General features: G+C 49.8%; 70 protein-coding genes. 7 read left to right on the top strand and 63 right to left on the bottom strand.

Annotated elements, in window-relative coordinates; all coding sequences use genetic code 11:
* Nucleotides 1–131 precede the first annotated feature (131 nt).
* Nucleotides 132–326 (top strand): AbrB/MazE/SpoVT family DNA-binding domain-containing protein, encoded by a 195-nt coding sequence (locus NFS35_RS07045; protein WP_251206419.1) that lies wholly within the window; start codon nt 132–134, stop codon nt 324–326.
* Between the two features lie 160 nt (nt 327–486).
* On the opposite strand, the gene NFS35_RS07040 is transcribed toward NFS35_RS07045, so the two are convergent.
* From NFS35_RS07040 to NFS35_RS06735, 63 genes are all read right to left on the bottom strand, one after another.
* Entirely contained in the window at nt 487–1,842 is a 1,356-nt protein-coding gene (locus NFS35_RS07040; protein ID WP_251206418.1) for a phage tail tip lysozyme, read from the bottom strand.
* Nucleotides 1,843–1,852: 10 nt separating this feature from the next.
* The gene (locus tag NFS35_RS07035; RefSeq protein ID WP_160582173.1) at nt 1,853–2,083 is read right to left on the bottom strand and encodes a hypothetical protein; all 231 of its coding nucleotides are present in this window, start codon (nt 2,081–2,083) and stop codon (nt 1,853–1,855) included.
* Nucleotides 2,084–2,152: 69 nt separating this feature from the next.
* Nucleotides 2,153–2,455: a hypothetical protein gene (locus NFS35_RS07030; RefSeq protein WP_251206417.1), complete on the bottom strand. Its 303-nt coding sequence runs from the start codon at nt 2,453–2,455 to the stop codon at nt 2,153–2,155.
* Between the two features lie 93 nt (nt 2,456–2,548).
* The gene (locus NFS35_RS07025; RefSeq protein WP_251206416.1) at nt 2,549–2,743 is read right to left on the bottom strand and encodes a hypothetical protein; all 195 of its coding nucleotides are present in this window, start codon (nt 2,741–2,743) and stop codon (nt 2,549–2,551) included.
* Nucleotides 2,733–2,876 (bottom strand): XkdX family protein, encoded by a 144-nt coding sequence (locus tag NFS35_RS07020; protein ID WP_251206415.1) that lies wholly within the window; start codon nt 2,874–2,876, stop codon nt 2,733–2,735. The genes NFS35_RS07025 and NFS35_RS07020 overlap by 11 nt, the downstream gene beginning before the upstream one ends.
* A complete protein-coding gene (locus NFS35_RS07015) occupies nt 2,876–3,151 on the bottom strand; it encodes a hypothetical protein (protein WP_251206414.1) in 276 nt (91 codons plus the stop codon). The genes NFS35_RS07020 and NFS35_RS07015 overlap by 1 nt, the downstream gene beginning before the upstream one ends.
* Nucleotides 3,087–4,319 (bottom strand): RNA-directed DNA polymerase, encoded by a 1,233-nt coding sequence (locus tag NFS35_RS07010; RefSeq protein ID WP_251206413.1) that lies wholly within the window; start codon nt 4,317–4,319, stop codon nt 3,087–3,089. The genes NFS35_RS07015 and NFS35_RS07010 overlap by 65 nt, the downstream gene beginning before the upstream one ends.
* 406 nt (nt 4,320–4,725) lie before the next feature.
* On the bottom strand, nt 4,726–6,015 hold the full coding sequence (locus tag NFS35_RS07005) for a hypothetical protein (protein WP_251206412.1): 1,290 nt from the start codon (nt 6,013–6,015) through the stop codon (nt 4,726–4,728).
* Nucleotides 6,015–6,617 carry a phage tail protein gene (locus tag NFS35_RS07000; protein ID WP_251206411.1) on the bottom strand — a complete coding sequence of 201 codons (603 nt, stop codon included), beginning with the start codon at nt 6,615–6,617 and terminating at the stop codon, nt 6,015–6,017. Before NFS35_RS07000 ends, NFS35_RS07005 begins: the two co-directional genes overlap by 1 nt.
* Nucleotides 6,601–7,635: a phage tail protein gene (locus tag NFS35_RS06995; protein ID WP_251206410.1), complete on the bottom strand. Its 1,035-nt coding sequence runs from the start codon at nt 7,633–7,635 to the stop codon at nt 6,601–6,603. Before NFS35_RS06995 ends, NFS35_RS07000 begins: the two co-directional genes overlap by 17 nt.
* Nucleotides 7,628–8,782, bottom strand: coding sequence for a baseplate assembly protein (locus NFS35_RS06990; RefSeq protein ID WP_251206409.1), 1,155 nt, complete (start codon nt 8,780–8,782; stop codon nt 7,628–7,630). The genes NFS35_RS06995 and NFS35_RS06990 overlap by 8 nt, the downstream gene beginning before the upstream one ends.
* A 15-nt stretch (nt 8,783–8,797) precedes the next feature.
* Nucleotides 8,798–9,148 (bottom strand): hypothetical protein, encoded by a 351-nt coding sequence (locus NFS35_RS06985; protein ID WP_251206408.1) that lies wholly within the window; start codon nt 9,146–9,148, stop codon nt 8,798–8,800.
* An 18-nt stretch (nt 9,149–9,166) separates the two neighbouring features.
* On the bottom strand, nt 9,167–9,562 hold the full coding sequence (locus NFS35_RS06980) for a phage tail protein (RefSeq protein WP_120398194.1): 396 nt from the start codon (nt 9,560–9,562) through the stop codon (nt 9,167–9,169).
* Nucleotides 9,553–10,023, bottom strand: coding sequence for a hypothetical protein (locus NFS35_RS06975; protein ID WP_251206407.1), 471 nt, complete (start codon nt 10,021–10,023; stop codon nt 9,553–9,555). The genes NFS35_RS06980 and NFS35_RS06975 overlap by 10 nt, the downstream gene beginning before the upstream one ends.
* Before the next feature lie 10 nt (nt 10,024–10,033).
* The gene (locus tag NFS35_RS06970) at nt 10,034–11,353 is read right to left on the bottom strand and encodes a phage late control D family protein (RefSeq protein WP_251206406.1); all 1,320 of its coding nucleotides are present in this window, start codon (nt 11,351–11,353) and stop codon (nt 10,034–10,036) included.
* On the bottom strand, nt 11,350–11,634 hold the full coding sequence (locus NFS35_RS06965) for a tail protein X (RefSeq protein ID WP_251206405.1): 285 nt from the start codon (nt 11,632–11,634) through the stop codon (nt 11,350–11,352). The genes NFS35_RS06970 and NFS35_RS06965 overlap by 4 nt, the downstream gene beginning before the upstream one ends.
* A gap of 12 nt (nt 11,635–11,646) precedes the next feature.
* On the bottom strand, nt 11,647–14,931 hold the full coding sequence (locus NFS35_RS06960) for a phage tail tape measure protein (RefSeq protein WP_251206404.1): 3,285 nt from the start codon (nt 14,929–14,931) through the stop codon (nt 11,647–11,649).
* 132 nt (nt 14,932–15,063) lie between these two features.
* On the bottom strand, nt 15,064–15,438 hold the full coding sequence (locus NFS35_RS06955; protein WP_120484831.1) for a phage tail assembly protein: 375 nt from the start codon (nt 15,436–15,438) through the stop codon (nt 15,064–15,066).
* A complete protein-coding gene (locus NFS35_RS06950; RefSeq protein WP_120484832.1) occupies nt 15,438–15,959 on the bottom strand; it encodes a phage major tail tube protein in 522 nt (173 codons plus the stop codon). The genes NFS35_RS06955 and NFS35_RS06950 overlap by 1 nt, the downstream gene beginning before the upstream one ends.
* 1 nt (nt 15,960) lies before the next feature.
* Nucleotides 15,961–17,424 carry a phage tail sheath family protein gene (locus NFS35_RS06945; RefSeq protein WP_251206403.1) on the bottom strand — a complete coding sequence of 488 codons (1,464 nt, stop codon included), beginning with the start codon at nt 17,422–17,424 and terminating at the stop codon, nt 15,961–15,963.
* An 18-nt stretch (nt 17,425–17,442) separates the two neighbouring features.
* Entirely contained in the window at nt 17,443–17,733 is a 291-nt protein-coding gene (locus NFS35_RS06940) for a hypothetical protein (protein ID WP_251206402.1), read from the bottom strand.
* Nucleotides 17,730–18,248 (bottom strand): hypothetical protein, encoded by a 519-nt coding sequence (locus NFS35_RS06935; RefSeq protein WP_120484835.1) that lies wholly within the window; start codon nt 18,246–18,248, stop codon nt 17,730–17,732. Before NFS35_RS06935 ends, NFS35_RS06940 begins: the two co-directional genes overlap by 4 nt.
* Nucleotides 18,249–18,252: 4 nt before the next feature.
* Complete coding sequence (locus NFS35_RS06930) at nt 18,253–18,834, bottom strand: phage tail protein (RefSeq protein WP_120484836.1); 582 nt, start codon at nt 18,832–18,834, stop codon at nt 18,253–18,255.
* Nucleotides 18,831–19,166 carry a hypothetical protein gene (locus tag NFS35_RS06925; protein WP_251206401.1) on the bottom strand — a complete coding sequence of 112 codons (336 nt, stop codon included), beginning with the start codon at nt 19,164–19,166 and terminating at the stop codon, nt 18,831–18,833. Before NFS35_RS06925 ends, NFS35_RS06930 begins: the two co-directional genes overlap by 4 nt.
* Nucleotides 19,159–19,470, bottom strand: a complete 312-nt coding sequence (locus tag NFS35_RS06920) for a hypothetical protein (protein ID WP_251206400.1) — start codon at nt 19,468–19,470, stop codon at nt 19,159–19,161. Before NFS35_RS06920 ends, NFS35_RS06925 begins: the two co-directional genes overlap by 8 nt.
* On the bottom strand, nt 19,470–19,802 hold the full coding sequence (locus NFS35_RS06915; RefSeq protein WP_103240124.1) for a DUF2190 family protein: 333 nt from the start codon (nt 19,800–19,802) through the stop codon (nt 19,470–19,472). The genes NFS35_RS06920 and NFS35_RS06915 overlap by 1 nt, the downstream gene beginning before the upstream one ends.
* A gap of 22 nt (nt 19,803–19,824) precedes the next feature.
* Entirely contained in the window at nt 19,825–21,402 is a 1,578-nt protein-coding gene (locus NFS35_RS06910; protein WP_103240125.1) for a phage major capsid protein, read from the bottom strand.
* Nucleotides 21,403–21,413: 11 nt separating this feature from the next.
* The gene (locus NFS35_RS06905; RefSeq protein WP_120398184.1) at nt 21,414–21,944 is read right to left on the bottom strand and encodes an HK97 family phage prohead protease; all 531 of its coding nucleotides are present in this window, start codon (nt 21,942–21,944) and stop codon (nt 21,414–21,416) included.
* Nucleotides 21,945–21,963: 19 nt separating this feature from the next.
* Nucleotides 21,964–23,610, bottom strand: a complete 1,647-nt coding sequence (locus tag NFS35_RS06900) for a phage portal protein (protein WP_120398183.1) — start codon at nt 23,608–23,610, stop codon at nt 21,964–21,966.
* An 11-nt stretch (nt 23,611–23,621) separates the two neighbouring features.
* Nucleotides 23,622–23,843 carry a peptidylprolyl isomerase gene (locus NFS35_RS06895; protein WP_243126726.1) on the bottom strand — a complete coding sequence of 74 codons (222 nt, stop codon included), beginning with the start codon at nt 23,841–23,843 and terminating at the stop codon, nt 23,622–23,624.
* An 18-nt stretch (nt 23,844–23,861) separates the two neighbouring features.
* On the bottom strand, nt 23,862–25,775 hold the full coding sequence (locus NFS35_RS06890) for a terminase gpA endonuclease subunit (RefSeq protein WP_243126727.1): 1,914 nt from the start codon (nt 25,773–25,775) through the stop codon (nt 23,862–23,864).
* A complete protein-coding gene (locus NFS35_RS06885; protein ID WP_120484842.1) occupies nt 25,762–26,328 on the bottom strand; it encodes a hypothetical protein in 567 nt (188 codons plus the stop codon). Before NFS35_RS06885 ends, NFS35_RS06890 begins: the two co-directional genes overlap by 14 nt.
* Nucleotides 26,328–27,674: a site-specific DNA-methyltransferase gene (locus NFS35_RS06880; RefSeq protein WP_120484843.1), complete on the bottom strand. Its 1,347-nt coding sequence runs from the start codon at nt 27,672–27,674 to the stop codon at nt 26,328–26,330. The genes NFS35_RS06885 and NFS35_RS06880 overlap by 1 nt, the downstream gene beginning before the upstream one ends.
* A 707-nt stretch (nt 27,675–28,381) precedes the next feature.
* Nucleotides 28,382–28,888 (bottom strand): RNA polymerase sigma factor sigma-70 region 4 domain-containing protein, encoded by a 507-nt coding sequence (locus tag NFS35_RS06875; RefSeq protein WP_251206399.1) that lies wholly within the window; start codon nt 28,886–28,888, stop codon nt 28,382–28,384.
* Nucleotides 28,872–29,174 (bottom strand): hypothetical protein, encoded by a 303-nt coding sequence (locus NFS35_RS06870; RefSeq protein ID WP_251206398.1) that lies wholly within the window; start codon nt 29,172–29,174, stop codon nt 28,872–28,874. The genes NFS35_RS06875 and NFS35_RS06870 overlap by 17 nt, the downstream gene beginning before the upstream one ends.
* Nucleotides 29,175–29,257: 83 nt before the next feature.
* Nucleotides 29,258–29,578 (bottom strand): hypothetical protein, encoded by a 321-nt coding sequence (locus NFS35_RS06865; protein WP_251206397.1) that lies wholly within the window; start codon nt 29,576–29,578, stop codon nt 29,258–29,260.
* Nucleotides 29,575–29,991 (bottom strand): VRR-NUC domain-containing protein, encoded by a 417-nt coding sequence (locus NFS35_RS06860; RefSeq protein ID WP_251206396.1) that lies wholly within the window; start codon nt 29,989–29,991, stop codon nt 29,575–29,577. Before NFS35_RS06860 ends, NFS35_RS06865 begins: the two co-directional genes overlap by 4 nt.
* Before the next feature lie 8 nt (nt 29,992–29,999).
* A complete protein-coding gene (locus NFS35_RS06855; protein ID WP_251206395.1) occupies nt 30,000–30,173 on the bottom strand; it encodes a hypothetical protein in 174 nt (57 codons plus the stop codon).
* Nucleotides 30,174–30,178: 5 nt separating this feature from the next.
* The gene (locus NFS35_RS06850) at nt 30,179–30,382 is read right to left on the bottom strand and encodes a hypothetical protein (RefSeq protein WP_251206394.1); all 204 of its coding nucleotides are present in this window, start codon (nt 30,380–30,382) and stop codon (nt 30,179–30,181) included.
* Complete coding sequence (locus tag NFS35_RS06845; protein WP_251206393.1) at nt 30,375–30,611, bottom strand: glutathione peroxidase; 237 nt, start codon at nt 30,609–30,611, stop codon at nt 30,375–30,377. Before NFS35_RS06845 ends, NFS35_RS06850 begins: the two co-directional genes overlap by 8 nt.
* Before the next feature lie 15 nt (nt 30,612–30,626).
* Nucleotides 30,627–30,758, bottom strand: a complete 132-nt coding sequence (locus NFS35_RS28955; RefSeq protein ID WP_275564664.1) for a hypothetical protein — start codon at nt 30,756–30,758, stop codon at nt 30,627–30,629.
* Nucleotides 30,755–31,240, bottom strand: coding sequence for an ASCH domain-containing protein (locus NFS35_RS06840; RefSeq protein ID WP_251206392.1), 486 nt, complete (start codon nt 31,238–31,240; stop codon nt 30,755–30,757). The genes NFS35_RS28955 and NFS35_RS06840 overlap by 4 nt, the downstream gene beginning before the upstream one ends.
* Nucleotides 31,237–31,995 (bottom strand): hydrolase, encoded by a 759-nt coding sequence (locus NFS35_RS06835; protein WP_251206391.1) that lies wholly within the window; start codon nt 31,993–31,995, stop codon nt 31,237–31,239. The genes NFS35_RS06840 and NFS35_RS06835 overlap by 4 nt, the downstream gene beginning before the upstream one ends.
* Nucleotides 31,964–32,440, bottom strand: a complete 477-nt coding sequence (locus NFS35_RS06830; protein WP_251206390.1) for a hypothetical protein — start codon at nt 32,438–32,440, stop codon at nt 31,964–31,966. Before NFS35_RS06830 ends, NFS35_RS06835 begins: the two co-directional genes overlap by 32 nt.
* A 443-nt stretch (nt 32,441–32,883) precedes the next feature.
* Nucleotides 32,884–35,661 (bottom strand): DUF927 domain-containing protein, encoded by a 2,778-nt coding sequence (locus tag NFS35_RS06825; RefSeq protein WP_251206389.1) that lies wholly within the window; start codon nt 35,659–35,661, stop codon nt 32,884–32,886.
* A complete protein-coding gene (locus tag NFS35_RS06820) occupies nt 35,658–36,011 on the bottom strand; it encodes a DUF7768 domain-containing protein (RefSeq protein ID WP_251206388.1) in 354 nt (117 codons plus the stop codon). Before NFS35_RS06820 ends, NFS35_RS06825 begins: the two co-directional genes overlap by 4 nt.
* Nucleotides 36,012–36,073: 62 nt before the next feature.
* Nucleotides 36,074–36,892: a hypothetical protein gene (locus NFS35_RS06815; RefSeq protein ID WP_251206387.1), complete on the bottom strand. Its 819-nt coding sequence runs from the start codon at nt 36,890–36,892 to the stop codon at nt 36,074–36,076.
* A 22-nt stretch (nt 36,893–36,914) separates the two neighbouring features.
* Nucleotides 36,915–37,235, bottom strand: coding sequence for a hypothetical protein (locus NFS35_RS06810; RefSeq protein WP_251206386.1), 321 nt, complete (start codon nt 37,233–37,235; stop codon nt 36,915–36,917).
* A 12-nt stretch (nt 37,236–37,247) separates the two neighbouring features.
* Nucleotides 37,248–37,799: a hypothetical protein gene (locus NFS35_RS06805; protein WP_251206385.1), complete on the bottom strand. Its 552-nt coding sequence runs from the start codon at nt 37,797–37,799 to the stop codon at nt 37,248–37,250.
* Between the two features lie 7 nt (nt 37,800–37,806).
* Complete coding sequence (locus NFS35_RS06800) at nt 37,807–38,256, bottom strand: gp33 family protein (RefSeq protein WP_251206384.1); 450 nt, start codon at nt 38,254–38,256, stop codon at nt 37,807–37,809.
* A 2-nt stretch (nt 38,257–38,258) separates the two neighbouring features.
* Nucleotides 38,259–39,389 (bottom strand): hypothetical protein, encoded by a 1,131-nt coding sequence (locus tag NFS35_RS06795; protein ID WP_251206383.1) that lies wholly within the window; start codon nt 39,387–39,389, stop codon nt 38,259–38,261.
* The gene (locus NFS35_RS06790; RefSeq protein ID WP_251206382.1) at nt 39,371–39,607 is read right to left on the bottom strand and encodes a hypothetical protein; all 237 of its coding nucleotides are present in this window, start codon (nt 39,605–39,607) and stop codon (nt 39,371–39,373) included. The genes NFS35_RS06795 and NFS35_RS06790 overlap by 19 nt, the downstream gene beginning before the upstream one ends.
* Nucleotides 39,608–39,609: 2 nt before the next feature.
* Nucleotides 39,610–40,422 carry a DNA adenine methylase gene (locus NFS35_RS06785; protein ID WP_251206381.1) on the bottom strand — a complete coding sequence of 271 codons (813 nt, stop codon included), beginning with the start codon at nt 40,420–40,422 and terminating at the stop codon, nt 39,610–39,612.
* Nucleotides 40,423–40,464: 42 nt separating this feature from the next.
* A complete protein-coding gene (locus NFS35_RS06780) occupies nt 40,465–40,635 on the bottom strand; it encodes a division/cell wall cluster transcriptional repressor MraZ (protein ID WP_251206380.1) in 171 nt (56 codons plus the stop codon).
* Nucleotides 40,632–41,999, bottom strand: a complete 1,368-nt coding sequence (locus tag NFS35_RS06775) for a DEAD/DEAH box helicase (protein WP_251206379.1) — start codon at nt 41,997–41,999, stop codon at nt 40,632–40,634. Before NFS35_RS06775 ends, NFS35_RS06780 begins: the two co-directional genes overlap by 4 nt.
* 12 nt (nt 42,000–42,011) lie before the next feature.
* Nucleotides 42,012–42,392 (bottom strand): hypothetical protein, encoded by a 381-nt coding sequence (locus NFS35_RS06770; protein WP_251206378.1) that lies wholly within the window; start codon nt 42,390–42,392, stop codon nt 42,012–42,014.
* Between the two features lie 84 nt (nt 42,393–42,476).
* On the bottom strand, nt 42,477–43,025 hold the full coding sequence (locus NFS35_RS06765; protein ID WP_251206377.1) for a sigma-70 RNA polymerase sigma factor region 4 domain-containing protein: 549 nt from the start codon (nt 43,023–43,025) through the stop codon (nt 42,477–42,479).
* Complete coding sequence (locus NFS35_RS06760) at nt 43,006–43,386, bottom strand: hypothetical protein (protein ID WP_242982447.1); 381 nt, start codon at nt 43,384–43,386, stop codon at nt 43,006–43,008. The genes NFS35_RS06765 and NFS35_RS06760 overlap by 20 nt, the downstream gene beginning before the upstream one ends.
* Before the next feature lie 2 nt (nt 43,387–43,388).
* Nucleotides 43,389–44,024 (bottom strand): cell wall hydrolase, encoded by a 636-nt coding sequence (locus NFS35_RS06755; RefSeq protein WP_103240148.1) that lies wholly within the window; start codon nt 44,022–44,024, stop codon nt 43,389–43,391.
* Nucleotides 44,021–45,574, bottom strand: coding sequence for a hypothetical protein (locus NFS35_RS06750; protein ID WP_251206376.1), 1,554 nt, complete (start codon nt 45,572–45,574; stop codon nt 44,021–44,023). Before NFS35_RS06750 ends, NFS35_RS06755 begins: the two co-directional genes overlap by 4 nt.
* Nucleotides 45,575–45,612: 38 nt before the next feature.
* Nucleotides 45,613–45,774, bottom strand: coding sequence for a BOW99_gp33 family protein (locus tag NFS35_RS06745; RefSeq protein WP_251206375.1), 162 nt, complete (start codon nt 45,772–45,774; stop codon nt 45,613–45,615).
* 12 nt (nt 45,775–45,786) lie between these two features.
* Nucleotides 45,787–46,362, bottom strand: coding sequence for a Rha family transcriptional regulator (locus NFS35_RS06740; protein ID WP_251206374.1), 576 nt, complete (start codon nt 46,360–46,362; stop codon nt 45,787–45,789).
* A gap of 87 nt (nt 46,363–46,449) precedes the next feature.
* Nucleotides 46,450–46,632: a hypothetical protein gene (locus NFS35_RS06735; protein WP_160260999.1), complete on the bottom strand. Its 183-nt coding sequence runs from the start codon at nt 46,630–46,632 to the stop codon at nt 46,450–46,452.
* Between the two features lie 155 nt (nt 46,633–46,787).
* Here NFS35_RS06735 and NFS35_RS06730 point away from each other — a divergent pair, with 155 nt between their 5' ends.
* The 6 genes from NFS35_RS06730 (at nt 46,788) to NFS35_RS06705 (ending at nt 53,901) form a co-directional block, all read left to right on the top strand.
* Nucleotides 46,788–47,324, top strand: a complete 537-nt coding sequence (locus NFS35_RS06730) for a helix-turn-helix domain-containing protein (RefSeq protein ID WP_251206373.1) — start codon at nt 46,788–46,790, stop codon at nt 47,322–47,324.
* Nucleotides 47,325–47,357: 33 nt separating this feature from the next.
* Nucleotides 47,358–47,735, top strand: coding sequence for a DUF4236 domain-containing protein (locus NFS35_RS06725; RefSeq protein WP_251206372.1), 378 nt, complete (start codon nt 47,358–47,360; stop codon nt 47,733–47,735).
* Nucleotides 47,736–47,919: 184 nt separating this feature from the next.
* Nucleotides 47,920–49,413 (top strand): recombinase family protein, encoded by a 1,494-nt coding sequence (locus NFS35_RS06720; RefSeq protein ID WP_251206371.1) that lies wholly within the window; start codon nt 47,920–47,922, stop codon nt 49,411–49,413.
* A 179-nt stretch (nt 49,414–49,592) separates the two neighbouring features.
* Nucleotides 49,593–51,092, top strand: coding sequence for a site-specific DNA-methyltransferase (locus tag NFS35_RS06715; RefSeq protein ID WP_251206543.1), 1,500 nt, complete (start codon nt 49,593–49,595; stop codon nt 51,090–51,092).
* On the top strand, nt 51,086–53,299 hold the full coding sequence (locus NFS35_RS06710; RefSeq protein WP_251206370.1) for a DEAD/DEAH box helicase: 2,214 nt from the start codon (nt 51,086–51,088) through the stop codon (nt 53,297–53,299). Before NFS35_RS06715 ends, NFS35_RS06710 begins: the two co-directional genes overlap by 7 nt.
* A gap of 14 nt (nt 53,300–53,313) precedes the next feature.
* Nucleotides 53,314–53,901 carry a hypothetical protein gene (locus NFS35_RS06705; RefSeq protein WP_251206369.1) on the top strand — a complete coding sequence of 196 codons (588 nt, stop codon included), beginning with the start codon at nt 53,314–53,316 and terminating at the stop codon, nt 53,899–53,901.
* The last annotated feature ends 77 nt before the right edge of the window (nt 53,902–53,978 follow it).

Here is a 53,978-nt window from a genome sequence, read left to right as displayed (position 1 = left end):
TGGAAGAAAGGTTAATAGGTGATGTGAAGCCGAGCTATGCAAGCTCTACCCGTCGGGCTATACCGAAGGGCGGCCGGGAAGCCTCTTTTATATAAAATTCGTTGCGACGTCGCAAAAAGGAAGTGTAGGAAATGAAGAAAGTAACAGAAGGAATTGAAACAAGGGAGCTTAATTTAATCGCCAATAAGGGCGGCTCCGGTTCCGTTGGTTTCAAACTCTCAATACCGAAGCCCTGGGCGGCTGCCCTTGGCGTGGATCTGAATAATAGAAGTGTCGTAGCCTCTTTCGATGGCGACAAAATTATCATATCTGGAATTAAAAAATAAGCCCCAACTGCCAAACGGCGGCGGGGCTTATCTCGCTCTTTCGGGGCTGGGGTTCCACCCCCTTATACCCCCCTCTGGCGCACAATTATACGCCTGTTTCCCGATTTCATCTATTCACTGAAATAGACAAAATACCGGGCTTTCCTTTGTGGAAATGTGACTACTTCCGGCAAAGCCTGTTTACTTCCGCCTGGACGGCGTTGTAATCGTAGCCGGCCGCCTCCAGGGCTTTCTTCCTTGCCGGGTTATTCCCCCACTTGCCTGCCAGTACCTCCTGGGCTACTGCAGAAACGCTTTTCTTTGCGGAAGCTCCGCTTTTCGCTTTCTGGTTTACTGCCGCCTGGACGGCTTCGTAGTTATAGCCGGCCGCCTCCAGCCTCTGCTTGCGTTCCGGGTTGTTCCCCCATCTGCCTGCCAGGACTTCCGTGGCGATCTCGTCTATGCTTTTCTCCGGAGCCTTTTCCGTCGCCTTGCTTGCGTAGTTCGGGCAAATAAAGCCCCGGATATATCTGCCGTTGACCTGCAGGTTCCTGCGTCCTACGACTCCGCCGCTCATGTTGCCCTCCATAACTTTTATCGTGCTTCCGCTTACTGCCTCAACCATGCCGACGTGATCCGGTGCGCCCTGGTTGTCCGTGGTGGCAAAGTTCGCCCCGTCCTCCCAGTCGTATAAAACTTCGTCGCCCGGCTTCGGGATGTATGCGTCGTTTTCCTGCCAAATGCCCATAGACTTGGCTTTCTCAATCAAATAATAGCAGGAACACTCTACCGGGATAATATCCGTATAGCCTGCCTTGATCGCCGCCGCGCTGGTCGTGGTGGCGCAGTATGCGTCGGTATAAGTAACCTTGTAGCCCCTGGGAAGCGGCTTATTGCCGTTATATGTGTCAATGATCGGGGCGTGGCTCTTGTCGGAACGCTTAAGCCCGATCCAGCCCTGCATAATACCTACGATCTTCTGTCTTGCCTGTGCCTCTGTCATACCTTCGTTCCCTCCTTCTTTCTGGTAAAGAGCTTCGTACTCCTGGCCATAGCCCGCCCGTTTCTCCCGGACGGTTTCGCTCTGGTCCTTCGGTTTCTCAAACTGCAATAATACGGCGTCGGAAGCCTCCCGGATGCTGGTGGCTGTCTTAAGAACTTTAAGGACTGCCGGGTAGCTCTCGGAAAGCTCCTTATACAAAAATTCCGCCTGCGTCAATGCGTCGCCAATGGATACGCCCTTCGCCTTGTGGAAAGCAAGCATAGCCTCTTTCCGGCTCCAATACGTCCACTGCGCCAAACCGTACCCGGCGGAGTCGTGTACGAAGTTCTTATAGCTTCCGTTGTCAACTGCTGCCGTGTATGCCTCGTCCGTAAGCTCCAGCTTCTTTTCGCTGCTGTTCTGCAGATTGCCTGGCTTCATGCCGCTTTCTGCGTAAAGGTTGCCGAACAGCCCGAAAATACCGTTGTTACAAAGTCCCTTGCTACTGAAAAAGGCGTAAAGCTCACGCTCTACGCCTCCCCAAACAATGCCCATTATCTGCCTCCTATTCTCCGTCGCTCTGCTCCGGGTCCTCAGCCTCAATGTTTGCCGCGTCGGTCAAGCCCTCGCCGATAATGTAGGCTACAACGGAAGCCCCGGCCATAATAAGCGCCGTTACCTGGGCGGCCGTATTCTGCGTCCCCCCGGTGGCTACGATCATCATGGAAACGAAGGAAGCTACTGCAGTCCAAAGTTTCCGGCTTGTAAGTTTCTTTACCCAGTTAATCTGTTTCATGGTGTTACCCTCCTTTAAGGTTTTTTTATTTTTTGCGCCGGGGTTTCCCAACCTTCCGGCGCGGTTGCTCTACTTCTTCAGCTCGTCAAGTGCCAGGCCTTCCAAAAACAGCCTATAGTCGTTTTGCGCGTCCTCAACTGCTTTTAGACCTGCCTCGATTTCCCCGTTTGCGTGGCCTGTCTTTAATGCCATAGCAACTCCTATTGTTAGCTTGTTGTTTGCCTCCGACATCTTAAGCTGGAGCCGTCCTTCTTTGGCCCGCTGCTCCGCCATCTCGTCCTCGTGCTTCGCTCGCTTCTCGTTTTTATGTGCTATGTAAGCGCATAAAATTGCGGCGGCCGCCGTAATAGCCGTACATATAACCTCTGTCACACTTGTTTCCCTCCCTTCCTGCAATAAAATAAGCCCCTTCCACGGCGCCCTGTGCGCCGTTTCCTGGGCTTTTTGCCTTTTGGTGTAGAAATATTAGTCTAAGCCGATTCCGGCTCGTATCTGCGCCGCCTGGTTGATTCTATCAATACACGGCAGCGCGTCCGCTTCGTCTGCGCTTATGTGCTGCATAAGAAGTATAAAAAGCTCGTCAATCACGCCGGACTGGATCCGGATAATGGCGTTCTGCTGTTCTACTATCTTAAGCGGGTCAAGTTCTCTATTCCCCATAAGCCTCCCCCGTGATCTCCTGGTAATCGGCTTCGGTGATGGTTCCCTTCTCTACCCGCTCCCCGATCTGTTCCTTGGTGACTCTGCCTGCTGTGTAAAGCCTCTTAAGGCTGGTTACTAAAATCGAAGCCATTATAAAAGCCCTCCTTCCATAAGCTGCATCGTGTACTCGTCAATAGCTGCGCTCACTGCCTCGTCCGTCCGGATTTCCTCTATGCTCTTAAGCATCTCGTACTCTCCGATGCTGATCTCCCGGCTCTCGCATACGAAGTCCGTATAGGCTGCCGCCTGCTCCGTGGCTTCGTGTTCCTCCGGCTGAATGTTCCGGCGCTGAATGTAAGTATCAGGCGCCACAAGCTGCAACTCTGCCGGCCGGCTTGCGCTTCTTTCCTGTGTCCACTGCTTCATGTTTGTTTGCCCTCCTTGTCAATTTTGAAATAATTTTCTTAAGCTGTCTTACTTTTATGTAAGGCTTTATATAGTCCTGGTATGCGTCGTAAGTGTCCGTACAACTGAACCAGCCCATATAGCTTAACATTGCTTCTAAGTGCTTCTTAAAATATCCCCTCCCGGCTTCCTTCGCTGCGTGTAGCTTGCTGGCCAGCCTAGTGGCTGAAAGCATAATAGCTTTCCGCATCGTTGTCCGGTTACGGAAGAAAAGAAAGCCCATAAAATCAATAACGCGCCCTACGACCTTCCCGTTCTTTTTCTGGTAGTTGAACTTAAAGACCTGGTAGTTCCGCTTCAGCTTCAGCCGGAACCTCCGCCCTATGAATTTCTTAATTTCTACTATTGCCTGGTGCAACTTCTTTTTGTTGTCGTGTCCTAAAACAATATCATCCATATAGCGGATAAGGTTCGGTATTCCCAGCTTGTCCGTTATGAAGTGATCTAAAGGCTCCAACAAATAATTAGCGAGCCACTGGGAAATGTAGAAGCCCAGCGGTATTCCCTTTTTAAAACCTTGTAAGCAAAGCTCCACAATGTATAGAAAAAGCTCGTCTTTTATTCTTATGCGAAGCTCCCGCATAAGAACGTCCAGCCGTATGCTGTCGTAAAAATGGCGGATGTCAATCTTTGCAAAGTTACGGATATTCTTTCCGCCCTGGATAATTTTTATAAGCCGTTTCTTGCCGTAGTGTGCGCCCCGCTTCGGAAAACTGCCGCAGGAATATGGGTAAGCCGTGGCCGTTATAATCGGCTCCAAAATAAGGACGATTATATGGTGTAGCCACTGCTCGTGTATCTCCGGCATAAATATCTTCCGGATCTTGCCCTTCTCCTTAATAATTTTCGGTGTGCGCTTTTTCGGCTTATATGCCAGCTCCGGGTGTTCCACTGGAACGTCTGGCGGCTTCGTGTTCTCTATCATGCGCCGCATGGCGGCGACTTCGTTATCAAGATCGGCGTCTATTTTCTGTATCTCTATTCGCTTCGTTTTGCCCTTCCGCAGCTTCTTGTATGCTTTTCTTATTATGTTTTCGTCAAGCATACGGCGATACAAATATTTGTACTGTTTAACGCCTCTTTCTGGTGCGGCTTTTTCTACTTTCCGCCACAGCTCTTTCCTCCGCATAAACAATACTCCTATAAGAATATTTTTTCTTCTATCCTCTACGCACGGCAGGTGCGACCGCTTTACCGTGCGCCCTGTATCAAGTTAATTTACCACTTACCCTTCCAATAATGGCGGTTAAGACGTATTTCAACGCCCAGGGGTGTAGGAATAGGGGCGGCTTTAAGTTAATGAACCGTATGAATAGAAAAAAGGCGGCGCCGATGTTCCAGTTCGCATTCGTGGCACTGTTGTTCCAATTCCGCGCCCGCAAGCCGCAATTAAGCCCATTGTTGCAATTCCCGAACCGTAGGCAGACGCCCCCAGGTGGCGCCGCCCCTATCCCCTTATATTTTGTTGTTTATAATTTACGCTGCTTCAAAGCTCCGGTATCTCCTGGGGGAATTGCTTCGCACCCCCAGACCCCCTAAACGGCTACGCCGACAGGTGGTAAAAGAAGATCGGCGGCGCCGAGGGACCAGTCCGCAAGCGTGGCACTGTCGCGCCAAGCCCGCGCCCGCAAGCCGCAAACAAGCCCATGGCTGCAATTCCCGAACCGCCGGCAGACGCCCGTAAATGTCTGCTTCGGGTCTTTTCTCCAAAGCCCGTCACAGCCTCCGGTCGCGCTGCTCCCTCCGTCCATTCCTAAAGCCGGGATACTGCCGTACCCCGGCACGGTTCTGAAATGGGCCGGGTAGTCCATGGCGTTGTGGTTCGTGTCCCAGGTCTTGTTATCCGGTACGGTGATCCCGGTGTCTGTATATGCCGCCCCGGTCGGGTCGTAGGTATAGTTTTTGCTTACTTTCACGCGCCCGTTTACAACTACTTCGTAAGGGTCGCGCATCCACTGCTGGTAGCTTCCCAGGACTATGCTGTGGAAAATCTTGTTTAAGCTCAGCTTATCGTCGGTTCCGTAGAACTGCCCGCCTCCCACTACGGCGTTCCGCTTTACTCCGTAGGTCGGGGACTGGCTGGCGTCGTAGCCGCTGCAGTTTCCGTACCCATAGGCTTCCTGCAGGTTCGTGGTCTTTGCAAACATGATCAAAAGGTCGGTAATGGTTTCTACAATCGGCCCGCCCAGGAACGCCGCCCGGCTGCTGAAATTAGTAATAGCCGTCTTTTCCTGGGCTGTGGTGTTGTTATAGGTCGGCTGCAAGTTTGCAAGGCTTACCATCTTCGGAGTGGTTCCGTCCGCTCCCAAAATGGAACCGTAGAACATGGGCAGCCATACGCCCTCCAGCTCCTTATTGCTGGGGTCAATAAAGCCCACCGGCTCGTAGCCGTCGCGGGCGGTAAGGGAAAAGCGCACGATCCTGTCGTTGCCGACCATTTCCTCGTTCTTATAAACCTTCATAAGCCAGGAAAAGGCGCCGCCGTTGTAGCTGCTGTTTGCAACGTCGGAAGAGCCGCCGTCCTCCCTCTGGGTGTAGTCCGTTTCCTTGAGCCTGTAATCCGGCGTGCCGTCTGCCCGAACCATGTAAGGCTTGTTTGCTTTAATGACCGGGAAGTCCGCCCAACTGTTCAGAGCCATGCCTCCGGTGTCCTTGTTTCTTACAAGCGGGGAATAGTTCTTATTAAGCCCGATGTACTCAATCCGGGCGGAAGGGCTTAAGATGTCGTTATGCTCAATAAAGCCGTATACCGGATCGGATGCCAAAATGTTGTAAACCTTGTCTAAGGTTTCCTTGTCTGCAATATAAATCTTTTCTCCTGCCATTACTCGTCTACCTCCTGAATATAGATCAGTCCGTTATCAATCCCCAGCTTATATTTCTGGTGCGTGGTGTCGTCCTTTATTTTGTTTGCGTCCTCCGCAAGCAGGGCGGCTCCGGTGCTGACGATTGTAACCTCTGCGCTGTTGTTTACGGTTGCAAAATAGTCCTGCGTGATCTGCGCCGGGTTATATCCGTTATAGGGCGGCATAAAGTCGCCGTTGTCCCCGGCTGTGGTGGTGATGCTGTAAAGGACTTCCGTGCTGGCTGCGCCGTCCTTTACCTTGGCAAATAAGCCCATCTCGTTAATGTAGTACCCGGCGTTTACGAGGGTCTGCCCGGTTACGGGGTCCTGGTTCGTAATAAGCGCCGTTACCTTCACGCTGTAATCGCTGAACACGTCAACGTCCGAAAGGGTGTAGCTGTTCTTAAGCGACTTAAGGGCTGTCCGCTTCTGCAGTGCATCCAGCGTCTTTTCGGCTGCGGTATAATTGCCGTTGCCTACTGCGATCCGGGTAAACTCTATCTTGATTTCCCCGGCCTGCGCCCTGGTCAGAAGCCTCGCCCCTGCGTTGGTCATGACCGCGTTGTTAAATGGTTGTGGCATTCTTGGTTCCTCCTTCTTTTACGGTATTCTTGTATTTACTATTTGAAGCCGTGGCGGCTACAATAGCCTCTGTTACTGTTTCGCCCTGGACGGTAAAACCTTCCCGGACTGCTGGCGGTTTCTGGTGCGCCTCTGCCCTCGCAGCGGATCCGACGTAAGCCTGGCCTTCTACTGGTGCGGCGGTTCCTTCCAATCCTTCCCGGATGGCCGCCTGCTTCTCTGTGGCCGCCATTTCGCCCCCTATAAACGCCTGGCCTATGACTTCCCTACCCTCGAAGCTAAAGCCGTCTATAATAGCCGCCTGGTGCGTTCTGGTGGCTCCTGCCGCCCCTGCAAATAGCCCGGCGGTAATTTCTCCGCCCTCGGTCTTGAAGCCGTCCCAAATCGGCGCAGGGCGGCTCTGCTGGGATGCCAATGCTCCGGCGTGTATGGTCTGCCTTGCTTCCCGGTCTACGGCGTAGCCGTCAATTACTGCAGGCGGCTTATAGTTTGGGAAAACTGCCGCCCCGGAGAAAAGCTCGTGGTTTACAATCCGGTGTATATCAATAGCCCGAAGGTGTGACCGGGTATTCTTTACCCGCCGGATCATAATTGAAAAAAAATCATTCATTTCAAGCGTAAGTATGGCGTTGGTAACAATCTTAAAATAATAGGGGTTGTCGTCGTACTCATACCACTCTTTTACTTCGCCCTCCCCAAATACTACGCTTACGAGTTCCTCTACTGCCTGGGGCGTTCCTGCGCTCATATACCAAATAAGCGTATTTTTTACAAGCCGCCGCTTCGTGTCAATATCCAGCGTACTCCTGTAATACTGGGTACGAAGTTCCGAAGCCAGAAGGTCTATAACTTCCTCCGGCTGCTCGTCCAAATTAGAATAAATATAGAGCCTCTGGCTGTATCGGTAAAGAAGACGGCAGGCTTGCTGTAAGGCGTAGCTTAACGCCTTTACTTCCGGCTTTTTTGTTATGTTTCCGGGCATGATGTCTGTTAGTTGCCCATCGTAGTAACTAATCATTTTCAAGCCCTCCGTATATAATATTTACGCCTGTACACTGTGCTTTCGCCGTTTCCCCTATAACACGGAACGCTGGCGCCCGGACTTCCGCCCTCTTTGCCCCTGCGTCGTTCAGCCTCGCTATAAGCTCATCCGGATTTATGTCCCGGCCTACCTTGGAAGCCTGCCACAGCTTATAATCTTCTACGGCGGTTTCTGCCTGCGCCTGGATAGCCGTTGCCGCGTTGCTGTCGCTGGTGTTTATGTAGTAGGTCACGTCTATCTCGTATTCCTCGATTTCCGGGCGCCTCACTTGTACCTGGTCCGTAAGTGGCCGCTTGCCTCTCTGGTTTACCGCCGCCGTTACTGCCGCTATGGTGGTATCGTCCGGGACGGTTCCGTCTGTCATAACAAAGCGGATATCTACTAAGCCCGGCGTAGGGCTGGTTATTTTAACATCCCCTATAAACGGGTTGCTGTCCTTTACCCAGTACTCGTAAGCGTCGTCCGGGCCGGCTGTAGAATAGCTGGAAGGGGCCAGGTAAATTCTTTCTGCCATGTTCTGGTCTGACTCTACCTCCGTCCCACCGGTGCTTTTCTCCGTGTTCTCAACCTTGGAAATAAAGCCTATAGGATCCACCAGTGTCGTAAGCTCTCCGGCTGCAAAGTCGTTTCCTATGGTTCCGGCTTCGGTGCATTCCGTCATGACCGTTATCTCCGTTTCCCCTGGTGGTATTTCGGCGTACTGGGTCGTAGCAAAATAAACCTCGTAGGCAGCAGTTACCCTGGTTCCCTGCGGTATGCTGGTAGCCGCTTCCCTTTTCCCGGAAAGCGTGAACTTGACCGGAACCTGGGCGAACTTTGCCGGGTTCCTCGTTACCTTCTTAAGCGCACCCATATTCTCTAAATAATCGTCGTAGGCATACTTAAGAAAGTTCATCTTTCCGCCCTTGTCTATGTTCTGCAAGCCTTGGTATATAAGCTGGGCGCAGCCTAACATAATAATGCGGTTCGGGTCCGACTTGGAAAGCTGTATTTTCTTTCCGGTGATCTCCTGGTACTTCGTCACGAAGTCGCTTAACATCTGGCTCTGAATATCTTCTAAAGACAAGCCGTCTATAAAAGAAATATCCGGTAAATTATCTATTGTGTGTAGAATGTCCGACAATCCTTGCCACCTCCTTTATTCCTCTGATTCTTCCGTGTCTGCGTCCCCGGTGTCCTCCGGATCCTTCGGTCCGATAACAATCTTCGGGGTCAGGTTCCCATCTGCAGACTGCGTGTACTCAATGTTTAATATTTCCGCCTTATCCTCGTAAACCTCCGTTTTCTCTATAACCTCTAAAGCAAACAAATTTTTTGCCACGTTGGTCGGGCAGCTCTCAAAGCTCTGATCTAGTCCGAAGTTACGATCACCGGGGCAAGTCCCGGCCCTGGTGCTGTAAAGCGTTTCAAGGTTCCGCTGCATTTCCTCCAGCTCCGTTGCGTTAAGGTAGTCGAAGCCGATTAAAACTGTTTCCGGTGTGCCAAACATCCGCCCGCCTCCTTCCCCTTATAAGTATTCCTCCAGGGTAATGTCGCAGGTAATCTTTACAACCTCGCCCCGGTTTAAAATCGTTTCCCAGCTTTCGCTGATCTCCGTTATGGCGTACTTATTGGAGCCTACCTTCTTACTTCCAATAACTACGGTCTGGGGCTTCCCCGTCCGGATCAGCTTCTCTATGTTCTCTACCGTTTTCCGCGGCTTCACGCCGTGTTCTGCGTTGAGGGTTATGGTAAATGTTAGCTGGTCGGCATCCGGCCCTAAAAACTGCTTTTTCGGCTTTTTGCCTACCCTGGAATGGGAAGCCCAGCGCCCCTTTACGGTCCGCTGCATCTTTTTGAAATTAAGGATTTTCGCGTCGCTGGTTTCAAATACGACGGTTTTCCCTATATGCCCTATGGCCATTCAACTACCCCCTTCCCTACTCCTACGACCTTCTCTAAATCTGCGATCCTTTTTTCGTGGTCGTGTAGTTTCTGCAGAAGTTTCTCCGCCTCCACCTCCTGGTAAGTTTCGCCGCCGTCTAAGGACGCTATTATGGTATGTTCTGCCGCTATGGTCAGTACGCCGTCCTTATAATTGATATAGGCTCCGCCGCCCAGGTCTTTGTGGAAGGTTCCGGGGTTCCCTGCTGCGTTGTATTCGTTCCAATAGGTCCCTAAGATGATCCCCATCTCCCCGCCGTTGCTTAAATGCAAAACGACAACTTTTGCCCCAACCTGCGGCAGTTTATATTCTTCGTTAAAGGTGGCGTAGGGTAATAGCTCCGTGACTTCGTTGTCCCGGTCGTTAAATATCACGCTTACCATCCCCGTTTCCGGGTCTACGCTGCTTACGGTCCCGATCCTGTTTCCTCCGTCGCTCATCCTCCGCCTCCTATGCTTTCTTAAGGCTTTCTTTTCCGCACCAGCCGTACCGCGTCCCGCCCTTGCGCTTCGCCACTCCGTACTGGTACTTATAGCCGCCTCCTAAAATCTGCGTTATATACATTGTCATGTTGCTGCACTGGTTCGCCTTGCCTCCGTTTCCGCCCCAATAAGCCGGCCCGTTTACGATAACTTTGTCGCCTACTGCGAGGGCTTCTCCGGCTGCTGGCTGTGCGGTTGCGCCCTTGGAAGCGACCGCTTTCTTCTGTCCCTGGTATTCCTTCATAACGGTTGCCTTGCTTATGCGCTTCTGGCACTTGTGAAGCTCCAGCGCCATGGTGTAGGCTCCGTCTGGGCTTATGTTATGCGTTACTTTGTCCACAAAGTATTTCCCGGAAAGCTGGTATAGTCCTTTTATATTTACCGTGCTTCCGGCGGCGATCCGGTTATTTGCCATGATGGTTACGCTCATAGTTACCGCCTTTTCGTTCTCGGCGTTTACCTTGGCGCAGGCTTTTAGCTGGGCTTCCTGTAGGCTCTCGACCTTCTCGTTAATGTTAAGTATTCTTTTTCCGCTTCCGACTACGCACGTCATTTCCTTGTCGTCTTTGCCGGAAGTGTACTTAATGCGGGCGCCCGTGTACGTTCCGACCAGGGTGGTATTGTATGACCAGTCCTGCAAGTCTGCCTTTTTCAAGGTTGCTACTGGCTTCCTGGATTCAAACTGTCCCTTGTCGTAGATAACAATTTTTCCGCTGTAAATCTTGATCGCCATCCCGTAGTCCTGGCATACTTTTGTTAAAAAGCTGCTGTCAGCCTCGTTGCTCTGCTCTATGGTTCCCAGCTTTACCGTTCCCCCGGTGTACTGCAGTTTAAGGTGGTACTTTTTGGCGATCTCTGCCCCTACTTCCTTAAGTGTTGCTTTCTTCCAGGTCTTACTCCTGCCCGTACTTCTGAAAGCGTTCCCTTCTGGGACGGATACTCCGCCAATAGTGCAGGTAAGCTCCGGGCCGGTATAGCTCAAATCGTCAAGGCAGAATTTTCCGCAATAGAAACTTTTCTTTTGCCCTGCCTTGTCCCAACTCTTTTCAATGATCTTTGCTGTCAACTTATCGCCTTTTTTGGGCATCCACTTGTTTGCCCAGCGTAAGTCTATATTTGTTAAGGTTATGCTTACGGTATCACTTTCCCCGGATGCCGGGTCTGTGTAAGAAAAACCTTCGTTATATTCCGCCATGACGGCGGCGGGGCGTTTACTTGTCCCGCCGGCCTTCTTGGCTTTCTGGTAGGTCACGCTTACGCTTGCCTGCCTGGGTGTTTCTTTGTTCATTCGTCGTCCTCCGCTTCGTCCTCGTCGCTGTAATCGTCGTAAGGATCTTCGTCCTCGTCCCCGTCGTCCTCCGCTCCGGTTCTCCACGGCGGCAGCTCGTCGCTGTCCTCGTACCATGGAATACCCGGCGTATTTAAGACGGTTCCGGCTGAAAAGACTAAAATGTCCAAATAGCGGTAATTATTCGCCATAAGGTAGGCGGCGTATTCCTCGCCGCCGTAAACCTTATAGGCTATTTCGTCCCAGGTTTCTCCCTGTATCGTGGTATATGTTTTCGCCAACTTTACCACCTCCTATAACTTCCGCCTCTGCTGATCCTTCTCGTATTGTTTCATCAGCTTGTTAAATTCTGCCTGGCTCATGCGGTCGGCCTCTGCGATTTCTTCCTTCCCGGCGCTTCCGTAAAGGTTGTAGACCGGGCTGTACTGTATCGTAGGCCCTCCGGCTCCGGCAAGCTCCGGCTGTCCGCCGCCGCCTCCGGTTCCTATTCCCTTCAGCTTTTCTATAAAGGCGTCAATAAGGGAAGCTCCGCCGCTTGCGGCGATTGCCTCGTTTAAAATCTCCTTCATTTTCGCCCATAGCGTATCAAGGGGCAGAACTGCCTCCGGTCCCGCTTCCCCTACGCCCTGCATTCCTGCTGGCGTGTTAAATATGGTCGGCTGGTCGAAAATGCCGCCCAGGGCGTTCCAGCTCACTGAAAAGTTCGGAACGCTTACGCTTCCGCCGTCGCCGTATGACACGGAACTTGTGGAAACATTTATAACTGGGATCTTCGGTTTCGGGATCGTTATGGTCATGTTTTCAAATGCTGCTTTTACCGCGCTCGCTGCGGAGCGGGCCGCGTCTGTGACGATCGTTGCAAGGCGCTGCATCGCCGTCTGTGCGCTTGTGTTTGCTTTATTCCATCCACTGTCTAAAGCGGTGTTTACGTCGTCCCCCAGGGTCGTTGCCGCCTGGGTTACTGCCTGGCTGTTTCCGGTCATTCCCGTTCCGATGGCTGTCGCCCCGTCGGTTCCTGCCGTCGTAAGCGTCGTCGTAAGCCCGGAAGTGTCTACCGTCAGCGCACTGGTATCAATGGCCGAAGCGGTAAGCCCGGTATTAAGCCCGGTACTAAGAGCCGTCGCTCCTTCGGTTCCTGCGGCTGTCATGGTCGTGCTGAAAGCCGAAACATCCAAAATGCCGCTTGTGTCTACTGGGGTCCCTGCTATCCCGGTACTGAGTCCGGTGTTTAATGCTGTCGCCCCGGTTGTTCCCATGGCTGTCATGTTTGCGCTGAAAGCCGTTGTATCAAGCCCGCCCGCTGCCATGCTGTCGGTTAAGCCTGTAGAGAAGGCCGTCCCCGCCATGGTTCCGGCTGCCGTCGCCCCGCTGGTGTCTAAATTTCCGAAAGTATCTGCTATGCCACTCATTGCTGTCTGCAAAGAGCCGTTGTTTGAAATGCCAGCAGCGTAACTGTTGGCCGCGGCCTGCCCGGATTGCTCTGCTTCAGCTTCGCTTTCGTCATCTCCAAACAACCAGCCAGTAAAGTCGCTCCAAAGCCCTTTTACGGTATCTACTAAACCGAAAAAGCCATCTATAAAGCCATCTGCAATTCCGCCTATAATGTCGGCTCCTACTTGCAGCCAGTCTGTTGAAAAAATAGCTTCAATAATCGCTCCTATAAGTTGCGGTATTGCTGCTATAAGCTGAGGTATTGCTGCTATAAGCCCGGTAATCAATGCCATAACAATCTGGACCGCCGCCTGCACAATATTTCCCAAATTCGCTATAATTCCCTGGATAAGTGAAATAATAAGCTGTATTCCGCCCTGTATAATCATGGGCAGCATCTGGGTTATGCCGGAAACAAGGCTTATAATGATCTGTACGCCCATCTGTAAAATCTGGGGCAGGTTAGAAAGTATTCCCTGCGCCAAACTCAAAATAAGCTGTATTCCCATCTGTAGAAGCTGTGGAAGCATGGACGCTATGCCTAAAACCAAATTTCCTATAAGCTGAATAGCTGCGCTTATAAGCATGGGGGCGTTCTGTCCTATGCTGTTTACAAGTGTCTGAACCAACGTAAGAGCCGTCGATATAACCTCCGGAAGCCGCTGTATGATGCCGTTTACGAAGTTTACTATTGACTGCGTTCCGGTGCTTATAAGCTGCGGAAGCTGTGCGGTCATGCTCTGTACGAACTGGGTAAATATGTCGATTCCGGCAAGTATAACCTGCGGAACCAGGGTAAAAAGCCCCTCGACAAAAACGGTAATAACGTCCGCCGCCGCCGTTGCCAGCGATCCTGAGTTTTCTATTATCCCGCCTATGAAATTCTCCAAAAGGTCCACGCCCATGCTTACTACCTGCGGGGCGTAGTCCGCTATTGTGTCTACTACTTCGGCCATGCATCCGCCTACTGCTCCGACCATGCCCTCCATGCCGCCGCTCTTGTACGCTTCGGAAAGCTCCCCGACCATACTGGTGGCTAACTGGGTCATTTCCCTTAAAGGTCCGTTAAGGTCCTTGTATATGCTGATTCCCAAATCGGAAAGACCGGACTTCAAAATGTCAATATCTCCGTTAAGGTTGTCAAGCTGAATAGCGTACATATTTTCGCAAGCTCCGGCGCTGTTCTCTACCGCTGCGCTTAACTCGTCGAACCGGTCCGCGCAATTTGAAAGCATGGCGTTTGCTGCCGTAAGGTCGGTTTTATTGAATAGCGTAGACAAAATACTGTCTTTCGAGGCGTTATCCATCCCGGCCATGGCTCCCTGCAAGTCCTTAAATACGTCGTTAAGGCCGCGCATATTCCCCTGGGCGTCGTATACGTCAACGCCTAAGCTCTGCAGGGAAGCTGCCGCCTTGTCCGTCGGGTTCTGCAAGGAAAGAATAATATTTCTAAGGTGTGTACCTCCTTCCGCTCCTTTTAGTCCGTTGTCGGCCAAAATGCCGAGCGCTGTGTTAAGTTCCGTAGTCCCTCCGGCGAGTCCCTTTGCCGTTCCGCCTACTGTTAAAATGGCTTCGCCCAACTGCGCGACGCTGGTGTTCGCCTTGCTGGCCGTCTGCGCCAACTGATCGGAAAACTGCGTAAGGTTCGCTTCCGTTGCTGCAATCCCCAGGGCGCTCATGCTGTCCGTTACCATGTCGCTGGCGTTTGCCAGGCTCATGGCTCCCGCCCCTGCAAGTTTTAAAACGGTCGGCAGCGCCGTCGCTGCTTTGTCCGCGTCGTAACCTGCAAGGGCTAAATAGTTCAAGGCTTCCGCCGCCTCCGTCGCTGAAAAGGCTGTACTTGCCCCGCACTCCCTGGCGGCGTTCTCCAATGTTTCAAAAGCCTTTTGCCCCTCCGCCGTGGTCTTGTCGATCAGCATGGTGGCGGCGACCTGGCTCATGGCTCCTTCAAACTCCTTACCGGTATTTATGGCAGCCATGCCTATGGCTCCTACGGCTGCCGCCGCTGCTGCTGTCGCTGCGCTGACCGCTTTCGTAATGCTGCCCAGGCCCTTTGTGGCCGCTCCGATGGCGCTCTTAAAAGAACTTTCAACCTTGCCCGCTATTTTAATAGCGATTTCCATTTCCTTGCCGCCGCTCGCTGCCATAAATCTCCGTCACCTCCTTTGCTATCTCCAATAATTCAAAAACGGACAGGCTCTCTAATGCGTCTAAGCCTGTCCGCAAAATAATTGAAAGATGTATTGTAAGTTTCCGAAGGCTGGAGCCGTCGGTGGGTTTTAGTCCTCGCCGTACAAAAAATTTGTTACGCGGTTTTTAATCTTGAGCGCCTCCTTCGGCGGAAGTGCCTTAAAAAATTCCACGGGCTTCCCGCTTGCCCTGGCGGAAATAAGGCAGGCGTATTCCAGGGACATTTCCGGTAATACGTTTACCGTTCCGCCGCGCTCAATGGTCTTGTTTACTGCGATCATGTCTGCTGCGCTTAAGCTCTCTAAGCCGCTTAAGTCCACGCTTTCATAGGTCGTTCCCTCGAAGGTGAAGGGCTTCTTAAAGAATACCAGGAAAGGGTTGTCCTCCATCTCCTGCTTTTTCCTTGCCTCAACTGCTGCCGCCTCTGCCTCTGCTGCCTGGGTTAAATTTTTCTCCTTATCCATCAACACATTTTCCTCACTTTCTCTAATAAGTCTTTTCCGTGTACCTTGTAAACAAAGTTGAGCTTGTCAAGCTCAATCTCCGTTACGTTGTCGATCTCAATCAAAATATAAAGAAGCTCCAGCTTTATGCTGCTTCCCGTCCCGGTCCCCTGCTTCGCCTTGCCGCCGGTGATGCCCTTATTCTTTCCGCGAACTACCACGCGCATGGGCTTAAAGGCCGTTGCTCCGGTGTCGTTTACGGTGTACTGGATCGAACCTCTCAAAGTAACCGTAACACTTGAAATATCGTCCGAAAGAATAAATAAATCCTTGTCCATCTGTCTGAACGGGATCTCCATCTCCATGCTCTGGAAGTGTCCCAGGGTGGGGTCGTCAATCTCGCCCAAAATGCCGGGGCCGCTTAAGGTTTCCGTTAAGCTCTCGAAGTCCGGCAGCGTTACCTCGTCGGAAATGCCGACCAGCTTCGTCCCATCTTTGTATACGTTGAATGAATTTATTTTTGAAGGAATATTGTAAGCCATATTACTCGCCACCTCCTAACGCTTCCTCTAACATGGTCGGGTCAAACTCCAATACGTTCAGAATATCCTCCGCCGGTGTATACGGCGCCAGATACTGGTGGAACTGGATTTTTCCGTTCAAAATGTCCGTGATCGGGTTCTCGTCCTGGTTAAAAGTAATCCTTGCGCCCGCGCACTTCCCCTGGGCCGCGTAAGAATTGCCCCGGATGTTCTCCGCGTCGCAAATCGACTCAATGAGCCGCGTATTTGCGGGATCGTCTACCTTCTGGAAATAGCTTAAAATAAAGCTGTTCCCCCACCAGGAAAAGAAACGCCTGCAACAAAACCAGCGATCCTTCGGGTCCGTGGTTCCGGGGTATGCTGCGCTGTTGTTTCCCCAGGAACGGAAACCGTTAAAATTGATCGCCGTGGATACTCCGAAGCTGTTTACCAGGTTCGCCTGCTCCTGGTCTACGACGATCTCGCTGTCCGTGGCGTCGTCCAAACAAAGGCCGGTAATGGGAATAGGCTTATTGCTGGCTGAAAGGTTCGGCACGTCGTCGTTGCTGGCGTCAACGTAGGCGATCAGCGCTGAATAAATGGCGCTGAAATAATAAACCTCGTCCCCGATCCTTACCTTCGGCCATACTACCGACATATGCTCGCTTATAAAGCCGGATTTCTCCTTTACGGTCTTTACGTCCGTATACTTCGTCGCTCCGTCTGCGGTGCTGTCCAGGTCAACGATGCACTCGCAAGTGAAAATACCATTAATCTTAAGGCACTTCGCCGCCATAACCGAAGCAACAACGGGATCTTTTGAATATCCGGGCGCGGTAATAAGTCCGGGCGTCATGCCGAAAAGCGGGTAAACCTGCCGTACAAGCTCCAGGCCGCTTTCCTTGCCGGTGCTTACGTTGTAGCCTCCCACAATGTCGTTGCTTGTTACTTTGGACGGGTCGATCTTGTCGCCGGAAACGCTTAAGGACGTCGCGTCTTTTCCTGCTCCGTCCTCCAGAAGCGTAATAACCGCGTAGCCGTTGTCGTCGAAGCTCGTTACATAATCCGTGTCCGCCTGCAGCGTGGTTTCCCCGCTCTCAATAACTAAGGTGTCAAGCAGGATTCCCTCAATGTCTACGGTCGCCTGCATGGCGTCTACCTGGTAGCTTTTTTTGGGGATCGCGTCCTTATGTTTCTTCGGGTCGAGGACGTTAATAAGCGCAATCGGCGCAACCGCAAACTTTTTGAAAGTCGCGCTTATGCTCTGGTTTAATGTGTAATCTTTTAAGTTATTAGAATACCCGACCGCTGCGCTGGCTTCCGCGAAGCTGTAAGCCAGCTTCACTTCGTTGGTAGCCTTATAGGGGTCCGCTGCCAAATTGACCGGGGAAACGCCGACTACTACCTGGAAAGCCGCCGTACCGAGGATCGGCGCCGTAAGGCTGGTAGGGTTTTCTAAAATTCTTACGCCGTGATTATAGGCCATCTCTTTTCTCTCCTTCCTTTATTTTCTGCTTTCTGCTGCTCTTTTGAAGAAAACGCTTAAGGCGCTTCCCTCCCTCGCCAGCTCCGCGCTGGCCTGCGCCAGTCTTTCAACCGGCACAATAAGTGAACTAAAAAAGGACTGCGTTTTTACGCGGTCCTTCAATACATCCGGCAAGCCGTTGTTGTATGTCGTATACTGCTTCGCTCCGGGAATGTCCGGGCCAATATAGACCACGATCCCCGCCTGCTTCTCCGGCTCTTTTGCCGCTGCCTTTTTGGGCGTCTGCTTTTTCTCTGTTGCTTCGCTCATGCGTATGGGTCCTCCCTTCTTATTGCCGCAATCTCAAAAGTTAAGTTCATGCCCCCAAAATAAAAGGGGTAGGATTCTTCGTCCTGCAAAGTCCATAATATGGGGTACTGTATTGTATACTTTCCGTTAAGTACCGGGTACTTTGCGAACCTCTCATAGATTTTGGCTATAATGTTTAATATGTCTTTGTGTCCCTGCTTGTCGTAGTCCGGTTCGTATATGCCAAAAAGCAGGGTTACGTTGGCATCCTGGGCGCTGTTCTCGTCTTTTATTTCCCCGTCGGCAATCCGGACGATTATATACGGGTACGGGTCCGGCGCTGTCTGTTCTTCTGCCAGGCCGTTCTCTAAAAGCTCCGGAGGGGCTTCCTCCTGCGCCGCCGGTTCTGGCATGGGTAAAAGCTGCTCAAATATATTAAGCTCGCTTTCCTCTCCCTGCGGATTCTTAAGCCGGAAGCCTTCAAAAATCTTTTTAAGCTCGTCGGCCAGCTCCTGCTGCAGAAATGTAGCAACCATCTTTTTATCCCTCCAAAATCTTTGTTACCTGGGCTTGTACGTTCCGCTTAAGATTTTCTTTAATATGCGGCTTTACTACGCCGTATACCCGCTTTTCGTTTCCCAACATAACCGGGATGGAGTTGGCGGAAAAAGTCTTAATCGGTTTACGCTCGCCTCCGCGCCGCTGCGCTACTGCAACATGGCCGCTTGCGAACTTTGTAACGAAGGCTTTAAGGCTGCCCATCTGCAGGGGCTTCATGCCGCCGGATTTTAATACTTTCGCCTTTACTACCTCCGGGCGGTTTTCTCCGGTCCGCATGGTGGCTGGGCTTACCTTAAAATCTTTCAGCCCCATAACCTTGCCCGTTGCCTTTATGGTCGCCTCCAACCTGGACGGGGTCGCGTTCTTAATCCTCATTGCCTTGTTGAAGCGCCCGGTTTTTACGGTATAGGTTTTCTGCGCTTCGGTCGCCAGGTCCTTCCTGGCCTGCTTGGCTGTCTGGTTAATCGCGTTTTTTAGCGCCTTCGGCGCCTCGCTTTTCATCCTGCCTAACCGCCGTTCAACCTGCTCCAGCATATTCCGGTCGTAGCTTATTTCTATCAACTCTTATTCGCCTCCAAATGCAAGGAATACACGCCGCCTTCGTTAAGGCTGTCGGTAACGATAAAGGTTGCGCCGTCAATCTTGACCGGCTTGCCGATTCCCGGAAGCGGGCCGTAATCCAAAGCGGAAACGTATATAAGCGTTTGCTTCTTGTATATCCCGTCCATGTTGCTTTTCATCCGCTTTTCCCTCTCCGTAAGCTCGTTATCGTCAATAATGATCAGCATTGTTTTTCCGTTGACCGTGTGTTCCTCTCCAAACTCTGCCGGGTTAAGAAATACCGTTTTTACGTCCTGCCTCAGAAGCTCCTTAAATGTCAGCGGCTTACGCACTGCTTTTCCTCCTTCCTTTGGTCGGTTCCGGCTGTGCGCCCCTCGTTTTCCTGGACGGCGGTTTTCCCACTAAATCCTGCTCCGCTCCGGCGGAAGGGTAAGCATCACCGGGAAGCCCTGCGGGGGCGGTTGTCTGCCTCGCTTTTGCGCTCCGCTTTTTGGGTTCCTCGTTGTCCTGCCAAATGGCCGCGCCGTTCCCGATCCATATTTCTACAAGCCCGGCGTTATGTGTCGGCAGCTCGTCGCCCGGCTCATAGTTCTGGCTTTCAAAAAGTATGGGGAAAACGGCTATAAGCTGTTTCATCAGCCGCCCAACTTTACCAGGATAACGGTATCGCTTGCGGCTGCTGCCTGAGCCGCATACCCTGCCAGCGGCGTGTCGTCGCCCTTGGTGTCGGTGATGCCGGTCCCGTCAAAATATACCTCCGTTCCCATCTCAATGGCTCCAGTTGCGGTCTTGTCGATCTCAAAAACGCCTGTAACTACAAGCGATCCCAGCTCGCCGGGGAGGATATCCGTCCCGGCGACGCCAATATGGGAACCGAAAGAAATGACCGTGTTTGCCTCGATCTTTGTGTCCGTATTGTTCTTATAGTCGAGGGTTTCCCCTCTCTGCCAATATGCGGCTTTACTCATGGCTTTTAATCCTCCTTATCTCTTATTCTGCTGCGATCTTTTCTCCAGGGTTCTTTGCAATTCCGCGGAAGTCCCTTACGGCGATTCCCCAGTCAAGGTAAATATCCCACTGGAAGCCCAAAACACCCGGCGTTTCCATCCTTCTTACGGTCGGGGTTTCCTGCCCGTTCAAGTAGTCCACCTGGATATGTTTTGCGCTGGCGGTGTTTGCAACCATAAACCACGGCACTTCCTTATCCCCTGCCAGGGCGTTAAGCACCGGGGTCTGAATAATATTGATCGGGTAGTTGTACAGCGGGTTGATATCGTTGTTATTGCTGCCTACTACCTGGGTGCTGTGAAGAATGACCGCCAGCTCAAACTCATAGCCAACAGGCACAATAATATGCTGCGGGGTAATGTAAATAGCTTCCCCGAACTGGTCGCGCTGGTGCTGCATCTGCAGGATAATAGCCTGGATCGAAGCCTGGGTAGGCTTGCCGCCCTTTGCGATCAGGTTCCCGTGGTTCTTATGGAAAAGGTTTACGCCGTCGAAAATCGGGGCATTATTGTAAAGCAAGCTATAGACCTGCTTATCAATGGTTTTCTTTGCCGCTGCTGCGTAAAGCCCCGGAACCTCCGTTAAAAAGCCGATATCGTCGTTGATGAACGCCTGGCGGGTCATGCTGAATGTCCGCCCGTAGGTGTCCAGCTTGCGGTTCGGCAGCAGCTCCGTCCTGGGCTTATCCGGCTTAAGCTCGCCGTTTTCGGGAACCAGAAGGAAGTCGCCCATACCTCCGATCACGTATTCGTGATCCGCTGTGGTCTTGAAGTCCTTCAAGCTGCCCTTTGTGGTCCATGCCTGGAAGGTCGTAGGCACTGCGTTGTAAAGCTGCACAATGCTCTTTCTGATCGTGTTGTCAAGGATCGCCGGAAAGGCTGCCGTAGGGTTGTAGAACTGGCGGCAAAGCTCGCCGTACATATCGTCGGGCTGCATCCTCAAAAGCTGCATAGTGTCCCGCCCGTCCCTGCTCAAACACTCAATAGCAAGGTCGCGGAGGCTCATGGATCTAAGCTCATTCGCTCCGTCTGCCGGGGTGGCTACGGGTACGCCTGCCCGAAGCATAAGCGCGTCGGTTGCCCTCTGTCTGAAAGTTTCGTTTTCGTCCCTGGTGACCTGTACGCCCACAGGGCTTCCGGTCTGCCTCATGCCGTCAAGGATGGAACTGCGTACCTGATCCAAACTGGAACCGTTGCGGATATGCTCCGCCGGATCCACATCGAAGTCCCGGCAAAGTGCCATAATTTCCGTTACCCGGTTACGCTCCGCCTCGGTTGCGCTCCGCTGTCCATCTGCAGGTACTGTCTGCGGTGCGGTTGCCGGGGGTGGTGTCGTCTGCTGGGGATTCGCCGCCGGGGGTGCTGCTGCCGCTCCGGTTCCTCCTGCCAGCCCTCTCTCCTGTGCGTCGATCTCTGCCTGGGCTTCGTCAATCTCCCTCTGGAGAGCGTTAAACTGTGCCTGTTCTTCCGCCGTCAGCGCACGGTTGCCGTCTGCCTTGGCGGCGTTCACAATGGCCTGCTGCTTCAGCATGGCGGCTTCTCGTCTTTGTTTCGGTGTCATCTCTGTACCTCCTATTTTCTGTTTTTATTTATTTGAAGTTGTGCTTCAAAACAAGTTAAAGTTTCCGGAGCCTGCGGATTCCCTTTAAGCTCCCGCCCTACTCCCACGGTAGCGTCTGCTGGGACGCTTACTACGCTTATCTCGTAGGGCATCCATTCCCTTGCGACGTCGCAAGGACCGTTAAAACGTCCGTCGGTGGATATCTTCCCCGGCATGACTTCCTCAATCACACCAATCTTATACCCAACGGAAACGCCCTTGAGCGTCCCGCTTTTTACCTTCTGAAAAATGACCTCGCTTTCTTCGTCGCTGTCAAATTCTACCTCAGCCATGCCCCGCTGGTTTTCAATCCAGGCGCGGTTGATCTTGCCTATAACCTTATCCCGGTTATGGTTAAAAAGAAGGACTCCTATTGTGTTAAGCCGGGTAAGGTCAACGGCTGCCGGGTTATGGTCTAAAATCTCCTTACCCCAGAAACGCTCGTAAGGTTCTTCCGAAGAAAACGAAAGAATGAACTTCCGTTCATTCCCTTCCCCTTCCATAGCCCGGATTGTTGCCGAACTAAACGCCCTTATCTGGTTTTCCTTCTGGCTGTCCTTCGCCGCCGTCTGCGGCTGGCTGGTTGCCGTCCTGCTGCCCGTTCCCCGGCTGCTGCCCTGGTGGCTGGTTTCCTCCGCCCTGGTCAGTAGGTCCGCCGGGAACTGCTCCCGGTTCTGGCTTCTGCTCGTCTGCAGGTGTAAGCTCCGCTTCGGTTCTGTCAAATATAACACCTCCCATCTCAATGCCTTTTTTCCTGGCGTATTCTAAAACGGCGACGGTTTCGTCTATCTGCTCTTTCCAGTCCTTGCCGTTCTCCGCTGCGACCTGCTGGTATGTCTTTTGTCCGGTCTGCAGTGCGACCTTGGTAGCTGTGGCTTCTTTCGCCGGGTCGATCCACGGCTTCGGCGCCGCCACCCACTCGTGCTTAAAATATTTCTGCTTATCCTCCCAAAAGCCGGGGATATTGAATAAGCCGGAAAGGACGCCGGAAATTATGAAGGTTTCGTATACCTCGTCCATAACTACTTCCTTCAGCAGCTCTATGTCCTCTATGTAGGTCTGGCCGTCCTCAATGATTCCCTGCCTTGCGCTGCTGTAGTTGCTCTGGCTCATGTCCCGGCTGGTAGCCTCGTAGCTTAAGCCCTGCCCGGCTCCTATAAGCCGTTGCTGCAGCTTGATATAGCTGGCGGCATCCGTTGCCTGTCCGGTCGGGTTTACGACCTGGATCTCGTCCCCGGCGTTAAGCTCCTTTATCATGCCGGGGCTTATCCTTTTTCCGTCGTAGTCCTCGCGGGGCCTCCCGTCGCTTACTCCCACGCCCCTTGCAAAGTTCCCGGTTGTCGGTATGATCTTCTTTACGAAAACGGCAAGGCAGGCGGCTATGCGCTCCTTTACGCTTACCGCCGTCATAAACTCATTCGCGTCCCTTACCCTGGTAATGGTCGGGGCCAGGTCGCTCATCTCCCGAACCTGGGAAGGGCGGTCTTTCGTGAAATAGAAAATAATATCTTTTGCCGGAACATAGACGGGTTCAATCTGCCCGAAGCCGTCTACGTTATACTGGCGGATCCAGTAGCCCATGGGCTTGTTATAGGTGTTAAGCTCAATCCCTCCGACCACCCGGTGTTTCGGGTTGTGCGGCGCTGCCCGTCCGGTGTCCAGCTCGTCAACTTCCAACGCCTGCAACTTAAAGGGCAGCAGCCCTCCGCTGGTGTAGCACTTCTTAAAAAGGATTCCTCCGTCTACCTTCTTCCGGCGCTCCGCCATTCTAAGCATCTGGTTAAAGCTCTGCGTTTCGGTTACGTCGCAATTTTTACGCTTGCACCACTCTATCCAGGCTTCCTGTATCTGCTTATTAAGCGTTTCATTGCTGGTTCTTGCCCGAAGCGTGTAGCCGTGGCCTACTACATTCCGGCGGTATGCCCCGATCACGCTGTTTGCCATATCGCTGTTTCGCTCTAAGTCCCTGGCCCTGGCTCTTATGGTGTCCCGGCTGTAGCGGTCCGTTTGCTCTGCGCTCTGGTTATAGGCCACCCACCCGGCGTTAAGGCGGTCATAGCCCCCGGCGTCATAATGGCGCTGCTCGTCCAGGTACTGCCTCCATGCTTCCCTTCTGGCTCCGGCTGCCGGGGAAATGAAGCCGATTATATTGTCTAATACGTTTCCCACTTCTTTCCCTCCTATCTTCGGTCAAATACTGCGACGTAGCAATCGTCCAAAAAGCCCGGTGTACTTCCTGCGACCTGTGCCATAAGGTCGTTCTTAATCTTGTATAATGTGTTAAGGTCTGCCCGGTTAAGCTGCCGGGAGCCTATCTTGTAACTTTGCCCGCCTACGCATATAGCGTAAATAGCGTTATTTACTTCGGTAAGCATTTCCTGCGCTGTCATCTGTTCTTCCACCCGGTTCCCTCCTTCCTGCTATAGCCAGCTTTCGTTTTGGCTTATCCATTCTTCCTCCGGCGTGTACTGCTCTTTCTTCGGCTCCTGCGGTTCCTCCTGTATGTTCTGCAAGTGAAGCATACGGACGCCCAGGGTATCTGCTGCCGCCATGGCGTAGACTTCCGCGTCTAAATAATGGTTGTCCGCATGGCTGTGCTTTGGCACCCATTCAAGCCGCGGCTTGCTGTTTCCGTTTTTAACGAGGATTTTATGCTCTGCCGTTACCTGCTCGGCGTATTCCTCGTCGCAGCCCTTGTATACCATCCAGCTTCCGTTGCCGTTCTTCCGGTGCATCCTGCTGGCGATCATGTCCTTATACTTGCCGCCGTCAACGATAACAAGATCCATACCGTAAGCCTTGGAAGCGTCCTTATTGACGGTACTCAGCTTAAAATGGCTCTGCATGGGGTTGCTGGATCCTTTGGCCGGTTTCGCCCATTCTGCGTTCAAGGCGCAAAAATCGTATACGGAGTCTGCTTCGTAGCCGGAGTCTATGAGGCATAGGTTTACTATTGCAACGGCTCCGGACTCTGTCTTATATTCAAGGTTCATAATCTGCTCAACCTCTTTAAAACTGTAAGCCTGGCCGTGTGCTACGTTCTGGCTTGTCAAGAAGTCGCCCCAGGCTCTTATTGTCCAGTAAACGCTGTTTTCCTGTACGTCTACGCCTGCGGTAAGCAGCTTCGTCCAATCCGGCACGGTAAACTCTGCAAGCTCCGTCTGCCGCTCCATAACAAGGTCCTTGCTGGTCTTTAGCTTGGTATCTTCCCATGGTTCTGCAAGCCAGGAATTTACGAAGTTTTGTAGTTTCTCCGGGTCCGCCTTGCTGTCCATAAATTCCTTCGCAATTTCGGAAAACCGGACGAAGGGGCTATAAAGCGTATTTATCCAGAAACAAACCTTTTTTACAAAGCGGGTTGTTTGTCTTACGACCTCCCAGTGTCCCTTCTTTACTGCCTGCTGCTTCTGGGCATCCGTGATTACGCATCCGCACTCCTGGCAAACGTAAAAAGCAAACTCCGCCCGGTCTGCGTCGCTCAAACCCTCCGAGTCGTCTATCGGCTCAAAGTTCCCCAGCTTCTCCTTTATGGCATCCTCTCCGTATGCGTCCACAAGATCCTTATCTTTTCCGGGCCACTTAAGGTTGTCAAAGTGAAGCTCTATAAACTCCCCACAATGCGGGCAAGGTATGAAGTAATGCTTTTCTGCGTCGGCTCCTTCCTTGGCTTTCCAGATGTGGTTCGTCCTTATGGTCGGTGTGCTGGTCATATAGACTTTGCTGTTTCGGAAAGTCTTTGTACGCTCTTTTGCCAGGCTGATCGGATCCGCCTCTTTCTTGCTGGCTCCTGGGTACTTGTCCACCTCGTCAAGAAAAAGGTATTTCATGGCGAAAGAAGCAAGCCCGGAAGGGCTGTTACTCCAAACAAGTTTTATAAACATATCATCAAAGTCAAGCTCTAAGTTGCTGCTGTTCTTATCAAATTTTTTATAAAGGGTCGGGGCTGCTTCTATCATGGGCCTGATCCGCTTTTCTGAAACGCTGCCAGCCATGGTTTCCGTAGGGTATACAACTTCCACGGGGGACGGGTCCTGCTGGATAATGTAGCCCAGCATATTAAGCTCCGCCTCGGTTCCGCCACACTGGGTAGGCTTGCAAAAGTCTATTTCTTCCGTTTCTGGGTTTAGAAACTCATCCATGATGCCTACCAGATACGGAGTCCGGTCGTTGCTCCATGGCCCCGGTTCTGCGCTGGTCAAACTGGAAAGCACCCTGTATTGTTCCGCCCACTCGGATACTGCCATATCTTCCGGGGGATTCAAGTATTCAAGCGCGGATTTCTGGTATGCCTTGCATTCGTATTTCCGGAGGCGTAGCTGTTTAGGTTTTTGCACGGCGCTTCCCTGGCTTTTCTTCCCCCAGCTCCGGTGTATATCCGGCTACGACAAAAGCCCGAAGCATACGCTTTACTTCTGCGCTCATTTCCTTCTCCGCCTTGCGGGCTTCCAATGGCTCCAGCTTATCGCTTACTATGCTTACAAGCCGGGACGGTATGCCCATAGCGAACCGTTTGAAGGAAACGAAAAACTTTTGATAATCTAAGGCTACTTCCTCAACATCTATATATTTCCCGGCGGCGATCTCCGCCCTCATGCGGTGCATCTCGCCCTGGCTTTCCTTTAGGGCGATTTCTGCCTCCAGCTTCTGCTGCCTTAACTCCGTTTCCTTTTCGGACTTGCCCTTGCCGTATGCCTTGTCGGACAAATACTGAATATATGTTTTAATGGTCGGTACAAGCTCGTAACGCCTGCCCTCTCCGGGGACTTCGTCCGTCTTTATGATTCCCTCCTGGGTAAGTTGCTGCACCCTGCGGACGGAAACTCCGAAAATCTGGGCTATGATCTCAACCTTTACGAACTGCCCGCCGCTTGCTTTTTCTTCTGCCATTATGCTCCGCCCTCCCTTACTCTTACGGCTTTCTGGCCGGTGTATTCCTCCCAGCGGTCTATAATAATATCGCAGTACTTTTCGTTAAGCTCCATAAGGTATGCGCTGCGGTTAAGCTGTTCGCAAGCGATCAGCGTCGTCCCGCTCCCTCCGAAAAAGTCAGCGACCGTGTCGCCGTATTTGCTGCTGTTGGTAATTAGCCGCCCGAAAAGCGCCACGGGCTTCATGGTCGGGTGCATATCGCTCCGGGCTGGCTTCTTTTCGTATAAGACCGACGTGTTCTCCTGCAGGCGTTCCCGGATGCCCTCAATGTAGGCGACAAGCTCCGCTTTCTTCATGGCTGAAAAGTCTATATCATCTTCTATGAAAACGGTATCTTGTCCGCGCCCTCCGCCGAAGTAATGACCGCCGCCCTCCTTCCAGCCGTATAAGATCGGCTCGTGGCGCCAGTGGTAATCCTGGCGGCCTATGACAAACTGGTTTTTCTCCCAGATCAGCGTCTGCGCCTGGTAAAAGCCTGCCTCCTTCATGGCGGTTCGGAAGTTTATACCCTCGCTGTCGGCGTGGAATATATAAACCGAACAGCCGGGGCGGGCTGCTTCGTTGAAATTAGAAAACGCCTTATACAAGAAACTGTAAAAGGCGTCGTTGCTCATCCGGTCGTTCTGGATCTCGTTATTTGTCCGGGTGCGGTTCCGCTTATAGGAACGCTCCAGGCTCTTATCTTTGGTTTCGTAATCTACGTTATAAGGTGGGTCGGTGATGATAAGGTCGGCCGTTGCTCCTTCCATCAGCCGCTCAATGTCTGAAATGTCTGTAGCGTCCCCGCACATGAGGCGGTGGCTCCCCATCTGCCAAATATCGCCGGGGCGCGTCCGAACCTCCTTAAGCTCCTTCAGCTTCTCGTCCGGGTCATAGCCGTCGTCGTTTGCCTCCTGGGTAAGTTCAACGGCTGCAAATAGCTTTTCGATCTCGTCGCCTCCGAAGCCTGTAAGCCCCACGTTATAGTCTGCCTTATCCAAATCTATCAATAAATCCTTTAAGGCCGCCTCGTCCCATTCTCCGGTTATTTTGTTCAAGGCAATATTGAGAGCCTTTTCCCTGGTCTTGTCCATCTCAACCAGAATACAGTCCGCCTCTGTGTAGCCCAAATCAAGCATGACCGTGCGCCGCTGGTGGCCGCCTATGATGGTATTGTCTGCGTTGATAATAATCGGGTCAACGTAGCCAAATTCTTCTATACTGGCGGCTATGCGCTGGTACTCCGGGTCGCCCGGCTTTAATGCTTTTCGCGGATTATATTCCGCTGGTTTAAGGTCTGCAAGCTGTCTTTTTACCAGCTCCATAGTCCGTTTCCTCCTTCCGGTTCTGCCCTTGCGTAACGAAAGGCAAAATTTTTTTTCGATTTTATCGCCAAAAATACCGCGCCTTCCTCGCCCCGCAGGCCGTGTGTGGCTTGGTAAGTACCTACTGCGAGCCGTGCGGGTGGGCTTGCTGAACAGCGCAGCCATGGGCTTGCCCTGTCTCCTTCTCTCTCTGCTCTCATTGCTTCGGTGTGGTGCTGTATGCCTTGCCCTCTTACGCTTCAATGCTTGCTTGTGCTATGTGTGCTTGTGCCTACGCTGTGCTATGGTACTATGTGCGCCTATGCCCTGGGCTGTGGTGCTGTGCCTTATACTCTTGCTGTGTGCTGTGTATGCTGTGCTTATATGTATGCAATATAATAAGCCTATGCTATGCCCTGCTATATGGGTATATAGGCTATAAAAATAGGGCTTGCTGTAGGCTTAATATATGGGGGTGTGCTATTTATTTTGTGTCCATGCTACTATACTAACACACTTAATAGTCCAATAGAGTCCGAACTTAAAAAAATCTCCGAAGCCTTGTATATGCTGGGCTTATGGGCTGTATGGGGCTATGTTTATATGTGCGTTTTATTCTGCGCTATGCTGAAAAGAAGGGGTGTAAAATACCCTCGTAAAATTCGCCTTGTAAAAATGGGGCGAAAATACGGGGGTATTATATGGGGGTACCATAGGGGGGCTATATTTCAAGCCGCTTTTTTATACTCCCTCAAAATCTGGCGTACTTTCTTATAGGTCAATAGCTTATCCAGCCCTTTGTCCTGGTAGGAAAAAAGCGAGCTTCGGCTTAAGTGCATCTCCTTCTCAATGGCTGCCCAGCTCTTACAATCAATAAAGCGAAGCTCTAATACCATCCGCTCCGTGCTGTTTTCCTCCAAAAAGTCCATAATATCCATGACTTTTAAAAGGGCTTTTTCTACCCGGCTTTTTTGTTCCTCTATCCGGGTTTCGATCTCGCTCATGCGGTAAACGAAGGAAGCGGTGCCGGGTCCGACTTTGTTCGTGCCTCCGTAATTTACCGGAGAATATCCGTAGCCGCCTATAGGGGTAGCCATTTCCGCCCGGATATTTTTAAGCCGTCTTTCAAGCTGTGACCGCTTAATGCGTCCGGTGTAATACTGGTTTAAATACTCCTTAAGCACTTCCTTGTCCTCGCTCCGTTCGTTTTTCCGCTGTTTATTTTTCTGATCCATCGGCTTCGTTCTCCTTATTCGTTTTTTGCTCGGATCTGTCTAACTCAGCCGCTAAAAAGTAAACCTTGCCGCCGAAAACCTTAAGCCTGTATAGCTCCCGCTTTTTCTGGTCCCAGTCTGAAATGGGTATACCTCTTTTCTGCAGAATATCAAGGCTATTGTTAATTCCGGCCACCAATGTGGCAATAGGTAAATTTTCAAGCATTGCCTGCGCCTGCCTGGGGTCGTTTAAGTTCGGTCCCTTCGCTTTCCCCCGCATGGCTGCCCTCGCCTGTTTTCTGTTCACGCTTTTCCTCCTTCCTTCGCCGCTTCTCCTGCCGTCTTACGCTGGCGATTGCTGCTCCGGCGGTCGGGTCCTTGTATCCTTCTTTATTTCTCAATGGGTGGATCGCCTCCCTTTGGTTGAAGCTGTCTTAATGCCTGGCCGCAATCGTCACAATATGCAGGAAATTTCCCGAAATAAACTTTTTCCGATCCGCAATCCGGGCATTTATATTTATGCGCTGTAAATATAACTCCTTCTATCTCCTGTGTTGGGTATGTTTCACTTTTCGTGTTTACCTCTACCCTCTTTTTAAGTGCCGCTCGTATGATCTGCAGGTCGCTGTCTGGAAGTTCTAAACCGTAAAGCCCACCCGCTTCCTTGATATGTTCATCAATCTCTTTTATAAGCTCCGCCTCCCTGCTCATGGCGTCCCTCCTATCTCTTTTTTCAATATCCTTGTTACCTCGTCCGGATATGTAACAACGTAGGCTTTCCCGCCCGCCGCCCTTATCTGCAGTATGGTCCGTTCCTGTATCTTGGAAAGAACGCCTATAAAGGGCCGCTTTACCTCAAAGCCATAATACCGGCCGTTTACTACGGCGCAAATATCCGGGATCCCCTGGCGGCTGTATGGCCCAGCCGCCGCTTTCCAAACAAAGGAAGAGGGTATAAGCTCCCTTATATGCTTTATGATCTTATCCTGGTAATAACTTTCTTTTGGCAAGTGCGCCCGCAGGTACTTCTCCGCCTGGGCGGTTGTCTGGCAGGATATATCCTTCGTAGCCTTAAGGTACTTAATGACCTCCGCCTTGGTTTTAAACTGTTCAAAATCAATCATCAAAGCCTCTACTTTCTTGCGACGTCGCAACTGTTACCGTTGTACTTATCGTAAATCGGTTCCAACTTTTCCAACATCTCCATAGTTGCGTTGGCTATAACCATCTTTTCCTGCATCTCCAGCTTGCCCTTATTTACCTTCTTAAGCCAGGCGTTAATCTGTTGCATTTTCTGCTCTGTCACGGTCCTCACCTCCTATCCCAGTACAATGTGAAGCCGCCCGCCCCTGGCTCCGGGCGTGGCCGGTTCCCTGCAAACATAGCCTCAAACAAAGAACTTGTAAGCCGGATCGCTTCCTCCGAGTTCCCGGTAAGCTGGAGCATCCGGTTGTATGTCGTGAAGTATTGAAGCGCCAGGGTGTTGGCTCCGTTTATAATCTCCTTATCACTCATTCTCTCCGCCCTTTGCAAATATCGCCTCTATGTTGTCCCTTATGGCATAAAGTCTTTTCGCCCCGATTCCCTTTACGCTTCTTATTGCCTCCATAATGGTTTCAACGTCAACGCCTGGGACGCTCTCTCTGCCGTCCTGGTAGCCGCTCTTATATACGTCTGTGCAGAATTGCTCCATCTGCTGGTGATCAAAAGCCTTTATAGATTTATATCTGGCCCTGGTAATCAAGTATTTATTGCCTTTTTATTTCTGTTCACGGTTTTTCCTCCTTCTATCCGCCGCCCATACCAGTGCGGCTGTTGTGAATGAAATAAGTAATACAATTCCGGCGCAAATGGCTATTATCAATAAAACAGCCTCTTTTTCGCTTATCACTGTTTTTCCGCCTCCCCTATGTATAATTCGCCGCCCCGGATCCGGACGTTTTCTCCGAAGTTCCATAAGCCCTGTTTTCCGGGTGTTGGTATCGGGGTTTTGAATAGCTGCGGCTTCTCCAGCCTCCATGCGTACCTGCCGACCGTGAAGTCGCCGTAAAGAAATTCTTCCGGACAAAGCTCCTTTATAAAGTCGTGGTATTCCTGGTCTATCAGCTTGCAATCCGTCAAAATCGCCGCGCCGATTATAGCTCCGGTCTGGAACCTCTCAAAGCGGTTAAATTCTTCGTACAATCCGAAGGAAAGTAACGCCTTTTCCCAGCCCTCGTCCGGCATCTGGCAAATTCCAAATAACGGATCTTTCTTCGCTGCATGGATCAATATCTCGCCCCGGTAATTTGTCCGCCAGCTTCTCGTTTCGTCATGCTTCTTTCCTTCAGCTAAAAGCTGCGCCCATGGCTGCCAAACTGTTATAGCTTTCAATCTTCCGCGCCTCCTATCGCCTCAGCCTCCTGGAAGTCGCACCCGGATCCGCCGTCGCCTCCCCAGGGTCTTTCTCCTGCGTCTGCCTGTGCCTTGGTAAGCACCTTATTGTCCTTTTCTCCCTCTAAAAGTGTGCTTGCTTCCTGGTCTGCTTCGTGAAGGGCAAGTATAAGCGGGTATTTGCTCATAGCCTGGGTAAGCTGTAAATGAAGCTCTTTCGGCTCTGAAAATCCCATGTGCCAGCGGATGGCGAAGCGTTCCGGGCCGGTAAGCCTCATAAACTGTTCAATCATCATAACGCTCTTTTCTCCGTGTCCGTATGGCACCCGGTCGTCTACGGTGTAGCAGGGAACCGATTCCCAAATGAAAGCCCCGGCGTTATCCTTCTTTACCTGCCAGCGTTCCGCCGCCTTTACCTTCTCCGGGTCATAGGCCTTTTGGTTCTTATAATCGATCTTGTAAAAATGCGTTTTACAAAGGTCGTGAAGCAAGGGGCAAAGAATAAGGGCATCTTTCCCGGCATCCTCCAAAATACAAGCCCAGGTACTGTTTTCCTTCTTTCTCTGTAAGCAATCGTACACGTTGAGGCTGTGCTGCAATAAGCCGCCCTCGGTGCTTAAGTGGAAGCGGGTAGAAGCCGGAGCCGTGTAAAAGTCGCTCTTGTCCCGGATGTACTCCAAAAGCTGCGCCAGCCCTTCCCGCTCTACCTGGTTTAAAAGTTCCTCAAACCTCTTTACGTTCTCCTGTGTGTTCATCGTTATCCTCCTTTTGCTCGGTTTTTTTATTTTCACTTTTTATGAAAATCAATATTGCCGCCCCTGGGGGCTTCTCTTTGCTTATCCACCCGCCTGCCGCCTCGTCGTAAAACTTATCCACAATATCGTTGTAAATAAGCGGCGGCTGTGGATTGTCCGGATCCCATGAAGGGCCGGCGGCGTATAGGCAAGTATGACGGTCAAAGTATGCTTTATATATCCCGGCCACCCTCTGGCGGTGTTCTTCAGCGATCCGCTTTATCTTCTCTAAATCAAATTCCCGGAAAGCCGCCCGCCCGACTCTCTTGCCGATCTGCGCCTCCTTAAATGCCTGGTTAATCTCTGCTATGATCTGCTGTCCTTCGTCGTCGTTTCGTACCTGCAAGCCGTCCAGAACGAAAAGCCTTAAATATTCTTCTAATTCATCCTTAAGTTGCTGCTTCAATTTCTCAAAAGGCTTTTTATACTTCCCGGCTAATTCCTCCGGCGGGACAAGCGTTTTATTTTTCCGGTATTTTTCAAGCGTTGCCGCTGTTTTTTCAAGGGCTTTTTTTGCTTTTTCCGTGGCCGTCCACCTCCTAACGCCTAAATTTCCTTACGCCTTTTTATTTTCGCATGGCGTAATGTGACAAACTCTGAATTTATAAGGGCTTCTTTCGATTCCTTACGCCTTACGCCTATTTTTTGGAAATATACCGTTACTTTTAAAAAGCGCACGTTTTTTCTTTACCTTTTTACTTCTGCAATAAGCCTATATAATAGGCGTAATGTCGTAAGAATATATATAATAGGCTTAAAAAGCCGCTTATTTTCGGCGTTTTCTTCCTTACGCCTAACCTTACGCCTAACCTTACGCCTATTTTTTAGGCGTAATGGAAAAAGTATAGTTTAATATGGCAGCTCTGTTTCTTCTTCCTCAAAAGGCGACTTTGTGTCAAAGCCTAATTGCTGCCACTCGTCTGCTTTCGGTTTTTCCTCAATTCCTGCGGCTTCTGCCGCTTCATCTTCGTCCAATGGGTCAACGGGTTTTGAAAATCTCCCTAAATCAAATTCAACAAAGCGGCTTGTTCTGTTATCAAACCATTTTCTTATGCAGTATTCCTTGCCGCCGTTTGCTTTTGGCGTGCTGGTTATTATTTTTTTATCTGCTAAATATTTCATAGTTTTCCGGGGGCTATATCCGGCCTTGGTTAATGCCTGGTTAAGAAGCGAAGGAAATATATAGGCCTTGCTCTGGTCGTGGCTTATTGTCCCCAGGCACGTTCCGATTGCCTTGTCCCCGAACTGGGCGCGGTTGCTCAATATCCAATCTACTATAAACTGGGTGGCGTTTTCGTTTACGTCACTTACGCCTGCGGCGAGCTGCTCCTGTATAATCGCCTTTGCCATCCGGACGGATCTCTCCCAGGATTCGTTCCGTATTTCAAGCGGTTTTTTACAATTTCCGGCGTTTTGCTCCGGTAAATCGTCGTTTTGCTCCGCTTCGTTCCTGTTTTCGTCCGCTTCGTTCCCAAATATCCAGGTATCTATGATCGCATCTGCAAGGGCGACCGCGCTTATCCCGGCTATATGTGCGCCGCTGGTTCCGTTTGCCGCTGCGTAAATTTCTTCTACCATCTTTTCGTATTGATCCGTTATGGTGCGCTCGTCTGTGGAAAGAAGACGGCTTATAAACTCCGGGCCCGCCCAGCCGCAATTTGTAGGCGCCTGCTGGTGCATAAGGCTGGCGGACTTCTCGTCGTCGAAAGGGCCGCCGTATATCTCCAGTACACGGGTACTGACTCCGGTCTGCGTGGTATCGGTGCTTAAAGGTTCCTCGCCTGTGGCAAGGGCTACGGTGCGCCATGTGTTAAGTGTCTGCAGTCCGCCGCCCTTGCTTCCTCTGGCCCTTCCGGTTCCGCTGGCGATCATGTAAACAATCTTTTCCAGGTTCTCCTGCTTCTGCCCTGCAAGCTGCCGCTCGTCAATGCCGAGGGGCAAGTCGTTATAAAATCCCGCCATCCTCTCCAGGGCGACCTGGGTGGCGTTGAAATTTACCATAAGGCGTTCCGGGTCCCCCCAGGCGGAAAGCGCCGCCTTAAGGGCTGCGGTCTTTCCTCCCTTGGATCCGCCCCAGTTATATACAAAAAATATCCGCTGTTGAATGATCTTAAGAAGCGGGGCGGCGAAGCTGGCCGCCAATATAAAGCGGAACTTGTCCCGGCTCCGGTGCGGCTGCATGGTGGCGATCCAGCCCTCAAAGGTTCCGGCGGTGTGGTAAGCCGCCGCCCATCCTCTTAAAGATGGCTCAATATCCAGGACTATGTCGTCCCCGTGTCCCGGAAGGAACCGGCCCCGCGTCTGCCAGCCGAAGGTTGACGTACTATCCGCCTTTTGTATGATGTCTATGTTCTCCGCCTCCAATGCGGCCAGGAAGCTCACGACCTGCTTGGCGTTCTCGCTGGTTACGGTGCATCCCAAATCTGCAAGCGCGGTTATGTTCCGGGAAGTGAATATAGTAGAGCGCGGGTATATAGCCCGGCTCCACTGCCCGTCCCGCTTAAATGCAATCTCTATTTTTTCCTCGCCTGTTTCCATGCTCTTAAGCCGCTGGGTTAATATGATCGGTGTTCTGCAGACCATAGTCGGTATCGCTTTCTTTTCGTCTATGTGGCTTATGCCCTTCTCTGAATAGATCCAGCCCTCCGGCTGGCGAAGGTTCGCGGGCGCCCCCTTTATGGCTTCCGGTATCGCTCCGGACAGGTCGTCAAGGTCTAACTTCTGGGCGTGTTTTATGGCTTTCTGTATTTTCTCGGATGCCTTTTCCGCTCCGTCCCTTAAGTAAAGCTCCGACGGGTCCTTGACTCCGAACTGCTTACAGCTCCATGTGTAAACCTCGCCTAAAAATTCTTCCTCCTTCAATATCCGGCAAACTTTAGCGAGGAACGTCTGACCGCCCTGGTCTGGTTCCTGGTGTATATATATTTTAAGATCCTGCAACTTCGGAACCATCCGGGCGTTGAAGTTCGCCGCCCCCGGTGCGCCGAGTGCCGGAACTTTTAAATACCATAAAGTTTGGGTATCGCTTTCCCCTTCTACAAGGGCCGCCCATCCGGTTTTTCGGATTTCTGGCAGCCGCCAGTCGCCGTATAAAATCAACTTCCCGGCGCTGCCCCAGCTCCATCTAAATTCCTTATCGCCGTAACGCTTCCGAAAGATCGGCGTTGTGTTTTCTTCGTTGAAGTAAGGCGTTTTAAGGTACTGCGTCCCGTCCTTATCCTTTGCGGTACTGATGCCGCAGGTATCCTTTAAGAAGTCCTCCGGCAAGTGCTTATTAAAGGTATACTCTGCGAGGGTGTAGCTTTTATTTTTCGGCTTGGCTGGCTTATTTTTCTTCGGATCCGGCTCGGTCAGCTTTCCGTACTTCTCTAAAATCTGCTTATATGCTTCCTTGGTGTCTACGTTGTGAAGCTCCGCCCAGAAACTTACGAAGTTTCCCCCGCGGTCCTCTGAGAAGCAGTGCCACTGTCCGGTTTTTAGGTCTGCGCTGAAACTGTTCTTTTTGTCGTCGTGGAAGGGGCAGCGGCCGACTAAACTGCTTCCGCTGGGCTTCGCGCCTTTTATGACGCTTCTGTACTCCGCTTCGTAATTGACGAAGTCGTCTATATTAAGCTGTTCGGCGTTCATCCTATCACTTCCTTAATCTCTTTACGGGTCATATATACTACCCTTCCGCGCATCCTGTCCCTTGTCGCCTGGCGTATTTCCCGCCGCATCCCTTCGCTTATCCGCCCGCCTATAATAATCAAAAGAAACTCGTCAGCCTCCCGAAGCTCCTTAAGCCCTATGTCAAGCCCGATCTGCCGCTCCTTCTCCTGGCTTTCGTCCAGGAACTGGGTATAGAATAAATGCGGTGCGACCGGGATCTTCCCCTCTAAAATAACTTTTCTGCAGAAATACCTCGCCACCCTGCGGTTAAACTCCATCCCGCTTTCCGCGAACGCTCTATAACGTGAAATTATATATACCTTGTCCATGCGCTTATCCTCCAACCGTTTTTTAAATGGGGGGGTAAGCGCCCCGCCCCCATGCTTTACCTTTAATCAAAAGGCAGCTTCTCGTCGCTCCCTTCCGGCACTTTCATAAAGCCTGCTTCGTCGGCTTTCGGTGCGGTCGGCTCGCCCTGGTTGCTGTTTCCGGTTGTGCTGTAGTCTGCGTCGTCTACGTCGATCTGGCGGTACTGCTGCTTAACGCAGTCTTTCATGGCTTCGGCTTCCATTGCTTTTTCTGTGCTTAACTTCCCGGCGAAGGTAAATACTGCCCGGCTGTATGCAATCCCGGCGGCGTTCTTTTCTTTCTTCAGCGTGATCTTGGTTACTACCTGCCAACAACGGAAGCCCTTAAGGATCACTCTCTTGGCGATATAGTCCCGCATATACTTAAGGCTGGTAGGCGGCAAGGAAAGCACCAGGGGTACGGGGTTCCCTTCCCTCAAAATAAATACCCTGTGTACGTTCTTACAAGCCTTCCCCTTGTCGTCGCTGCCGAACTGGTTATAAGGGCAAGAGGCGCAGTCCTTAATTTCTCCGGTTTCCCTATCTACGCCCAGTTTTCCGTCGAAGCTGGAGCAGTCCGGCTGTTCGTTGCCTCCTGCAAACTTTTCCCGCCAGTATGCGTTGACCGGGTGGTGATCCAAAATAACGCCTACGATTTCCGTTGCGCTCTCCGGATTCTCGTCGTCCTCTCCCGGAAGCTCAAACGCCAGCCCGCCGCCGGAAGGAATTTTAACGCGGTCGAAAGGAAGGGCGCCCAGCCCGTCCATTTCCTCCGCTATTGTCTGCGCCAAATCTCCGCTTATGGTCTGCAGGTCGAAGTTCTCTACTACTGCCAATTCGTTTTTTGCTTTAGCTCCTGCCATGGTGTTATATCCTCCTTTTTATTTATGCGCCCGGCGCCAAAAGCGGCGCAGCTGCGTCCTGTGCTGATTCCTTGCCCGTTCCATTAAGCTCCTGGGGCTGGATCTTCTCTACTTCCTTAATGCGGTAACAGGTTTCAATGCTTGCCTGGCGGTACTTGTTTTCGTGCTGCCCATCCAGGGTGGTGGTAACAAAGTAGCCGTTTGAAAGTCCGGCAAATCTGCAGACTACGTCCTCCGGGGTCCGCCTGCTTACCCGAAGCATAATAGCGTCGCCCTCTTTCAAGACCTGGCCGTCGCTGGCTTCCACCTCAACCTTTACGATCTCGTTTACTTTTAAAGCCATCTCGTGTCCTCCTTAACTTTCTTCCGGATTCCCGTCCGGATCGTACCCCTCGGCTTCCTCCTGCGGTCCACCGTCGCCGTTTTCGCCCTCGCCCTGGGTTTCCTCGACTTCCTCAAACTCGCCGCCCTCCTGGTCCTTCTGGGCGTTCATTTCGGCTATTGCCTGCTCTATCGGTGTCCGGCTGTCGTAGCCGTAATAAAGGTCGTTTAATATCCGGGTAGCGTCTGCCGCCATCCCTATCGCTTCCATGGCAAGCTCCAGCGCCTGGTTGTAAATATCGCCGCAAATGCTCACGCCGTCCTCGCCCTTTACCTGCAATAATGCCAGGTAGTCGTCCATTCCCCGCTTAAGGGTTTTCTGCTTCGCGCCGATCTTACTGAACGCCTCCGCCGCAATCCCATAACCCTCGTGCTTGCTTTTTACCTGCTTAAGCGGCCAGCCGCTTTCCTCAGCCTCCATCCGGCGTTTGTCGTAAAAGAACTTAATAACCTTCCCTACGTTGGTCTTAAGGTCCTTTTCCGATTCCAGCCTTACGTCAATTTCCATCTGCTCGTAATCGCTCATAGGCTTCCTATGCTCCCTTCTTATTCTTGGCGTTCTTTGCCGCCTTGTTGGTTTCTTTCCTCTTGGCTACGTCGTAATACTGGTAGGGCTTAATAAAGTCCTCGAAGTCCTCCGGCAGCTCGCCGTCGTTTTCCTCTACAAGTCCCGCCATGGCCCCGTTCAAGGTCTGGGCGTTTACGGTGCGCTTAATAATATCGCCCAGCCCATGTTCCTCTAATGTGTCATAAAAAGCGTCCTCGTCGCATCCGCCGATCTTGTTATACTTGGTTTTATCCTGCAAACTGTAAAGGAAGCCGCCCCGGCTTACCTTCGGGCTTTCTGCGTCGATCATAGCCTTGGCCAGCTCGTTGCGCTTCGCCTCTAATGCCTTGTTGTTCTCGGTGGTTGCATCCTTCAGTCTGTCCTTCTCGTCCAGAAGCTCCTTATACTCGTCAATCAATGAAAAAATATCTGCCACTTTTAGTCCTCCTTTTCTTCAAGTTCTGCTAATTCGTCTAAAAACTCATAAAGCGTGGTTACTTCGCTTTCCTCCAGCCTGTCCTCGATCTTCTCCGCAAACTCGCAGAAACGGTCGTAAAGCGGGCGGGCTTTTTCTTTTTCCTTTGCGTTCTCCGCCCTAATTTCTTCGTAAAGCTCCGATTCAAGTATGACGTCGCGCTTCGCTTCGGAAACAATGACGGGCTTATATCCTCGCTTCTTAAGTTTCTCCATGTCCGCCTGGTTACTTACTGGCACGGCTTTCGCTCCATGCTCGTTTATGAAGTCCTCGGCTATTTCGTCTTTCAGTCCGCTTGGAACGCTGTAGGAATTTATATATACCCCGCTATAAGAATTAAGCGACCGCTTGGTTGTTTCTGCGTCCTTTAATTCCTCAATCATCCGGGCTGCGTACCACTGAACGTCGAAGCTGTTTACCATGCTTCTGTCGCGCTCCAATCTTACGACCTTCGGCTTAAAGTCTATCCCTATATCTTCCAGCCTGGGTTCCTTGCAAATGAAAAGCCCGCCTACAAAAATACGGCCTTTGTTTTCCTCGTCGTCCAATACTGCGCCGTAGCTGGTGTCCCTGTGGGTATATCCTTCCTGCAGGTGCAAATTACAATCTTGTATTTGCTGGTATTCCTCCGGTGTTATCCCGCCGACCTCAATAATTAAGCTATGCTCCGGTACTTTCTTCCACACTGCCTCCGGCTCTACGAAGAAAGTAGGAACCAAAACGCCGCCATATCTGCGGGACTTTACAAGCCTGGGCCTCCAAATTTCCCGGCGGCAGTAATTCTGAAAAACAACGGTTTTCCCTAAACGAAGTAAAACAACGGTAGCGATCTTATAGCCCTCTCCGTGGTTCCCGATCATGGCGCTGTCTTTGTTCTTTGTGGTAACTCCGAAAAGAAGCGTTTTTATATCCAGGTCGCTATGCTTGTTTCCGATCCGGATGGTCTGGGTTCCGCTGTCGTAATCAAAAAACATTTTATTGCTGGAGTCCCTGGTTTCCTCGTCTATGGAATTTTGAAAATATTCCCTTATTGCTTCGGTGGTTCCCCACTCCGGGACGTAATCTGCGCTTATGCTTAATTCGTATTTTCGCATTTCCTCGCCTCCTGCTCCTTATATTCTTCCATGGTCGGGCGCGGCCCGTCTAAGTCGTCCCAGGTGTATCTCTTGTGGTTCTGGTCCTCCCATAAGCTCCTGTAGCAATTCCGGCAAGCGCACCAGCCGGAAAGCCAGCGCATAGCTCCCCAATATTCCGGCTTGCCACAATGCTTACAAATTACAATTTCTTCTTTCTGCTCGGTATGTTCTGGCATGGTCATTCCTCCAATTCAAATAATGTAAGTTGCCTTGTTTCTGCTGGCTTGAAATTCATCCACAATATTTCCCTTTTCTTACTGCAAACCTGGGAATATGCAACGGTTTCTTTTCGGTACCAGCCTTTTAAAAGTTCGTTGTACAGCTCGTTATCGTAGCCGCTCAATAATACCGGTCCTTTATGTTCCAATAATGCAAGTAAAAGCTGCTCATGATCCGTGTTGTCCATCTCGTGCCTATACTGTTTTCCGTGCCTGGTGGAAAGAATGTAAGGCGGGTCTGCGTATATAAGGACGTTTCCGAAGTTGAAACGCTTTATAACCTCTACGGCGGGCTTACACTCAATCTGTACTCCCCGGAGCCGCTCCGCCGCCTCCATAATTCTGTCCGGAAGCGTTACCCAGTCCCTGGAAGCGTAGGCGCGTTCTCGTCCCTGGATGTCGTTTTTCCATCCGACCTTTTCGCCGTTTGTTCGGAAGCCGTGGCCCATATTAAGCCGTATATAGAAATTTACTGCTTTCTGCAGGCTGTCCTCTGGTACCGCTTGAAAGGCTTCGTCATAAATCTGCCGGGAGTATGGTGTAAAATAAATCTCGTGTGCCAGCTTCTCCGGGTCGTCCCTTATCCAATGGAAAAGGTTTACGACGTTTCCGTCTAAGTCGTTTACGGTTTCTATATGGCTTCGCGGTTTATTCATCAATACCGCAAGGCTTCCGGCAAATGGTTCTAAATAGCTGTGATGCTCTGGGAAAAAATCAATAATCCATTTTGCAACGCTCCACTTGCTTCCTGGGTACTTAAAAATAGCGTTCATGCGGTTCCGGTACCAGGTTTTTGCTCGGTGTTTTTAACATGGCTATTCCTCCTTCCTTTTTGCTATAATGAAAACTTTTTCCCCTTCAATGTAAGCAAGTGATACGTTTACTTCTTGATCTGGTGCGAAGTCTGCCGCTTCCCTAAAGTTTCCCGGAAGAATTAAGCGGCCTTTTCCGTCAAGTTTTCGCGGTACTGTTATAACCTCAGTCAAAAATACTGCCTCCAATCGTCCACAATGGTTTTTGCAAGGTCCTCTTTTTTGGAAAGTGCCTTTAAGATAACCTCGTCTACGGTTTTCTCTACTACCAAATGAATATAGGTGCATACGTTCCGCTGTCCTATCCTGTGGATCCTGGCCAGGCTCTGGCTGTAAGCTGCGTAGTTAAAATTTTCGCTGTAATAGACGCAGGTATCGGCGGCGGTTAAGGTAATGCCCAGCCCGGCGGTGTCAATCTGGGCAAGGAATACTTTTATTTCCGGATCCTTCTGGAAGTCTGCTACAATCGGCCCCCGGTCGTCGATCTTGATGTCGCCGTATATGCTCCGGTACTGTATCTTTTTCTTTTCAAGCAACTTTTGTATTAAGTCAATCTCCGGGCGGAAGCGGCAGAACACCACCAGCTTCTTTCCTTCGCCTATAACGTAATCCTCTAAAATATCCTCCAGGGCGTTTAGTTTGCCTTTAAAAACAAGCTCCGGCTTGACTCCCTCGTCTGCCTGGATAAAGCCTCCCGTGAACTGCTGCAACCTCAGAAGTTTTGTAAGTACGGTCGGGGCTGTAATCATGCCGCCGTTCTCCAGCTCTGCGAAGCTGTCCTTTTTGATTTTGTCGTAAAGCTGCTTTTCCTTGCCTGTAAGCTGAATATACCGGGTTAAAAATGTTTGTTCTGGAAGATCCAGGGCTTCGTCCTTCGTTACCCGGTAAGCTATACTATGCTCCTTTTGGATAAGCTGATCTAAGTCCTTATAGCCTACAATCTGCTTTCGGTTGAAGCCGCCCATAATGGCGTAGCGCCCCCGGAAGGCGTAAAAGTTATAGCCGAAAATGTTAGGGTTTAAAAATCTGTACTGGCTGAAAAGGTCTATAGCGTCATTCTGTACCGGCGTACCGGAAAGAATGAGCTTATACTTCGCTATGTCCCCGATCTGGTGCATGGCCTTACTCTGTTCGGCGTCGGGCGTCTTGATCCGCTGGCTCTCGTCCGCTATAACCATATCCGGCTTCCAATCAAGAAGCGCCTCAAACAATCCCTCGCGCCATGTGCTTTCGTAGTTTATGACCGCAACCTTAAGCGCCTTAAAAGGAAAATTGTTAAGGGCTTCCAGCTCCTGCAGGCGCTTTTTCTTGTCGCCCAAAAGTACGTTTACTTTGTATTTAAAGTCCGCGTAGTCCTTAAATTCCTTCGGCCATACGCTGCAAACCGAAGTAGGCGCAACCACTAAAACCTTTTCAATGGCTCCCTTTTCGTATGCTGCCCCCGCGATTGCAATCGCTGTTAATGTTTTGCCGCAGCCCATTTCAAACAAAAGCCCGAAGCCTTTACCCTGGGCGGCGGCCTGCTGCCTCTTTGCCATCCGCTTTCCTCCTTACTTGCCAAATATGACGGCTTTTAAAATTTCTTCCACGGTCTTGTCGATGGCATCCTTTTTCTCCTGCTCCGTAAGTCCGCTTTTAACCTCTTTACTTTTCGCCTCTAAAATCTGCGCCACCATGTGAAGGTTGAAGCCCGCCCTTGCGGCGTTTCCGCTGCTTTTCTCAATCGTGGAAGCGACGAGGCTCCCTATTGTGTCCGGGTAAATCGGGGCGGGGATTTCTCTGCCGATAAATGCTGTCTGCGCGTCTATAAACTGCGCCTTCCCGTTCAAAAACTCCCCGGTCTTGCTTACCGTGAAGCAGATAACCGTATCGCCGTTAAGCTCCTGTTTGTGGCCGTCCTCGTGTTCAATCAATACTTTTACTTTGCTCATTCTGCTTATACCTTCCTTTTCGTTTTTTATTTATATCAAGGCTTAAAGCCTTAATAGCTCAACAACACCCGCCCGCCCCACGCCTCAATACCCCCCCCGCACAAAAACTGCGGATACTGCCTTTTTTATGCGCTCTCTGTCTTTCCAAAATTCCGTTATTGCCGTATGGCCGCCCCGCATAATCTCTACGGGCGTTTCGCCTTTTACTGCCCTTATAAGGTGCTTTCGCTGCCGCTCCGTAAGTGCTGGCATAACCTCGTTTAAAAGGTTCTCTATGTTCTGCTGGTCCTCAATCTCCCGGATGGCGTCGCGCTGATCCGCAATCTGTCCCAGGTACTCGTTACCCTCCGCGTTAAGGTCGTTAAGGCTGAATAATATGTAAGAGTCCCTCAGCCGGTCCGCGTGGTATTTCTTTATTTTTGCGGACTCCATCTTTTTGAAGGCAATCGTTGAAAACTTATACTTGTCCCGGAGCCCCGGCTTTCTGTGCCAATCCTTTACCGCCTGCAGGTAAGCTATGGCGCATATGTCGTAATGCTCCGCTTCGGAAAGCCGGTAGTAATTCAAGAAAGAATATATAAGCCCGTGGTTTTCTTCCGCAAATTTGCGCTCTTTACTGTTTAATGCTTCCATGACCGCCCTCCTTATCCTCCGGCGGCGGTACTAATCCGAAAGTAATAAGAGCCATGTTTGCCGCCCTGGTCTGGTGCTTGTAAAGGGGAAACTTTACCGGGTACTTGTAAAGCGGTTCCGGCTCCGGCTTCATGCGCTCCGCGTCTACTGCCTGGGAGATAATATTAAGCCGCTGCCGCTCCGCCTCAATGGGTCCCGGAAGCCGTACTATTCCGGCCAGCTTGTTTAAAAGCTCAATCTCTGCCGGGCCGTAAAACATACGCTCTGCTTTGCTCCACTTCATCTTGCCCCAGCTTTTAATAATCGTGAATTGTGTGTTATCGGCGTCTTTTATAAGGATCTGCCCTTCCTTCATGGCCATCTTCAATTTGCTTTCGCCTCCTTCTCTGTATAAAATGTATGGTTCCCGTGTATGAAAAGCCGTTCAAGGTTCCGGCTGTGCCAGGTGCTTTCCTCGTCCTCCGGCGTCCGCTCGAAGTATAGCGCCCCCTGGCTTTCGTCCCAGCCCTGGATCTGTATCAAGTCAAGCGCCGCCCAGCAGTCCGCATCCGGCTTTACTCGGTCGTACCTGCCGTTATGGTAGGAAGTAAAGGCGTTCTCCTGGGAAATAACGCCGCCTACGGTGTCCGGGAACTTCCCGGAGTGCTGCCGGTTATAAATTACAAGAATAACAAGCGCTTTCCCTTCGGTGTCCTCGCCCTCCGCCTCCGCCATGGCCATCCTTGCGGCCTTGTATTCCTCGGCGGCTGTCCAGCCTAAGTCCTTCCCCTCCTGCGCCTCGCTGTGCGCCTCTGTAGGCGCTTCCGGCGCTATGGTGGGCATTTCCCCGACCGCTTCCGTTTCCTCCAATGCTGGGCGCTCCTGGTTCGTCACAGCGTATACTGAAAAGAACACGCTTCCGGTTGCCAATAGAAAGGCGCTGCTTATTGCTATCCGCTTTATCAAGTACCGGCGCCGCGCCCTCCGCCTTCTCCGTCTGCGGTATTCTCTGCGCGTCAATCCTCCGCACCTCCTTCGGCGTCCATCTTTTCAAGTAAAAGGGTTAAGGCGTCAACCAGGATCTTATGCTCTTTAATGAACTTCGCCGGGCAGTCTGCCTCGCGGCCTCCGTCAAGGTAGCCTTTTTCTTTCTTAAGAATTGACTCAACATCAAAGCGGGCGTATTCCTCCGGGTTCGGTTCTGCTTCGGCCTCCAGCTCCTGGGCCTTTTCCTCGTACCCCATGCAGCCGTTCTCGTGGGTCTTTTTGCCTGCGCACTCTCCCTCATGCTCGCAAGTGTCGCAAAGTACCGGCTCCGGCTCCTGGGTGGTGATGGGCTGTTCTTCGCTGCTCTCAACCTCCCGAAAATCGCCGTCTATGATTTCCGGCTTTCCCGGTTCCTCCGCCTCTGCCTGCAGCTTCGCGGCGGCCCTGGCTGCCTTCTTTTCCTCAGCCTCAATCCGGCGCTTTTCCTCCTGCTGCTTAATAAGGTCGCGGACGTTTTTCTGCGCCCCGTTGGAACGCTCCACAAAGTCGGCCTTCTTTTTCTCCGCCTCCTGGATCTCCTTAATCCGTTTAGCAATCTGCACCCAGGTAAGCTCTTTCTTGTAATTGATCCGGATGCCCCTGGCGCTCCCGGTGTAATCCTGCAGCGCGGCTCCCCTGCCGCCTCCGCCTCCTGCGTTTTTGTACCGCTTCTTTAAGTCCTCCGCCGTGATGTTGTCCGTGGTCTTAATACCGGCCCAGTCGTAAAAGGCTTTTATATCGCGGTCGGAAGGTTCCGGCCTCTTTGCTTCGGCCTCGCGCCGCTGCTTCCGCAGTTCCTCCTGGGCCTGCTTTTTCTCGTCCTCGTCCTTTTTCTTTGCGACGTCGCAACGGTTGAAGCAAGTTTTATTTGTGCAATTAAGGCAGCAGGGGTCTGGCTCTTTGTCGCCTTCCCGTACCGGGGCGAGTTCCGGGTGTAAAAGCTGGCACTCGTCTTTGTAAAGGCTGTAGGCTATATTCTTTTTCCATTCTTCGTTGTTTACCCTGGTACAAGGGAACGGGTTCCCCAGCGGGGCGGTTCTGCAGTGCCTGGGTTCCTGCCTTATGGCGCACTCCCTGCAACATGAAAAGCAATCGTATTTTCCGTCGCCGCATCCTGGTGTGGTAAGTAAGGAACCTTCCGGGCGCTCCGTTTTCGGAAAGCCGTAGAAGGAACGCGGCGCCTCCTGCCTTTTCTTCATGGCGCGTATCTCCCGGACCGTTGTTTCCTGCGTTACCTTTTCGAGTTCCTCGTCCGGCAAGCCTAACATTTCCTGCAGCTTGCTTACGCCCATCCCGATGTACTTCTCCGCCATATGCTCCCCGCCGTCAATGGAAAAGCGGGCGTTAATGGCCATGAAACGTGAAGCGCTGGAAGTGCTTAAGCCGTACTCGCCTTTTGCAAATTCCCATATGCTTTTATAGCCGTCCTCCGTGAAAAGTGCGTTTTCGCTGATCTGCCGAAGAAAGTAACCAACCATAAAAAAATCTTCGGCGGCGTCCTCCAGGTAGCTTCTTATGCCTGCTTTTAAGTCCTGGTATTTCACTTCTTATCCCTCCTTGTCTATCTGGTTTCTTTGCCCTCTTACGCCTGGCTTGTCCGCGTTTTTGCTTCCGTGCCGGGCTTCTGGCCTGCTAAAAAATAAGCAATCAATTTGTAAACGGCTTCGGTTTTCCCGGTGGGCGGTATCGTCCGCCCCTCTATGCTCTTAAGCTCCGTACCGTCCGCTAAAATGTGTTTTATCATCCGGCGCCCTCCTTAATCGCAGTCGCTTATTTCAGAAAACGGCAGAAAATAATTTGTTTCTATCGTTTGCGGCTCTCTAACAAAATTTTTCGGGAGCTTTATGCCGAATTGTCCACAAACTTCTTTGAACGCCTCCGCAATATCCGAAGGGTGCGAGTTCTGGTCGCGCATGACCTTATCCATTTCCCGGACAAAGCTCGTAATCTCTCCGAGGCTTGTATCTTTTACTTTGTAAATATTTTTTTCCCCTTCCAGGGCATCCTCCATCTCGTGAAAACGGTTAATATAACGCGCCGTAAATTCCGTCCCTTTAACTCCTGTTAATTTGTTGGCGATAAATTCGCAGCCCTTCTTTGTAACCTGGTAGCATGGACGGCTCTGGTTGTTGGCATCTAAGTAGCTGGATTCCTTGAAAAAATCGCCCAATCCAATTTTGGCTTCGGCTCCTTTTCCTTCCTCAAATGCCTTTTTGTTAGCCTCATCCATCTGTTCAATGTAGGTTCGGATATCTCTTAACAACTTACTGTGTTCTTTGTCTACCATTGCAGCCACTTCCCGGCTGTCTAATACAATTTCTAATTTATTCACGCTATGTTTCCCTCCTATTTTTTGTTTGCTCGTAAATGTTTACTATGACAACCTGCCAGCCCGCCAAAGCTCTGCCGTGTCAATGCCTCATACCTCCTGTTTCTTCGGAGTTCCTTTTAAGCTGTTTGCTGCTCTCATACCAATCATAAAAGCGTTGGCCGCAATAATCGCTGTCCGGCGCTCATCCTCAGAAGCTCGCCCCAAAAGCGTAATCAAAGTCGTAGCATCTTCAAGCTGTTTCGGGGTATAATTTTCGTTGCGTTTCTTCATGGTCTTGTCCTCCTTTTATTCTTTATTGAAAAACAATAACGCGTTTTTTGTTTTCTATGTTACCTATCATACGTTTCTTTGTTACGTTTGTCAATAGTTTTTTGTTGACTTTGAAAACTTTTCATGTTATTATCTGTAAGAAAGGAGGGTAAATTGTGAATGAACGAATTAAAGAATTGCGGAAAACGCTTTCGCTCACAATGGAAGAATTAGGCGAAAAATTAGGCGTTACAAGATCGGCTATTTCAAATATTGAAAGCGGAAAACGCGGCATTACTGAACAAATGGTATTAGCAATCTGCCGGGAATTTGAAGTAAATGAAAACTGGTTAAGAAATGGCGCCGGAGAAATGTTTCAGCCTATACCAAAAAACGGGCTGGAAATGCTGGCAAAGGAACATAGCCTAAATCAATTTGAATATTTAGTTATTGAAGAATATTTAAACCTTCCGGACGAAAACCGGAAGGCTGTACTAGATTTTGTTATGGAGCTGTTTGCCAAATTTAGCGAAACTCGTGTTGCCTTGGAACATCCAGCCGTAATTAAAGCGGATCCGAACTACCCGGAAACAATGTTTAAAGAAGCACCTGCTTCAAAAGAAATGCAAGAACTTTCAGACGAAGAAAAAGTAGAATTATATCGCCAGGAACTGAAACGCGAAAGGGAAGCAAGGGAAAAATCCGGAGCTTAATAGTATGGAAAATAGAAAGGGGGTTGTTATAAAATGGGATTTACATACCGAAAATCTAAAAATTTAGGTGGTGGTGTTCGATTGAATACCGGAAAGAAAAACATTGGTCTAAGTGCTGGCGTCAAAGGTGCCCATGTCAGCGTAAACTCAAAAGGCCGCATTGGCTTAAGTCTTGGGATACCTGGCACAAATTTCCGCTATAGAAAAGTAATGTCCACTAAAAAAGGTGGTGGCGGTTTTATCGCTGCTCTTGTCAATCTTACCTGGTGGCTTCTTGTTGCTATGGTTTGGGTCTGCTGTATGATTTGCATTTACTTCTGGAAGTTCGTAGTATTTTTAGGGAAAAAATTATTTTATCTTGCAAAGAAAGCAACGGCAAAGTTTTGCCACAAAGAAATTGTCGAAGAATAAAAAGGAAGCCCACCGCATCCTATTGGCGTAGGAGGGCGGTGGGCTGGCTGGGCGATGTATAGTTACTATACATCAATGCCATGTATAAACATTCCGAGCAAGAATATTATACATCGCCCTGGCTAAAAGCACAAGTAAAAAGTTAGGGCTATTTTTGCGCCCTTTTTTAAGGTGGTGTGTATCTATGAATAAAAGAAATATAAGCCCGGCTCCGGCTCCATTCTCCCTGGATAATGTTGCCGATCTCTATATCCGGGTATCTACAACGGAACAGGCGGAAGAAGGTTATAGCGTCGGGGAACAAGAGGCCCGGCTCCGCTCCTACTGCTCCGCTATGGGCTTTACTGTAAACGCGGTCCATATAGATCCGGGGTACTCCGGGGCTACGCTGGACCGGCCTGGTATCAATAAAGTTATAAAGGATGTCCGGGCCGGTTATGTAAAAAAGGTTATTGTCTGGAAGCTCGACCGGCTCTCCCGGTCCCAGAAGGACGTGCTTGTCCTGCTGGAAGATGTCTTTTTAGAAAATGGCTGCAACTTCGTTTCAATTATGGAAAGTTTTGATACAGCCACGCCCTTCGGTCGGTGTATGGTCGGTATACTGGCGGCTTTCGCTCAAATGGAACGGGAAAATATAAAGCTCCGCACTATGATGGGGAAGCAAGCCGGGCTTAAGGAAGGCCGTTATTTCTCCGGACGCGCTCCTATCGGGTATCAATACCAAATGCAACAAAACGGCAAACTTGCCCTTATTGTAGATCCGTATACCTCTAAAGCCGTCCGGGATATGTTCCGGCTTTATGCCTCCGGGAAAAGCGAGAGCGCGGTTGCCGGGTATGTGCAGGAAAAGTACGGGCTTTTCCCTGGGCTTGACCGCCATTCTGCCGTCGGGCGTATCAGCCGTATTATGCGTAATCCGGTTTATATGGGAAAGGTAAGAATGAAAGAAGAATGTTACGAAGGGCGGCACGATCCCCTGGTGGACTCCGATCTATGGCAAGCTGTCAATGACCGCTTAAGCCAAAACCTCCAGGCGTTCAAGCGCTCTTATGGCGAGTCGGACGGGCTGCTCTGCGGCCTTCTGTTCTGCGGGGACTGCGGCGCCCGGATGTCGGTCCGCTCCTGGAAGAAAAAAAGCGGGGAAAGGGTAAAGAAATATATGTGCTACTCTGTAAGCCGTTCTACTCCGGCCATGATCCGCTCTGAAAACTGTAGCAATCGGAAAAAGCATCTTACCCTGGCGGAACTTGACGCCCTGGTGCTGGAAGAAATTAAAAAGCTCGCCCTCGATCCGGCTGCCCTCGATCCCCTTATCAAAGAAAGCGCCGAAGAAGCCGCGCCCGACCTGCCGGTGTTCCAGGAGCGCCTTGCAAGCGTAGAAAAGCAACTTACGCGCCTTCTTAATTTGTATCAATCCGGGGTTATGGAACTGGAAGAAATACAAGGCCGCCTTGCTGCCCTTAAGGAAGAACGGGAAGCGGTGCAAAAGTCTATTGAAGAAGCCGAAGAGGCAAACTCCGGGAAGCTGTCAAAAGAAGCCGCTGCGGCCTCCCTTGCAAGCCTGGAAGCTGTTATAGAAAGCGGGGATAATGCTGCGCTTTATGACCTGGTGCATACCCTTATAGAAAAAGTCGTATATCTCAATGGGGATATTACTATATACTGGGCTTTCTGCTGAATAAAGGCGGCTATTGTTTTTTCACTAACAAATAGCCGCTTACTTCTTTAGATAGGATACGGGAAGAGCATAAGGAGGATGATAAAATCCTAACGGCGCTTGGAGAGATAGAAAATGAACTTACATCTAAGAAATACGGTTTAGTTTGGGAAAAACATGAAGAATCTGTTGATGTGAAGATGCAGGATAATATTCCTGTTTTTACGGAAGTGACGGATAAAGAAATCTATGCAGATGTAAGTGGCAACTATAATTTTCTGTTAGAAGGGGATAATCTGCATAGTCTGCGTCTATTAGAAAAAACACATCGTGGGAAGATTGATGTGATTTATATAGATCCTCCGTATAATACAAAAAATAAAGATTTTATATATGATGATGCATTTGTGGATGGAACAGATGGTTATCGTCATAGCAAGTGGATTTCATTTATGGCGGAGCGATTGGATATAGCGGCAAAATTGTTGTCTGATAGTGGATGTGCTTTTATATCCATTGATGATAATGAGCAGGCGGCGTTAAAAATGCTGTGTGATGAGATTTTTGGAGAAGATAAATTTGTTGCCCATATTCCATGGCGTAAGAGAACGGCAAAGTCGGATGTGCCGTTTGGAATTTCGCAGGACTGCGAGAGTATATTATGCTATGCAAATAGTGCATTTATGGCAGCAGTTAAGGGAAAAGAAAGAAAATATTTTGAAACGGATGATTTTCCGGGTAGAGCGTGGAGATTTCACGATTTGACAACGCAAAGGACGATAGAAGAAAGACCAAACAGTAATTATACAATGGTAAATCCTAAAAATGGTGAAAAATTTCCTGTAAACCCGTTGCGTTGTTGGGCAATTACAATCGACACATTTCAACAGTATTATGATGAAAATAGAGTTATTTTTCCGGGGGATTATGATTTTTTAAATATCTCGAAACCGGTGTTGCGTTATTGGAAAGATGATGATATGAAAAAAGCCGGAGCTGATTTTGGATTGGTAGCTGCCAGTACCTATCTGCCATCGGAAGTAGTTGGTATGACACAGGATGGAACCAAAGAGATTACGGCTCTTTTTGGAAGTAAAAAGTTCAGTTTTCCTAAACCTGTAGGATTAATAAAATATTTGATTGAGATTGCTACCGTTAGAAATCCGGCAGCATTGATACTTGACTTTTTTGCCGGATCCGGAACAACAGCGCAGGCTGTGTTAGAATTGAATCAGGCTGATAAAGGGAATCGAAAATTTATATTATGCACGAATAATGAAAACAGGATATGCGAAGATATTACCTATCCCCGAATAAAAACTGTTATTACAGGAAAACGAATTGATGGTAGCGATTATTCTGATGGTATTTCTGCCAATTTGAAATATTACTGTACAGATTTTGTCTCCAAAGATTCTGATGATGTCAGCGCAGAATTGCTGAAACATATTACGGAAATGGTTCAGTTGGAACATGGCATAAAGATTGATAATAAGGAATATCTTATTGTTTTGAGTGATGATGAGGCGGATGACCTTGAACAACACTGGAGCGAATATCCGAATATGAAAGCGTTATACATTTCAAAGGATGTTTTGCTGACCACATCACAAAATACTTTGTTTGGGAGTGTGCCAATGTATATTATTCCGGACTATTATTTTAAATTTGAGTTAAGGGAGATTGGGGAAGCATGGTAAATCCGGGACTTACAATAAATTTATTCGATTTTCAGGAACAGACGGTAATAAAACTTGTTGACCTGACCGTGGATAAAAACAGTAAACAGACCATTACAGTCAAGGCTCCAACTGGAGCAGGAAAGACGATTATTCTTATTGATTATATAGAGGAGTATCTTTGCAATGTTGAAAGCAATACTGCTTTTATTTGGCTGTGTCCCGGTAAAGGGGATTTAGAGGAACAGAGCCGCAGTAAAATGCAGAAGTTTGCACCGCATCGTAATACGCAGAATCTTTTTGATGCACTTTTGAACGGCTTTGCAGCGGAAAGCACTACGTTTATTAATTGGGAACTGGTAACAAAGAGAGGAAATACGGCAATACGTGACAGTGAACGCAAAAATTTATATGACCGCATCGCGGATGCCCATAGGAGTGGAACCACGTTTATCGTAATTATTGATGAGGAACATTCCAACAACACAGCAAAAGCAAAAAATATAATTGATGCTTTTGCAGCTAAGAATATTATCCGTGTCAGTGCGACAGCCATAGAAAATAAGCGATATGAGTTTATAGAGGTTGATGAGTTAGATGTTATAAACGCAGGTTTGATTACCAAGGCACTTTATGTTAACGAGGGAATTTCGGATGGTGTCGAAGTTACAAATGATTATGATTATCTTCTTGATCTTGCGGATGCCAAAAGAAAAGCAATAGCAGCCCGTTATATTGAAGTCGGGAAAACCATACGTCCATTAGTTTTGATTCAATTTCCAAACGGACAGCCGGAAATGGTTGCCGCAGTAGAGCAGAAGTTGCAATCTATGGGTTATACATATGATAATGGTATGGTCAGTAAATGGATGAGTGAGGATAAGAAGGATTTGCCGGATAATCTGACACAGAATGATGGTATTCCTGTTTTTTTACTTATGAAGCAGGCAATTAGTACGGGATGGGATTGCCCTCGTGCCAAAATTCTTGTCAAGTTACGAGAAAATATGAGTGAAAGCTTTGAAATTCAAACAATCGGACGTATCCGTAGAATGCCGGAAGCCGTTCATTACGAAGATGACTTGTTAGATTTTTGTTATGTCTATACGTTTGATGAGAAATATAAGGCGGGACTGCTTGCGAATATAGATAAGGCTTATGAAACCCGCAGATTATTTCTGAAAGATAAATGCAAGACCTTCACTATGGAGAAACAGATTCGTGACCTTGATTTTGATGGTTTGGGTGAGCGTGAAGTATTAAATAAGATTTATGATTCGCTTGTCAGAAAATATAAATTGGGAGCAGATAAAAAACAGAATAAATTGTTATTTATGGAGAGAAGTTACCGCTTTGGGGAAGAAATTTTAGGACGGGCATTATATGGTCAGTATGTTTATACGGATCGTGTGGCGGAAAGCACAAATTACTATACAACACGCAAAAGAGTAGATACCCATAAGCATGGTATTTATTTGTTACATAGTGTAGATGCTATAAAAACAACGATTGGCATGTCAACAGGTAAAGTAAAAACGATGCTTGAACGCCTTTTCCGTAAGGGTGGCAACGTAAGCAAGAAGTTGTTAAATCTTAATACAGCAGAATTTTATGCATTTGTAGTCAATAATGAGCATTTGTTAAAAGAGGAATTTCGTGAAGTTACTGCTGAAATGTCAAAGCAGAACGCTTTTAATTTTTACCCGAAGACATCAATGTTTTATATACCGGAACAGGATTTTTTTAAATATGATTCCGGAGTCAAAGATGAAGTAGAATATCTGAACAATGCATATCAGGAATATACCTCCGGTTATGCCACAAGTCTTGTGAGAAGTACTTGTGAAATGCTGTTTGAGCAGTATTGCGAGGGCAGAGATGATATTGACTGGGTATATAAAAATGGCGATACCGGACAACAGTATTTTTCTATTGTATATGCAAATGGAATTGAAAAACAAAAATTATTTTATGCGGATTATATTGTAAAAATGAAGGATGGAACGGTTTGGGTTATTGAAACCAAAGGCGGTGAATTCAAGGGAAAAGATAAGAATATTGACCGTCAGATAGAAAACAAGTTCAATGCGTTCAAAGATTATGCAAAAGCCAAAGGTATTCAATGGGGATTTGTTCGTGATAAGGATAGCCGTCTTTATATCAATAATACAGAATTCGCAGAAAGTATGTCAGATGAGCATTGGGTGGCGTTGGACAATGTGCTTTAGGAGGATATTTACGATTGGATAATTGGAACAATATATTGAATGAGGACGTTTTGAAATTTAATATAAATTTTGCGGCTTTATTTGTGCTTAATTTTGAATGTTTAAAAGATTATATTATTACACAGCCTAGAACTTTTTACAGTGATGTTTTAATCAAGGATGGAGAACTATGCTGTGAGGAAACAGAAGAATATAAAAAGGAAGTGCGGTCACTAGAGAAAAATATAGAGAATGCTTCGTTGCGCTGGTTTATGAATACAGATGCTATTACAGAAGAAGATTATAATTTATATCAAGAACTGCGGGAAAGAAGAAATGATATTACGCATGAACTTTTGAAAAATCTAAATAATGGTTTTAATGAAACAGATGCAAAGCTGTATGTAAAGTTATTAGAATTATATCAAAAAATTGACAAATGGTGGATAAATGAAATAGAAATTCCAATATCAGGGGAGGTATTGCCGGATGAATATGATTCGGAACAGGTATTGGGCGGACAGGCAATGATACTATCAATAATTAACGATATTATTTTTGATAACAATAAAGAGAGATATAAAAATCTGTTAGATGAATTAAAGAAATTGGGAATAGTTTAATATAAGTTTCCCAATCTGCCGTACTATAGAGGTGCAGCAGATCAGGTGTTTTTCCTTGGCCGCCCCCTTGGTCGCTT

The sequence above is a fragment of the Acetatifactor aquisgranensis genome (genome assembly GCF_943193215.1).
GTDB lineage: Bacteria > Bacillota > Clostridia > Lachnospirales > Lachnospiraceae > Acetatifactor > Acetatifactor aquisgranensis.
Note: the sequence above shows the minus strand (reverse complement) of the source record. Positions and strands in the feature narration are given on the sequence as shown.

Bases quoted from the DNA above. Each gene is read 5' to 3' on its own strand.
- NFS35_RS06860 (WP_251206396.1), bottom strand. From the start codon at position 29,991: ATGATTGATTTTGAACAGTTTAAAACCAAGGCGGAGGTCATTAAGTAC.
- NFS35_RS07010 (WP_251206413.1), bottom strand. From the start codon at position 4,319: ATGCGGAGGAAAGAGCTGTGGCGGAAAGTAGAAAAAGCCGCACCAGAA.
- NFS35_RS06985 (WP_251206408.1), bottom strand. From the start codon at position 9,148: ATGTTTGGCACACCGGAAACAGTTTTAATCGGCTTCGACTACCTTAAC.
- NFS35_RS07035 (WP_160582173.1), bottom strand. From the start codon at position 2,083: ATGAAACAGATTAACTGGGTAAAGAAACTTACAAGCCGGAAACTTTGG.
- NFS35_RS06915 (WP_103240124.1), bottom strand. From the start codon at position 19,802: ATGAGTAAAGCCGCATATTGGCAGAGAGGGGAAACCCTCGACTATAAG.
- NFS35_RS06795 (WP_251206383.1), bottom strand. From the start codon at position 39,389: ATGCGAAAATACGAATTAAGCATAAGCGCAGATTACGTCCCGGAGTGG.
- NFS35_RS06945 (WP_251206403.1), bottom strand. From the start codon at position 17,424: ATGGCCTATAATCACGGCGTAAGAATTTTAGAAAACCCTACCAGCCTT.
- NFS35_RS06720 (WP_251206371.1), top strand. From the start codon at position 47,920: ATGAATAAAAGAAATATAAGCCCGGCTCCGGCTCCATTCTCCCTGGAT.
- NFS35_RS07045 (WP_251206419.1), top strand. From the start codon at position 132: ATGAAGAAAGTAACAGAAGGAATTGAAACAAGGGAGCTTAATTTAATC.
- NFS35_RS06810 (WP_251206386.1), bottom strand. From the start codon at position 37,235: ATGGCTTTAAAAGTAAACGAGATCGTAAAGGTTGAGGTGGAAGCCAGC.
- NFS35_RS07020 (WP_251206415.1), bottom strand. From the start codon at position 2,876: ATGGCTTCGATTTTAGTAACCAGCCTTAAGAGGCTTTACACAGCAGGC.
- NFS35_RS06960 (WP_251206404.1), bottom strand. From the start codon at position 14,931: ATGGCAGCGAGCGGCGGCAAGGAAATGGAAATCGCTATTAAAATAGCG.
- NFS35_RS06920 (WP_251206400.1), bottom strand. From the start codon at position 19,470: ATGAAACAGCTTATAGCCGTTTTCCCCATACTTTTTGAAAGCCAGAAC.
- NFS35_RS07000 (WP_251206411.1), bottom strand. From the start codon at position 6,617: ATGCCACAACCATTTAACAACGCGGTCATGACCAACGCAGGGGCGAGG.
- NFS35_RS06910 (WP_103240125.1), bottom strand. From the start codon at position 21,402: ATGACACCGAAACAAAGACGAGAAGCCGCCATGCTGAAGCAGCAGGCC.
- NFS35_RS06995 (WP_251206410.1), bottom strand. From the start codon at position 7,635: ATGATTAGTTACTACGATGGGCAACTAACAGACATCATGCCCGGAAAC.
- NFS35_RS06835 (WP_251206391.1), bottom strand. From the start codon at position 31,995: ATGAACACACAGGAGAACGTAAAGAGGTTTGAGGAACTTTTAAACCAG.
- NFS35_RS06775 (WP_251206379.1), bottom strand. From the start codon at position 41,999: ATGGCAAAGAGGCAGCAGGCCGCCGCCCAGGGTAAAGGCTTCGGGCTT.
- NFS35_RS06975 (WP_251206407.1), bottom strand. From the start codon at position 10,023: ATGAGCGACGGAGGAAACAGGATCGGGACCGTAAGCAGCGTAGACCCG.
- NFS35_RS06950 (WP_120484832.1), bottom strand. From the start codon at position 15,959: ATGGCTTACAATATTCCTTCAAAAATAAATTCATTCAACGTATACAAA.
- NFS35_RS06825 (WP_251206389.1), bottom strand. From the start codon at position 35,661: ATGAACGCCGAACAGCTTAATATAGACGACTTCGTCAATTACGAAGCG.
- NFS35_RS06725 (WP_251206372.1), top strand. From the start codon at position 47,358: ATGGGATTTACATACCGAAAATCTAAAAATTTAGGTGGTGGTGTTCGA.
- NFS35_RS06805 (WP_251206385.1), bottom strand. From the start codon at position 37,799: ATGAGCGATTACGAGCAGATGGAAATTGACGTAAGGCTGGAATCGGAA.
- NFS35_RS06760 (WP_242982447.1), bottom strand. From the start codon at position 43,386: ATGGCCATGAAGGAAGGGCAGATCCTTATAAAAGACGCCGATAACACA.
- NFS35_RS06745 (WP_251206375.1), bottom strand. From the start codon at position 45,774: ATGATAAAACACATTTTAGCGGACGGTACGGAGCTTAAGAGCATAGAG.
- NFS35_RS06980 (WP_120398194.1), bottom strand. From the start codon at position 9,562: ATGGCCATAGGGCATATAGGGAAAACCGTCGTATTTGAAACCAGCGAC.
- NFS35_RS06875 (WP_251206399.1), bottom strand. From the start codon at position 28,888: ATGGATCAGAAAAATAAACAGCGGAAAAACGAACGGAGCGAGGACAAG.
- NFS35_RS06940 (WP_251206402.1), bottom strand. From the start codon at position 17,733: ATGAGCGAAGCAACAGAGAAAAAGCAGACGCCCAAAAAGGCAGCGGCA.
- NFS35_RS06885 (WP_120484842.1), bottom strand. From the start codon at position 26,328: ATGGCAGAAGAAAAAGCAAGCGGCGGGCAGTTCGTAAAGGTTGAGATC.
- NFS35_RS06865 (WP_251206397.1), bottom strand. From the start codon at position 29,578: ATGAGCAGGGAGGCGGAGCTTATAAAAGAGATTGATGAACATATCAAG.
- NFS35_RS06850 (WP_251206394.1), bottom strand. From the start codon at position 30,382: ATGAGTGATAAGGAGATTATAAACGGAGCCAACACCCTGGCGCTTCAA.
- NFS35_RS06905 (WP_120398184.1), bottom strand. From the start codon at position 21,944: ATGGAAGGGGAAGGGAATGAACGGAAGTTCATTCTTTCGTTTTCTTCG.
- NFS35_RS07040 (WP_251206418.1), bottom strand. From the start codon at position 1,842: ATGGGCATTGTTTGGGGAGGCGTAGAGCGTGAGCTTTACGCCTTTTTC.
- NFS35_RS06955 (WP_120484831.1), bottom strand. From the start codon at position 15,438: ATGGATAAGGAGAAAAATTTAACCCAGGCAGCAGAGGCAGAGGCGGCA.
- NFS35_RS06710 (WP_251206370.1), top strand. From the start codon at position 51,086: ATGGTAAATCCGGGACTTACAATAAATTTATTCGATTTTCAGGAACAG.
- NFS35_RS06770 (WP_251206378.1), bottom strand. From the start codon at position 42,392: ATGAGCAAAGTAAAAGTATTGATTGAACACGAGGACGGCCACAAACAG.
- NFS35_RS07015 (WP_251206414.1), bottom strand. From the start codon at position 3,151: ATGAAGCAGTGGACACAGGAAAGAAGCGCAAGCCGGCCGGCAGAGTTG.
- NFS35_RS06765 (WP_251206377.1), bottom strand. From the start codon at position 43,025: ATGGAAGCATTAAACAGTAAAGAGCGCAAATTTGCGGAAGAAAACCAC.
- NFS35_RS06820 (WP_251206388.1), bottom strand. From the start codon at position 36,011: ATGGACAAGGTATATATAATTTCACGTTATAGAGCGTTCGCGGAAAGC.
- NFS35_RS06815 (WP_251206387.1), bottom strand. From the start codon at position 36,892: ATGGCAGGAGCTAAAGCAAAAAACGAATTGGCAGTAGTAGAGAACTTC.
- NFS35_RS06735 (WP_160260999.1), bottom strand. From the start codon at position 46,632: ATGAAGAAACGCAACGAAAATTATACCCCGAAACAGCTTGAAGATGCT.
- NFS35_RS07025 (WP_251206416.1), bottom strand. From the start codon at position 2,743: ATGGGGAATAGAGAACTTGACCCGCTTAAGATAGTAGAACAGCAGAAC.
- NFS35_RS07005 (WP_251206412.1), bottom strand. From the start codon at position 6,015: ATGGCAGGAGAAAAGATTTATATTGCAGACAAGGAAACCTTAGACAAG.
- NFS35_RS06970 (WP_251206406.1), bottom strand. From the start codon at position 11,353: ATGAACAAAGAAACACCCAGGCAGGCAAGCGTAAGCGTGACCTACCAG.
- NFS35_RS06880 (WP_120484843.1), bottom strand. From the start codon at position 27,674: ATGGAGCTGGTAAAAAGACAGCTTGCAGACCTTAAACCAGCGGAATAT.
- NFS35_RS06785 (WP_251206381.1), bottom strand. From the start codon at position 40,422: ATGAACGCTATTTTTAAGTACCCAGGAAGCAAGTGGAGCGTTGCAAAA.
- NFS35_RS06935 (WP_120484835.1), bottom strand. From the start codon at position 18,248: ATGGTTGCTACATTTCTGCAGCAGGAGCTGGCCGACGAGCTTAAAAAG.
- NFS35_RS06715 (WP_251206543.1), top strand. From the start codon at position 49,593: ATGCAGGATAATATTCCTGTTTTTACGGAAGTGACGGATAAAGAAATC.
- NFS35_RS06790 (WP_251206382.1), bottom strand. From the start codon at position 39,607: ATGCCAGAACATACCGAGCAGAAAGAAGAAATTGTAATTTGTAAGCAT.